Below are 57378 nucleotides of genomic sequence, written 5' to 3'. Positions count from 1 at the left end.
GCGAGCCCCTCCCACTGTTCATCGGTGACGTCGTGGCTGTTCACCGGCTCCCCCCGACCTGACTCGCACTTATCGCCTGCACCAGCCAATTCTTACGCCATGTCACCTGTTCGGCCCAACTGCGACACGGTCGGCGACGGAGACGGGCCGGTCCGGGGCCCGGGCCGGCCCGGCCGGGCGCCGGTTCGCCCGCCCCGTCAGGGACTGGTGAGGACGACGAGCTGCCGGGTCGCCCGGGTCATCGCGACGTAGCGGTCGACCGCCCCCTCGACGCCCGTGCCGAAGTCCTGCGGATCGACGAGGACGACCAGGTCGAACTCCAGTCCCTTGGACAGCTCAGGGGTCAGCGACCGGACGCGGGCCGTCCCGGGGAAGGCGGGAGCGCCGATGACACAGGCGGTCCCCTCGGCGTGCTCGGCCGCCCAGGCGTCGAGGACCGCGTCCAGGTCCGCGACGGAGCCGTGGACGACGGGGACGCCGTTGCTGCGGATGGAGGCGGGCACGTTGGCGTCCGGCAGCGCGGCCCGGATGACCGGTTCGGCCTCCGTCATGATCTCCTGCGGCGTGCGGTAGTTGATGCTCAGGGAGGCCAGGGTGATCCGGTCGAAGCCGACCCGCTCCAGCCGCTCCCGCCACGTCTGCGTGAAACCGTGCCTGGCCTGGGCGCGGTCGCCGACGATGGTGAAGCTCCGGGAGGGGCAGCGCAGCAGCAGCATCTGCCACTCCGCGTCGGTCAGTTCCTGCGCCTCGTCCACGACGACGTGCGCGAACGGTCCGGCGAGCCGGTCCGGTTCGGCGCGGGGCAGGGCGTCCTCGTCGACGAGGGCGTCCCGCAGGTCCTGTCCGTGCAGCATCGTCACCGCGCCCTCGCCGTCGTCGTCGGCCGCGAGCACGGTGTCGATGACACGGGCCATGCGTTCGCGCTCGGCGGCGAGGGTGGCCTTCTGGCGGCGCTTGCGGCGGGCGGTCTCCGGGTCGCCCAGGCGTTGCCGTGCCGCGTCGAGGAACGGCAGGTCGGACACCGTCCAGGCCTGCGGGTCCGCGCGTTGCAGCCGGCGTACGTCCTGCGGGCCGAGCCACGGCGCGCACATCCGCAGGTAGGCGGGGACCGACCAGAGGTCCGAGACGAGGTCGGCCGCTTCGAGCAGCGGCCAGGCGCGGTGGAAGGCGGTGACCAGTTCCCGGTTCCGCGTCAGCGACCTGCGCAGCAGTTCGGGCGGGGCGTCGCCGTCGTGCTTGTCCGCCAGGAGGGTGAGCAGCTCCTCCCAGACCTGCTCGCGGGCCTCGTTGTGCGGGGTGCCGGGCTCCGCCGCCTCGAACGCCGTGGCCCAGTCCTCGGCGTCCAGCCGGATGCCGGACCAGGGGGTGGTGACCGTCATGCCCTCCGTGGGCGGCTCCTCGTAGAACCTGACGGCCTTCTCGATCGCCTTCACCAGGTCCGCGGACGCCTTCAGGCGGGCCGCCTCCGGGTCGCTCTCGGTCCCGGCCGCGGCTCCCTCGGCGACGAGGTCCCGCAGCGTGCAGGTCTGGACGCCCTCCTCGCCGAGGCTGGGCAGCACGTCGGCGACGTAGCCCAGGTAGGGCTCGTGCGGGCCGACGAACAGCACACCGCCGCGGCGGTGCCCGAGGCGGGGGTCGGCGTAGAGGAGGTAGGCGGAGCGGTGCAGGGCGACGACGGTCTTGCCGGTGCCCGGGCCGCCGTCGACGACGAGGGCGCCGCGCGAGCCCGCGCGGATGACGGCGTCCTGGTCGGCCTGGATCGTGCCGAGCACGTCCCTCATCCGCGGGGACCGGCTGTCGCCGAGCGAGGCGATGAAGGCGGACTGGTCGTCGAGCGCGGCGTGCCCGGCGAAGGCGTCCGCGGTGAACACCTCGTCCCAGTAGTCGCTGATCCGGCCGCCGGTCCAGCGGTACCTGCGGCGGCTCGCCAGCCCCATGGGGTCGGCGTGGGTGGCGCCGAAGAACGGTTCGGCCGCGGGTGAGCGCCAGTCGAGCAGCAGCCGGTGCCCCGCGCTGTCGGTGAGGCCGAGCCGGCCGACGTAGACGGGTTCGGTGCCGTCCGCGCCGACCATGCGCCCCAGGCACAGGTCCAGGCCGAAGCGGCGCAGGGTGCGCAGCCGGGCGGTCAGGCGGTGGACCTCCGCGTCGCGGTCCATGGCCTGCCGGCCGAGGCCGCCGGGCGCCCTGCGGGCGGCGTCGAGGTGTTCGGTCAGGTCGGCGATCGACTGCTCCAGACACTGCGCGACGGCCGCGAAGTGCCGCTCGTCGGCGACGGTCAGCGCCGGGTCGGCCTTGGCGGACAGGCGCTCGGGAAGGTCGAAGACGCTGGTGGTCAGGGGGGTCACGTCCGTGATGCTCCGCATCTGTGTCTGTGGTCTGTGCCGGTACGGTGCACTGTTCCGGCACACCGGGGCGGGGCCTTGTTCCGGCGCACCGGGCAGGGCCGTCCGGTCGGGCGGCGTTCGGTGGGGGCTGTCGGGGCGGAGGCCGCTCGGTGGGGGACCATCCGGGCGGGCGCCGTCCGAGCGGGCGCTGTCCGAGCGGGCGCTGTCGGGGCGGAAGCCGTTCGGTCAGGCACCGTCCCGTCGGAGACCCGCTCGGTCGGGCACCGTCCGGTCGGGCGCCGCTCGGTCGGGCACCATCCGGGCGGGCGCCACTCGGTCGGAGGCCGCCTGGTCGGAGGCCGCTCGATCGGGCACCACTCGGGCGTGGGCCGCTCGGTCGGGGCGCCGTTGGGCCAGGGGCCGTCCGGTCGGGCGCCGCTCGGTCGGAGGCCGCCTGGTCGGAGGCCGCTCGGTCAGGCACCGTTCCGCCGGAGACCCGCTCGGTCGGGAGCGGTGCGGGCGGCTCAGTCGGCGGGATGCCGCCAGGTCCCGGCGCGCCCTGCCGTGCTCAGCCGGGCCGCGGCCGGGCGGCCACGGTGGGGCCGTCGGCGCGGATCCGGCCGGCCACGGCCGGCGCCCGGGCACGGGTCGCGGGAGCCAGGGCCGTCCCGGGCGCGGCGGACGAGGACGCGGGGCTCGGGGCGGTGCCGTCGTGGGCGGCGCCGCGGTCGCGGGCCCGCCGCCCGGCCGGCCCGGTACGGACGGTCCGCCGCCTGCGGTACGGCCCCCGGGAGCGCCCCGGCGCGGGCGGCCGTCGTCGCGGGGTCCGCGACGCCGTGCCGCACGACGGCGGCCACGTGGCGCAGCGGCACCTGCCGGTCCACTTCACCGGCGGCGCAGCGGTCGTCCCGGTCGCCGGTCAGGTCCCAGACGGCCCGGCCGCGCGCCACGAACGTACAGCGGGTACGGGTACGGGCCCGTACCGCCGGCCGCGCCGCGAGCCCGGCCGGCGGTTCCACGGCACCGCGCGGCCCGTGGGCCGACACCGTCACACGCACTTCGCGACTCCCGTTTCCGCAGGTCCTGGCCATAGGCCGGCCATTCTGCGGTACGACGGGGGCCTTGCCGCAAGCCCCCCGGTGCGCTATACGTTGAGAGTGGAAAGGAGCGGGTCGCCTCCTTTCCTTCTTCTTTTCCGCCTGCCGTCCCCGCGTTCTCAGCGTTCTCCGCGCGTTCCCCGCCTTCTTCTGCGGCGCCGCACGGGCCGACGAGGCCGGGCAGACGGGTGTCAGCGCGGTGGGGCCGTCGACGCCCGCGGCACCAGCGACGGCGTCGCCACCGGCCGGGACGGGACGTCCTGGCCGGCGATCACGTCGAACAGCACGCGCGCCACCTGCGCACCGAAGCCGTGCACGTCATGGCTCATCGCGGACAGCGTCGGATGGGTCAGCCGGCACAACTGGGAGTCGTCCCAGGCCAGCAGGGAGAGTTCGTCCGGCACCGAGATGCCCATCTCGGCGGCCACGCCCAGCCCCGCGACCGCCATCAGGTCGTTGTCGTAGACGATCGCGGTGGGCCGCCGCGCGGACAGCAGCAGCGAGCGCGTCGCGCGGGCGCCCTCCTCGCCGGAGAAGCCGGTCTCCGCGTGCAGGGAGCCGTCCAGGCCGAGGCCTTCCATCGTCTCCCGGAAGGCGGCCCAGCGGATGGCGCTGTGGCCGAGGCCGGCCGGCCCGCCCACCCGGGCGATCCGCCGGTGGCCGAGGGCCGCCAGGTAGCGGACCGCCTCGGCGGTGGCGGTCGCGTCGTCGGTCCACAGGGAGGGCAGCCCGCCGGTGAGCGTGGGGTGCCCGACGGCCACCGCCGGCAGCCCGAGCGCCTTGAGCGGACCCAGGCGGGGGTCGTCGCGGTGGAAGTCGACCAGGACGGACCCGCCGACCTGGCGCTCGCGCCACCAGGTCTCCTGGAGGGCGATCTCCTCCTCCAGGCTGCTGACCAGGCGCAGCAGCAGGGAGCAGTGGCGTTCGGCGAGGACGCTCTCGATGCCGGAGATGAACTCCATGTAGAAGGGTTCGAGGCCCAGCAGCCGGGCCGGCCGGCAGATGGCCAGTCCGATGGTGTCCACCGACTGCCGCGACAGGCTGCGCGCCGAGGAGTTCGGCGCCCAGCCCAGTTGCCGGGCCGCGGCGAAGATGCGCTCCCGGGTGGCCTCCGAGACGCCCGGCTTGTGGTTGAACGCCAGGGACACCGCGCCCTTGGAGACGCCGGCCGCCGCCGCCACGTCCTTGATGGTCACCCGTTCCGTGGGTGCGCTCACGCCGGTTCCCCGCTGAAGAGCGCCGCCCGGACCGCGTTGGCGCCGGTCTCGCTCGCGCCGCGCAGGCGCAGCCGGACGCGCTCACCGGGCAGCAGCGTCCGGAGTCCGGTGTCGCAGGCGGCCTCGGGACCCAACCGGTCGGCCTGCAGCAGGAGGTCTCGTACCAGGGTGTGTGCTGTCACCACGACGTCGACACTACCGCTGTCGCCCAGGTCGTGGACCGTGACGTCGTAGCGGGGCGCCGGGCAGGAGAAGTCCTTGTCCGGGACGGGGAAGTGCAGGGCGCGCAGCCCGTCGGCGTCGGCCACCAGGAACTCCTCGGCCGACGCCGCGTCGGGCGCCAGGTCCGCGGGCAGGGCGGGCCGGGCCACGGAGCGCGCGGGGACCGTGACGTCGAGCACGGCCTGTGCCACGGTGCTGCCGTCTGCCCGCAGCCGCCGCAGCGTGACCGTGGTGTGCCAGGGCTCGGCGGACTGGTTGACCAGCGCGAGGGCCGGTGCCCCGCCTCCCCCGGCCTCGGACCCGGCTTCCCCGGCCCGGGTCCCGCTTTCCCCGGCCGGGGGCAGCAGGGTCAGCAGCCGGTCGGCGTAGACGCGGCGCAGTTCGTGGTAGAGCGGCTTGGGGCGGCCGTCGCCGTCGATCGCGGACCAGGAGCTGACCGGCCAGCAGTCGTTGAGCTGCCAGACGACGGTTCCGGCACACCGGGGCCAGTGGGCGCGCCAGTGCTCGATGCCGGCGGCCACGGCGCGGGCCTGCACGACCTGGGCGAGGTAGTGCCAGCGGTCGAAGTCGCCCTGGGGCAGCGGGAAGTGGCGGGCGATGCCGCGGTCCAGTTTGCCGTTCCCGTCCTCGGCCTTCTGGTGGTGCAGCATGCCCGGGGAGTCGGGGGCGAGCTGTTCGCCGGGCAGGGCGCGGCGCAGGGTGGCCAGGGCGGGCGGCGCCTGCCAGCCGAACTCGGCGACGAAACGGGGCACCGACGCGCGGTAGTCGGCGTAGTCCCGGCGGTTCCACACCTCCCAGGAGTGGTGGGTGCCGTGGTCGGGGTCGTTGGGGTGGTGGTCCCAGGAGCCGGACCAGGGGCTGCCGGCGGTGTAGGGGCGGGTGGGGTCGAGTTCGGCGACGAGGCGGGGCAGCAGGTCGAGGTAGTAGCCGCCGCCCCAGGAGTCGCCCGCCAGTTCCGGCTCCCAGTCCCAGTCCCTGAAGCCCCACAGGTTCTCGTTGTTGCCGTTCCAGAGCACCAGGCTGGGGTGCGGCATCAGCCGGACAACGTTGTCGCGGGCCTCCGCCTCGACCTCACCGCGCAGCGGCTGCTCCTCCGGATAGGCGGCGCAGGCGAAGAGGAAGTCCTGCCAGACCATGAGGCCCATCTCGTCGCAGGCGTCGTAGAAGGCGTGGTCCTCGTAGATGCCGCCGCCCCAGATCCGCACGAGGTCGACGCCCGCCGCGGCGGCCTGCCGCAGCCGGGTCCGGTAGCGCTCGGGAGTGATGCGGGAGGGGAAGACGTCGTCGGGTATCCAGTTCACGCCGCGCGCGAAGATCCGTACGCCGTTGACCACGAAGGTGAAGCCGGTGCCGTGCTCGTCGCGGGAGCGGTCGAGCGTGACGGTGCGGAAGCCGATCCGCCGGCTCCAGGAGTCCAGGGTCCGGCCGCCCTGTGCCGCCTCCTCGTCGGCGAGGGTCAACTCGAGTTCGTACAGGGGCTGTTCGCCGTACCCGCGCGGCCACCACAAAGCCGGGTCCGGCACGTCGAGGGTCAGCACCGCCCGGTCGCCGTCGACGTCCGTGCGGGCCCGCACGCCCGCCACCTCGGCCCGCAGGACCAGCCTCCGGTCCGCGCCGCGCGCCGTGCGTTCGAGGTCGACGTGGATCTCCACCCGGCCCCTGCCGTCGGCGACCGTCACCAGCGGGCGCACCCCGGCCAGCCGGGCCGTCGACCAGCGCTCCAGCCGGACCGGCCGCCACATCCCGGCGGTGACCAGCGTCGGGCCCCAGTCCCAGCCGAAGGCGCAGGCCATCTTGCGGATGTACTGGAACGGTTCCGGATAGACGTTGGGCCGCTCACCGGTCACGGCCCGTACGGCCTCGGCCTCGTCGTAGGCGGAGGCGAACTCCACGGCCAGCCGGCCGCTCACGCCGGTGACGTCGAAGCGGTGGCGGCGGTGCATGTTGCGCGTGCGGCCCAGTTCCCTCCCGTCCACGGTGATCACGGCGGCGGTGTCCAGGCCGTCGAAGACGAGGTCGGTGCGCTCGTGGGCGCCGGTGCCGGTGTCCTCCGGGCCGAGGGTGCGGGTGTACGTCCACGCCCGGCGCCCGACCCAGGCGACCTCCCGCTCGTTCAGGCCGAGGTACGGGTCGGGGATCACCCCGGCGGCCAGCAGGTCGGTGTGCACGCAGCCGGGGACCCGGGCGGGCAGCGGGGTCCCGTCGTGGTGGAGGCTCCAGCCCTCGGCGAGCTGGACGACGTCCTTCATGTGCGGCTCCTATCGGGAGGTGCGGGCAGGCGCGGGACGGTGCGGACGGAGTCCGGGCAGCGGCCGGTTCCGGTCGGCGCACGGCGGCACGACGCGACCAACCTAACCCCCGTTCATGAACCGGTCTAGTCCCTTTCCATCGCTCCCCTCAACGCTGACGAGCCTGGTGAACAGGCAGGTTGTGAAGCAGCCGACCGACGCGAGGTAACGATTGAATATCGCGGTGAACTCGCGAGCTTTACCGGTTCACCATCGACTGCCATAGTTCCGTCAACCACCGCAGCCCGAGCCGTAACCCTTGGAAGGAGTTGGGCACATGGGGAGGAAGACGACACTGAGCACCGCTCTGCTCACCACCGCGATGCTGACCGTCGCGGGGTGCAGCGGAGCGGGCGCGCCGTCGAACGAGACCGCCACCGCGCCGTCGGACCCGGGGGCCGTCTCGGGCACCATCACGGTCCTGACCCACCGCACCGACCTCGTGCAGAACGGCACGATGAAGAAGTACGCGGCCGAGTTCAACAGGACCTACCCGAAGGTCAAGGTGAAGTTCGAGGGCATCACCGACTACGAGGGTGAGGTCAAGATCCGCATGAACACCGAGAACTACGGTGACGTCCTGATGATCCCCGCGGCGATCTCCAAGGGCGACTACCCGAAGTTCTTCGCGCCGCTGGGGTCGACGGCGTCGCTGCGGAACAAGTACCGCTTCACCGACAAGACGGACGTGAACGGCAAGACCTACGGCATCGCCACCTTCGGCACCGCCAACGGCTTCGTCTACAACAAGACCCTGTGGAAGAAGGCCGGCGTCACGGCCTGGCCCACCACCCCGCAGCAGTTCCTCACCGACCTGCGGGCCGTCGGGTCGAAGACCGGCGCGACCCCCTACTACACCAACTTCAAGGACGGCTGGCCGCTCAGCAGCCCCTGGACCAACAGCGTCGGCTCGGTCAGCTGCGACGCCAAGGCCTTCGACGCCCTGGCCGCGACGGACGAGCCGTGGGCCGCCGGCGGCGACCTGAACGTGATCGACACGCTCCTCTACGGCATCGTCCACGGCGGGCTCGCCGAGAAGGACCCGACCACCACCAACTGGGAGAACTCCAAGACGCTGCTGGCCAAGGGGAAGACCGGCAGCATGCTGCTCGGTTCGTGGGCGATCACGCAGATGCGGGACGCCGCGAAGAAGGCCGGCACCGATCCCGACGACATCGGCTTCATGCCGTTCCCGGTCCAGAAGGCCGGCCACTTCTGCGCCACCCTGCTCTCCGACTACCAGCAGGCCGTCAACGTCCACTCGTCCCACAAGGCCGCCGCGCGCGCCTGGATCGACTGGTTCACCGAGAAGTCCGGCTACTCCGCCTCCGAGGGCGCCGTCTCACCCCTGAAGGCCGTCAAGCTGCCGAGCACGCTGCAAGGCTATGTTGACAACGATGTCACGATGATCGAGCGCTCCGAGGCGAAGACCGCCGACGTCAACGCGATCGACAACGCCTCGGAGATCGGGCTGAGCAAGCCGGACTACCGGCAAAAGCTCGTCGACCTGGCGCGCGGCGCGCAGAAGGGCTCGCTGGAGGACTACTTCTCCGACCTGGACAAGCGCTGGGCCGAGGCCAGGCAGAGCGCCGGCTCCTGAACCGGTCGGCACACCGGGCCCCGCCCCGGCCCGGCTCCGCCGCCCACGGGCCGGCGCCCGGTGTGCCGACCGCACTCACCGCGGACGACGAAAGGCCCCGCCGACATGACCGACCTCACCCGCACCGCACCACCGCCGCCCGACCCGCCCGGCCCGCTCGCCGGCCCGGGCCCGTTCCCCCGCCGGCGCGGACGCCGCTCCCCGGCGGGCGCCGCCCGGGGCGCCGGCTCCGTGCGGACCTGGCGCGACCACCCGCTGCGCCGCGCCACGCCGTGGCTGTTCCTGCTGGTCCCGCTGGCCCTGCTGATCACGTTCACGTACGTGCCGGTGGGCAACATGATCTACTACAGCTTCACCGACTGGGACGGCGTCAGCCCCGACCGGAACTTCGTCGGCGCGGACAACTACAAGGAGCTGTTCACCCGGCCGGAGTTCTTCCGGGTGTTCGCGGTGAGCCTGTACTACCTGGCCGCTTCCGTCGTGCAGATCGCCGCCGCGCTGTACTTCGCGACGATCCTCAGCTTCGACCTGCGGCTGCGCAACCTGTTCAAGGGGATCCTGTTCTTCCCCTACCTCATCAACGGCGTCGCGATCGGCTTCGTCTTCCTGTACTTCTTCCAGGACGGCGGCACCCTCGACTCGGTCCTGTCCCTCTTCGGTGCCGGCGGCGACCACGCCTGGCTCGGTGACCCGCAGTCGGCCAACACCTCGCTGGCCGGGGTCTCGGTGTGGCGCTTCACCGGCCTGAACTTCGTGCTGTTCCTCGGCGCGATCCAGTCCGTACCCGGCGAGCTGTACGAGGCCGCCCAGCTCGACGGCGCGAACCGCTGGCAGCAGTTCCGGCACCTGATCGTGCCGAGCATCCGCCCGGTGCTCAGCCTCAGCGTCATCCTGGCGGTCTCCGGCTCGCTGTCCGTCTTCGAGATCCCGTGGATCATGACCGGCGGCGCGACCGGCACGTCGACCTTCGTCATCCAGACGGTCAAGCTCGCCTTCCAGTTCAACAAGACCGGCCTGGCCTCGGCCTGCGCCGTGGTGCTGCTTCTGGTGGTCCTGCTGATCACGTGGATCCAGCGGCGCCTGGTGCCCGACGAGAAGGTGGACCTCGCATGACCGCCCCCGCTCCCGCACTTGAGTCCGCCCCCCGGCGCAGGCGCTCCGGCGTCGCGACGACGCTGACGTACCTGTCACTGGCCGTCGCCTCGCTGGTGGTGCTCGCCCCGCTCGCCGCCCTCTTCCTGACGTCGCTGAAGACGTCCCAGGAGGTCTCCGACGGCGGTGCGCTGAGTCTGCCGCACGACTGGCTCAACTTCTCGAACTACGCGACCGCGTTCACCGACGGGCACATGCTCCAGGCGTTCGGGAACACGGCGTTCATCCTGCTGTTCTCCGTCACCGGCACGGTGCTGATCGGTTCCATGACGGCGTACGCCATCGACCGCTTCGAGTTCCGCTTCAAGAAACTGGTGATGGCGCTGTTCCTGGTCGCCACGCTGGTGCCGGGCGTGACGACGCAGGTGGCGACCTTCCAGGTCGTGAACAGCTTCGGCCTCTTCGACAGCCGGTGGGCGCCGGTCCTGCTGTACATGGGCACCGACATCGTCTCCATCTACATCTTCCTGCAGTTCATCCGGGGGATCCCGACCTCCCTGGACGAGGCGGCGCGGCTGGACGGGGCGAACGCGTTCACCATCTACCGCAAGATCATCTTCCCGATGCTGAAGCCGGCGATCGCCACGGTGGTGATCATCAAGGGGATCACCACGTACAACGACTTCTACATCCCCTTCCTCTACATGCCCTCGGAGGACAAGGGCACGATCTCCACGGCCCTGTTCCGCTTCAAGGGCCCCTTCGGAGCGCACTGGGAGGACATCTCGGCCGGCGCCGTCCTGGTCATCCTGCCGACGCTGATCGTCTTCCTGTTCCTCCAGCGCTACATCTACAACGGGTTCAGCCAGGGGGCGACGAAGTAGCGGGAGGCCCGGGCCGGGGGGAGGCGGGTGCCCCGGCCTGCGGGACGGGTGTGCGGGTCTCCGGGGGCGGACAGGCCGCCGGGGGGACGCGGGGCCGCCCAGGGGAAGGCGGGGGGCCACGTGGATAATCCGTGGGTGACTCCCCCGCGAAACCGCCTCCGCCGCCCGTCCTGGGCCGGGCGCGACTACACGCTGCTGACCGCTGCCGCCGTCGTGTCGGGGCTCGGCAGTTCCGGGGCGCTGGTCGCCGGGGCGTTCGCGGTGCTGGCGGCCGGGGGTTCGGCCACCGACGTGGGGCTGGTCGCGGCGGCGCGGACCGTACCGCTGGTGCTGTTCGTGCTGATCGGCGGGGCCCTTGCGGACCGGCTGCCCCGCCACCGCGTGATGGTCGCGGCGAACGCGCTCAACTGCGTCTCGCAGGGCCTGTTCGCCGTCCTCGTCCTCACCGGCACCGCACAGGTGTGGCAGATGGCGCTGCTGGCCGCGCTCGGTGGTACCGGGCAGGCGTTCTTCTCCCCCGCCGCCGAGGGCATGGTGATGGCCAGCGTCTCGGGCAGCGAGTCCGGGCGCGCCTTCGCCGCCTTCCGCACCGGGGTGAACGGCGCGAACATCCTCGGCACCGGGCTCGGCGGTGCGCTGGTGGCGGCGGCCGGGCCGGGGTGGGTGCTGGCCGTCGACGCGGTGGCGTTCGCCGTCGCGGGGTCGCTGCGCGCCTTCCTCGACGTGCGCGGCGTCCCCGCGCGGCGGGGCGGTACGAACCTGCTGGCGGACCTGCGGGAGGGGTGGCGCGAGGTCGCCGGCCGGCCCTGGCTGTGGTCGATCGTGGTGCAGTTCGCCGTCGTGAACGCGGTGGTCGCGGCGGCCGAGACGGTGTACGGGCCGCTGGTCGCGCGCGAACGGCTCGGCGGACCGCAGCCCTGGGGGCTGGCGCTGGCCGCCTTCGGCGCGGGCACGGTCCTCGGCGGGCTGGTGATGACGCGGTGGGCGCCGCGGCGGCTGCTGCTCGTTGGCGCACTCGGCGTACTGCCGCTCGCGCTGCCGTCCGCGGCGCTGGCCGTGCCGGTGCCGACGCCCGCGCTGGTCGCGGTGATGTTCGTGACCGGCGTGAGCGTCGAGGTGTTCGCGGTGGCGTGGATGTCCGCGCTGCACCAGGAGATACCGGAGGAGAAGTTCTCGCGGGTGTCGTCCTACGACTGGCTCGGGTCCCTGGCGCTGGTGCCGGTGGCGACGGCGGTGGCCGGCCCGGTGCAGGACGCGGTGGGCCGTCCGGCCGCGCTGTGGGGGTGTTCGGCGCTGGTGCTGGTACTGACCCTGGCGGTGCTGTGCGTACCGGACGTACGCCGCCTGACCCGCCGAACGGACCTGATCACCACGGCACCGGCCGGGCAGCACCCGGTGACCACCGCCGAGCAGGACGCGGAGGGCGCGGTGGGTCTGGACGTCACGGCGAGCACGGAGGGCTCGGTGGGCGCGGTGGGCCGGGACCGTGGAGCCGGCCCGGATGGTTCGGCCTAGCCGGTGAGCCTCTGACCGGCCCGGCGCAACCGGCGGACCGGCCTGGCCCGTGGGGACGGGACCGGCCGAGCCGCTGGTCCGGGCGGTCGAGCCGGCGCGGGACGGCCGAGAGGGCCGAACCGGCTGAGAGCGCCGAGAGAGCCGAAAGGGCCGAGAGGGCCGGACCAGTGGGCTCGGTCGGGGCGGTGAGGTGGGGCGACGTTCCAGTGGGTCCGTGCCGTCCCGGCGGACCGGTGAGTCCCGGCGGTCCGGGCCGCGCCGGCCGACCCGATCGGATCGGATCGGCCGGGTCATCGGGCCGGCCGGTTCATCGGGCCGGCCGGGTCGGCCGGCCAGGTCCGAACACTCACACGCCGTGCGGGCTCCTGCGGTCCAGGCGGTCCGGGTCCGCTGTCTCCCCACCGTCCGCCCCGTCCGCACGGTCCGCGCCGCCCGCGCCCTGCGTACCGTCCCCGCCGTTCCTTCCGTCCGTGCGGTGCACGCCGGCCGTTCCGTCCGTGCGGGTCTCGTGCGCGGGGTGGGACTGCCCGGCCGCGCCGGTGGCGGTCTCGCCGGGCGGGATGACGCCCTTCGGTGGGGCCGCGGCGAACACCGAGGCGTCCTCGCGGTTCCACCGGGTCTCGTTGAACAGCAGGTTGAGGAGGACGGCGACCACGCTGGCCGCGCTGATGCCGGAGGACATGATCAGCGCGAACCAGTGCGGGAACTCGTCCCAGAAGTGCGGCGCGGCGACCGGGATCAGACCGAATCCGACGGCGGTGGCGACGATGACGAGGTTGAGGTTGTTGTCGAACCGCACGGTGGACAGGGTCCGCACGCCGCTGGCCGCGACGGACCCGAAGAGCACCAGTCCGGCACCGCCGAGCACCGGCAGCGGCACGGCGGCCACGATGCGCCCGAGGACCGGGAACAGACCGAGCACGACCATGATCCCGCCGCCCGCGGCGACGGCGTAACGGCTCTTGATCCTCGTCAGGGCGACGAGTCCGACGTTCTGGGCGAAGGCCGTGCAGGCGAAGCCGCCGAAGAGCGGGGAGACGCTGGTGGAGATCATGTCGGCGCGCAGGCCGTCGCCGATCCTGCGGGCGTCGACCTCGGTGCCGACGATCTCGCCGACGGCGATGATGTCGGCGGTGGTCTCGGTGAGGACGACGACCACGACGACGACCATGGAGATGACGGCGGCGGCGTCGAACTGCGGCGCTCCGAAGGCGAGGGGCTCGGGGAGGGCGAACGTCGCTCCCTTGGTCACTCCGGAGAAGTCGGTCTTGCCGAGTACGGCGGCGAGCACCGTGCCCAGGACGATGCCGAGGAGGATCGACAGGCGCGAGACGGCGGGCTTACCGACCCGGGACAGCACGAGGATGATCAGCAGCGTGGCGCCGGCCAGGCCGATGTCCGCCATGCTGCCGCCCTTGGCGGACCCCTCCCCTCCGCCGGAGGCCCAGCCGAAGGCGACCGGGAGCAGGGTGAGCCCGATGACGGCGATCACCGTGCCGGTCACCACGGGCGGGAAGAACCGTACGACCCGGCCGAAGAACATGCTCACCACGAGGCCGACCAGGCCCGCGGCGATGGTCGCGCCGAAGACGGCGGGCAGGCCGTGGCTGCGGGTCGCGATGGCCGTCATGGTGGACACGGCGGCGAACGTGGCGCCCTGCACGAGCGGGAGCTGGGCGCCGACCATCGGCACGCCGAGCGTCTGCAGCAGGGTGGCGAGGCCGCTGACGAAGATGGTGGCCGTCACCAGCAGGCCCAGTTCGGTGCCGCTGAGTCCGGCGGCCCCGCCCACGATGAGCGGTGGGGCGATGATGCCGCCGTACATGGTGAGGATGTGCTGGAAGCCGTAGGCGACGAGCTGGCGGGCGGGGAGCCGTTCGTCCTCCGGGCGGGGAGCTGTCTCCGCGGCCGGTGTCTCCGCGCCCGGGGATGCTGCGGCGGAGGAAGTTGATCTTGACTTGAACACAACCCCAACCTTCCGTATGGTGGAATCAACATTTCGTTGAGGGGTGGGGGCGACGTTAGCTACGTCACAGAAGCACGTCAACAGTTCCTACGATGCACTCACATCCGTCCGGAAGAGTTCGTGGATACCCACAAAGTGATCGCGCAACGGGTCCGCGCGGAGGACGGCGAGGGGGCCGCTTTCGGTCACTCCTCCTGCAAGACGGTCAGGGGTGGCGGTCAGGGCACGGCCGGGCCGCCGAGGTAGTTCCCGCGGGAGTCGTAGGGCCAGGCGTTGGCGACGCATCCGCGGAGCCCGTCGATCTGCTGCATCATCGCGGGAGCGGGCCGCCCGCGACCGGGGCACGTCTCGTGGCCGTGGCCGATGCGGTGGCCGACCTCGTGGTTGATGATCAGGGCGCGGTAGTCGTGGAGGGACCCGGGGAACTGGGGTGAACCCTGGTTCCAGCGTTTGAGGTTGACGACGACCTGGCTGCCGACGTCGCAGTTGACCTCGCCGCGCGTGTGCAGTCCGGCCGCGCCGCAGATGCGGTCCACGGTGGCGGGCGTGGCGATCTTCACCACGAAGTCGACGGCGCCCCGGGAGACGAGCTGGAAGGCGTCGTGCCCGTCGGCGGTCCAGCCCCGCCGGTCGGCGAGGACGCCCTCGATCTCGCGGGCCGCCTCGTCGGGCGTGACGCCCGTCCCCTCCTCGACCTGGACCTCGTAGCGCCGCACCGTCCCGTGCCCGGCCACCTCCCCGGACGCCCGTGCGGTGTGGAAGATGCCGGTGCCGGTCCCGCCGCCGCCCTTCCCCGCGTCCGGCTCGCCGCCCCCGTCCCCCTTCTTCCCGGGGTCACGCCTCACGTCCTTCCCCGCCGCCGTCCCGGACGCCTCCGGCTCCGGCGTCGTCCCGCCCCCGGCGTGCCGGACGGAGTCCGCCGCCTGCGTCGGGCTCTGTCCCGCGCTCCGGCCGGCCGCGGCGGACGGGCCGCCGCCCTTGCCGTCGCCGCCCCCCGCCCCCGCGAGCAGGGCCGCGGCGCCGAGCGAGCCGGCCGCCGCCAGGGCGCAGAGGACGACGAGGGGGCGACGGCTGCGGGCACGGCGCCGGGAGGCGCGGCGGGCGGCGCCGGTACGGCGGGAGGCGCGGCGGCTCGGCCTGCCGTCCGCGCCGGTCCCGGCGTCCTGGCGGGGTGTGGTTCCTGACATGGCACCCAGGCTGGTGACCGTATGTGATGCCCTGTGGACCGAAAGGTCACAGAACTGTAACGGAGATCGTCCGGGGGTTTGAGCGCGGCGCCCATATGATCCTTCCGTAACAGTTCCCCGCGCGGGGCGGCCCTCGCGGCCGTCGCCGTTCGCGGCCCGCACATACTGAGCGACATGCCCCGGATCCTGCTCATCGAAGACGACGCCGCCGTGCGCCAGGGAGTCCAGCTCGCCCTGCGCCACCAGGGGCACGACGTCTGCGCCGCCGCCACCGGCGAGGAGGGCCTGGACCGGCTCGGCCCCTTCCGCCCGGACGTGGTCGTCCTGGACCTCATGCTGCCCGGCCTGCCCGGGCTCGACGTGTGCCGGCGGATCAGGGCGCGCGAGCAGGTCGGGATCATCATGATGACCGCCAAGGGCGACAGCGTCGACATGATCGTCGGCCTGGAGGCGGGAGCCGACGACTACGTCGTCAAACCCGTGCAGGCCAGGGTGCTCGACGCCCGGATACGCGCCCTGCTGCGCAGGCTGGACGCCCCCTCCCCGGTCGCCGCCCGCCCCCGGGCCGAGACGCACGGGGACCTCGGCATCGACCGGGCCGGCCTGCGGGTCACCCACCGGGGGCAGCCGGTGGACCTCGCCCCGTCCGAACTGCGGCTGCTGCTCGCGCTGTCCGCCTCGCCCGGCCAGGTCCTCAGCCGCCAGCAGCTCCTGGAAGCGGTCTGGGAACACAGCTACCACGGGGACATACGCCTGGTGGACGCCTGCGTGAAGCGCCTGCGCGGCAAGCTCGGCGAACTGGGCGGCGCCCCCCGCTACGTCCACACCGTGCGCGGTTTCGGCTACTGCTTCCGCTCGCCGTGAGACTGCGCCCTCCCGCCCTGCGCGGCGGCCTGCGGCTCCGGCTCGTCGCGGGCTTCACCGTCGTCGCCGTCGTCAGCTGCCTGAGCACCGGCGTGCTCACCTTCCGCGAGGCGCGCACCGGCGTGCTCCAGCAGAGCCAGGACGCGGTGGTCCGGCAGTTCCGGGACAGCGTCGACGCGCGGGCGCCCGGTTACCCCGAGGTGCCCGACCGCTCCGACCTGAACCACATAGTCGCCGACCTCGCCTACACGCACCGCTCCCAGCAGTGGCGGTTCCTCGCCACCTACGGCGGGCTGAGCGCCGTCTACGGACCGCAGGACAGCTTCGACGTGCTCACCCCCGCGCTGCGGCGCTCCGTACGGACCCGGGCGGCCGCGGTCTTCCAGCGGGTCCACCACGACGGCCGGGCCTACCTCGTCGTCGGGCTGCCCGTCACCTACGCCACCTCGGCCGCCGTCACCTCCGCCCCCACCGGCCTGGTGCTCTACCTGGTGGTCCCGCAGGAGAGCGAACAGCTCTACGTCGAGGCCCTGATCACCGCCATCGAACGGGCCACCCTGCCCGCGCTCGGCCTGGCCGTCCTGATCGCGCTGCTCGTCGCCCGCGGCGTGCTGCGCCCCGTGCGGGCCCTGGGACGGGCCACCCGGCGGATGGCCGCCGGACACCTCGACACCCGGCTGGCCGTCAGCGGATCCGACGAACTGGCCGAACTCTCCCGGACGTTCAACGACACCGCCGCCGCGCTGGAGGAGTCGGTGGCCGAGCTGCGCCGCATGGAGGCGCGGGCCCGCCGCTTCGCCGCCGACGTCTCGCACGAACTGCGCACCCCGCTCGCCGCGATGACGGCGGTCACCGACGTCCTCGACGAGCAGTCCTCCCGCCTGGACCAGGTCACCGGCGAGGCGGTACGGCTCGTCAGCGAGGAGACCGCGCGGCTGGCCCGCCTGGTCGAGGACCTGATGGAGATCTCCCGGTTCGACGCGGGCGCCGCCGAACTCGGCGCCGACGAGATCGACCTGGCCGAGTCGGTCCGCCGCACCCTCGCCTCCCGCGGCTGGCTGGACCGGGTGCGCACGGAGCTGCCGGACAGCGGCACGCCGCGGGCCCTGGTCGATCCGCGCCGGGTGGACGTCGTGGTGGCCAACCTGGTCGGCAACGCGCTGCGGCACGGCGCGCCGCCGGTGACCCTGCGGCTGACCGCCGCCGGCGGATGGGCGGTCATCACCGTCACCGACCGGGGTCCCGGCATCCCGGAGGCCGACCTGCCGCACATCTTCGAACGCTTCTACAAGGCCAGCCGGGCCCGGACCCGCAGCGAGAGCAGCGGTCTCGGGCTCGCCATCACCGCGGAGAACGTACGCCTGCACGGCGGCCGGGTCCGGGCCGGCAACGCGCCCGGCGGCGGCGCGGTGTTCACCGTCGAACTGCCGCTGCGCCCCCGCCCCGGCACGGGCACCGCCCCCGCACGGGAAGGCGCGGAGCACGTACGAGAGGAGGAGGCATGAGACGTCCCCTGCGCACGGTGGCCCCGGCGGCCCTCACCGGCGCCCTGCTCACGCTGGCGGGCTGCGGCGTGCCCACGTCGGGCGTCATCGACGCCGGTGCCCCCGCGGTCGGTGTCGCCGCGCGGATCACGGTCTACTTCGTGGCCGACGGGGTCCTGCGTCCCGTCCCGCGGCGTGCACCCGACGACGCCGCCGACCTGGTCACCGCGGCGGTACGGCTGCTGCTGTCCGGGCCGGACAGCAGCGAGGCCCGGACGCTGACCACGTCCCTGCCTGCGGTTCCGGGGCCGGTCGCCGTGAGCGTCGGCCGAAACGTCGTCTCCGTCCGCTTCCCCGCCGGGGTGGGCCGGCTGGACAGCCTGGCGATGGAGCAGCTGACCTGCACCGCGGCGGACACGCTGCGCCTGTCCGCGGACCGCGAGGACCGCGCGGTCCCCTCGTACGCCGCCACGCCTCCGGCATCCGTCGCCGGGGGCGTGAGCACGCCGGCACCGCAGCCGCACATCAGCGTCCGCGCCGAGGGAGAGGGCTGGGCCACGGCCCGCTCGGACACCGTCTGCCCCGGCACCTGACGCGACGGCCGGACGGCCGCCTCACCGGGCCCGGCTGCTCGCGGCACCAGCCGGTGGTGCGGGTGGCCGTGGGCCGGGTCCGGGTGCCGTTCGTCCGCCCCGCCGGCCCGCCACCGCCGTCGTCACCCGCTCACGGCCTGTGCCGACGGGCACGACGGGCCGGCCGTCGGATCGCTGTCCGCCGGGTCCGGGGCCGCCGGCTGCCCCGTGGCGTCCGGGGAGGCGCCGGCCGAGGGCGGCGGGCAGGACGAGGGGGACGCCGAGCCGCCCGGGTCCGGGGCCGTGGGCCCGCTGGGCTGCGGTGCCGGTGACGTCGGCGACGGGTCCGCGGTGGAGGAGCCCGAGGGGTCCGGGGAGGGCGACCCGGGCTGTGACGGCCCCTGGCTCCCGGTGGGCGAGGGCGCCGGGGAGGACGCTCCGCTCGACGGGGCCGGACGGGGGCGGGAGGGGACGGGGGTGGCCGGTCCCGAGGGGCCGCCGGGGCCCGGGTCGACGACGATCCCGCCGCCTGTGCCGCTGCCCGCGTCCGGTCCGCCGCCCGAGTCGACGGGCTTCGTCGCCGGGGTGTCGCCGCCCGCGCCGGGCGACTTCGGGATGACGCCCTTCCCGTCGGGCACGCTGTGCACGCCCCGGCGGTAGAAGTCCAGCCAGTAGCGGACCAGGTCCAGGTAGGCGCGCGAGTCGTTGTAGCTGAGGACGGCCCGGTCCAGGTCCGCGGCCCGGCCCAGGTCCCGGTCCCCGGCGCACAGGTAGTGTCCGGCCGCCAGGGCCGCGTCGAAGACGTTGTTCGGGTCGGCGCGGCCGTCGCCGTTGCCGTCCGCGCCCCACCCGGCCCAGGTCGACGGCAGGAACTGCATCGGCCCCACCGCCCGGTCGTACACCTCGTCGCCGTCGTACACCCCGCCGTCGGTGTCCCGGACCAGCGCGAAGCCCCGGCCGTCGAGCGCCGGGCCGGTGATGCGGCCCAGCGTCGTGCCCTGCCGGTCGACCGCCCCGCCGCGCGCCTGGCCGGACTCCACCTTGCCGATCGCGGCGAGCAGTTGCCAGGGCAGCCGGCAGCCCGGGTCGGTACGGGCGACGGACCGCTCGGCCGCCCGGTAGGCACGCAGCACGGTGCCCGGGATCCCGGACTCGGCCTTCACTGCGGTTTCCTGACGTGGCGTCAGTGGCGTGCCGGTGGTGATCAGGGGCGGCAGTTCGGTGTGGTACGAGCCGTCACCGGGCGTCCCGGCGGCGGGCGTGTAGGGGACGGCACCGGCGGCCGGGGTGCGCTCCTCGTCGGCCGCCGGACGGCCGGGACCGTTCCCGGCCGCCCCGGGTGCGCCCGGCGCGCCGGGGGCCTGGGATGCGGTGAGGGCCGCCACCGCGGCCACGGCGATGGCGGTGGTCCGCAGGCCCTGGCGGGTACGGGCGCGCAGACGTCGTACGCGGCGTGCGGGCATGGCTGTCACTCCCTGTCGGTGGGCCGCGGTGGGCCCGGAAGGTCTTCGGCGGGGCGGGTGCTCCTCAGCGGCCGAACGTGTCGATGCCGGAGACGAGCCAGTGCCCGTCCCGCAGTACGACGTCGACGGCGAACATGGCGCCTGCGTACGTCCCCTGGTCCTGCGCCGCCTGCTTGCCCTGCGCTCCCCGGCCGCCCTCGGCGCCCCTGGTGCCGGCCTTGCTCCCGGCGGTGCTGACGCTGCTCTGGTCCGCGTAGACCAGGACCCGGGCCCGGTCGCCGTCGACGCGCTCCACCGCGCTGTCGGTGACCGTGGTGGTGATGACCGCCTTCTGCTGGTCGGCACGGGTGCGCACGCTGTCGAGCAGGGCCCGGTGCTGCGCCACGGCCTTGCCCGTGAGCAGGGTCTTCACGGCCTTGTCGTAGGCGGCGGGGTCGGCGTGGTCGTAGGAGAAGAGCGCGGCGACCGCCTTCTCCGTCTGCCGCTTGATCTCGCTCGTGCGGGCGGGGTCGGTCAGGGCGGTGTTGCGGACCGCCGCATCGTCCCGCAGGCTCTGGGCGCGCCCGTGCGCCCACCCGGCGAAGCCGCCGAGGACGAGGGTCAGCAGGCACAGCACGACCAGCGCAGGGGACCGGCGCGTGCGGGGACGGCGGCTCGTGGTGCCGGCGTCCGTGTCCGGTCCCGGGACCGGTTCCGGGCCCGCTTCCGTGTCCGTCTCCGTGACCGGATCCGGGTCCGGTGCCGCCCCGGGGGCGGCGTCCCGCGCCGCGTCCGCCGCCTGTTTCACCGGCGCCGCGCGTTCGGTCTTGCGGGGCGGGGAGACGGCGGAGGAGGCTCGGGCGGGGAGCACGGCGACACCGCTGCGGGGCCGTCCGCTCCCGGGTGCTCCCGGGTCGTCCGCCGCTGGGGCCGCCGTCCGCGACCGGACCTCCGGGGTCTGGGGCCGCGGTTCACGCGCCTGGCGGCGGCGCTGGCGGTTGATGTGGTGGCGGGTCGTGGGCATCGGGTGTCGTCCTCTCGTGCGCCCGGCCGCTGCCGCGGCTGCGGGCCGGGTCAGCCGGCTGACGTGCCGCCCACGGGGGCCTGGCCCAGGGCGCTCAGCTTCCATCCGCCGCCGGTGCGGGTGAGTTCGCCGAGCATGCGGCTGTCCTTGTCGGTGCTCTGGCCGCCGGGCGCCTTCACCGTCACCCGCAGCGCGACGAGCACCCGGGCCCGGCCGGCCCGGTCGTCGAGTTCGGAGACGGCACCGGAGAGCACCCGGGCCGTGGTGACGGTCTTCGCCGTCTTCACCTGTGCGGTGAACTCCTTGCGCCCCGCGACCAGTTGGTCGTGCAGGTCGCCGGTCGTCGAGGACTCCCACAGGTCGAGGCCGCGGTCGACGCTGCGGTGGTCGAGGGTGTTCAGGTTCTCGACGGCCTGCTCCCCGGCGGCGAGCGCCTGGTCCCGCTGGACCGCGTACGCCGCCGAGTCGTCGTGCGCGGCCCCGTACCAGTCCCAGCCCGCCCACGCCGCGAATCCGCCCGCGAGGAGGGTGAGAGCGAGGGCCGCCGCGTACAGTGCGCGCAGTCCGGCCGGCAGGGTGCGGACCGTGCGTTTCATGGGGTGCTCCCGTCTCGCGTGTGCCGTCAGCGGGTCTGGAGGTCGACGATCCGCCACTGGTCCCCCTCCCGTCGGGCGGTGACCGCCAGCTGGGCCGCCGCGGCCGACGCCTTGCCCTTGCCCCGGCGGGACACCTGGTCCAGGAAGACCAGCAACTCCGCTTCGTCGCCGTGGAGTTCCACGACCCCGACGCGTACGGCCTGGGTGCTCAGGGTCACCCGCTCCCTGGCGACGTCCGCCCGGATCCGGCCGACGAGTCCGGTGTACTGGCGGGCCGCCTTCCCGGTGAGCACGGACCGCGCGGAACGCTCGGTGGCGTCGAGGCCGTCCGGGGTGTACGAGAAGACGCGGGCGAGGTCGTTGCCCACGTCCCCGGCGACCCGGGTGGTGGCCTCGTCGTCGGTCAGGGCGGTGTTCCGGGCGGAGGGTGCGGAGCGCAGCTGGTGGGCGCCGTAGAAGAAGCCGCCGCCCGCGAGGAGGAGGACGAGCGCGCTCGCCGCGAGGGCGGCCCGGCGAAGCGTCCGGCGCCGGGACCGGCGTGCGGGTGCCCCGTCCGCGTCGGGCCCTTCGGCACCGGACGCGGTCTCCTGCTCGGCGCCGGACGCGTTTCCCTCCTCGGCGCCGAGCGCGTTCCCCTTCTGGACGCCAGGCGCGTCCCCCTCGGTGCCGGGAGCCTTCCCCTCCTCGGTGCCGGGCGCGTTTCCCTCGGTACCGGAGGCGTCCCCCTCCTCGGCGCCGGACGCGTTCTCCTCCTCGGCGCAAGGCGCGTTCTCCTCGGTACCGGAAGCCTTCCCCTCCTCGGCGCCGAGCGTTTCCTCCTCGGCGCCGAGCGCTTCCTTCTCCCCGGCGCCGGACACTTTCTCGTCCTCGGCGCCGAGCGCTTCGTCCTCCTCGGTGCCGGACGTTGCCTTCTCCTGCGGGGCGTCCCCCGCGCGCCCCTGCCCCGCCCGCTCCCCGTGTCCCCGCTCCTGGCGGTCCTTGCGCAGCAGCCGTGTCATCGGCCCTCGCCCTCCCCCGCCGTCCGTGCGAGCGGCACCGCGTCCAGCGCCTTGACCTTCCACTCGTCGTCACCGGTGCGCAGCAGGACCGCTTCCAGGCGCTTGCGGTCCGTGGTCGGCGTCCCCGACCCGGCCGGGGTGACGTCCACCCGGACCGTCGCGATGAGTTTCGCGGTGCCCGCCCGGGTGTCGAGCGCCGTGACCGCGGCGTCGGTGACGGTGCCGCGCGCCGAGGCGCCCGTCCTGGGCGCGGTGCGGCCCAGTTCGTCCTGGAGCGGGCCGGTCGAGGCGTCGCGCCAGGCCCGGATGCCCGCCTTCGCCCTCTGCGGCGAGGAGGCGTCGAGGGTGGTGAGGACGGCGAGGGCGCCGCGTCCGTCGGCGAGTGCCGCATCTCGCTGGCGGCCGTAGGCGAGCGAGTCGTCGCCGCGGGCCTGCGCGTACGTCCACGCGCCCGTGCCGCAGAAGGCGAGCGCCAGCGTCAGTCCGGCGCCGGCCAGGGCGCGGGCCCGCCTCACCGGTCACCTCCGCCGGCCGGGGCGAGCAGGCCCGCCAGGCCGGCCGGGGAACCGTCGCCGACGCCCGGCAGGGCGAGCGCGCCCGGCAGGGGTGCGGGGAGCGGGCCCGCCGCGCCCGTGCCCGCCGTGCCGTCGGCGGTGGTCCGCGCGCCGCTGCCGGAGGGCAGGGAGGCGGGCGCGGCCGGGTCGGGCACCGCGCCGCCGCCCGGGGCGTTCGCCGAGCCCCGTACGCCGATGCCGCTGGAGGCAGGGGCGGTGCACGAGGCGCCGGTGTTGAGTGCGGGAGCGGTGCCGAGATCGAGGCCGTTGCGGTAGCGGGTTGCGCCGTAACCGGCGGTGCAGGGCAGGGGTTTGAAGAAGGTGACGGCCATGCCGAGGTTCAGTTTTCCTCCGTCGACGGCGGTGGCTCCGGCGGCGACGGCCGCCGGGTACTTCACGAGCAGTTCCTCGATGCCGTGCTGCCGGGTGACGGCGACCTCGGAGGTGGTGAGCAGGTTGGCGAGGACCACGCCCAGGCTGGGGTCGAGGTCCCGCAGCACGCCGCTGATCTGGGTGGCGGCGTCGGGCGCGACGGTGAGCAGCCGGCGCAGGTCGGCGTCGGATCCCTTGAGGGTGCGGGCGAGTTCCCTGGCGCCGGTGGCGAAGTCCCGTACGGCGCGCCCTTCTTCGGCCTGGGTGCGCAGGACCGTCTCGCCGTCGTCGATGAGGCGGGTGGTGGCGGGCAGGTTGCGGTCGGCGGCCCGGACGAACTCGCTGCCGTTGTCCAGGAGGACCTGGAGGTCGTCGCCGTGGCCCTCGAAGGCCTTGCCGAACTCGTCGACGACGGTGCGCAGGTCGTCCAGCGGTACCGACTTGGTCAGGTCGTTCACGCTGGTGAGGACGTCGGTGACGGGGGCGGGGACCTGGGTGTCGGACTGTTCGATGCGGGCGCCGTCGGCGAGGTAGGGGCCGCCGTCGCCCTGGGGCCGCAGGTCGATGTACTGCTCGCCGACGGCGGACAGCCCGGCGACGACGGCCCGGGTGTCGGCGGGGATGCGCGGGGCGGACTTCTTGATGCGCAGTTCGGCGACGACGCCGTCCCCGGTGAGGTCGATCGGGCCGACCCGGCCCACCGAGACGCCGCGGTAGGTGACGTCGGAGTGGGTGAACAGCCCGCCCGTACGCGGGAGTTGCACGTCCACGGTGTAGTAGTCGGCGATGCCGACGTAGCGGCCCAGGTCGGCGTAGCGGATGCCGACGAAGCCGAGGACGAGGACGGCGATGACGAGGAAGGCGAGGTTCTTCAGGCGCACGGCGAGGGTGATCACTGCTGGCGGCCTCCGTCCTGGGCCGGGGTGGGGACGGACGGCAGGGGCAGCGGTGCCGTCGGGGAGCCCTGGGTGGCCGCCGCGGACCCGGCGGTGGCCTTCCCGCTCCCCGCGGCGGTCCCGGTCCGCGCGGCGGCCGGTGTCCGGCCGCTCGCGTCGCGGGCGCCGGCCGCCGCGGGGGCGGAAGGCGACGGTGAGGAGCCGGCCTGCGGCACCAGGGCCGGGATGATCTGCGTACCCGGCAGGGCGACCATGTTCAGGTACACGTTGAGGTAGTCGCCCTTGACGCCCCGCAGCACCTCGTCGGTGAACGGGTAGGTCAGCAGCACCTGGAGCGAGTCGGGCAGGTCGGCGCCCGCGTCCGCGAGGGTCTTCAGGGTGGGCGCGAGCGCCTTCAGGTCGGCGACCATGTCGTCCTTGCCGGCGTTGATGGTGGAGACGGCGACGCCGGACAGCGTGTCGAGGGAGCGCAGCATCGTCAGCAGGGCGCCGCGCTGCTCGTCCAGGGTCTTCAGGCCGGGTGAGAGGCCCGTGAGGACGGTCTGTACGTCGGTCCTGCGGTGGGCGAGGGTGGCGGCGAGCCGGTTGACGCTGTCGAGGGCGTCGGTGATGTCGCCGCGGTGCCGGTCGAGGTCGGTGACGAGCGTGTCGACGCGCCGGAGCATGGAGCGGACCTCGGGTTCGCGGCCGCCGATGGCGGTGTTCAGTTCCCTGGTGATGGTCTTGAGCTGGTTGACTCCGCCGCCGTTGAGGAGCAGGGACAGCGCGCCGAACACCTCCTCGACCTCGGTGTTGCGGCCGGTGCGGGTGATCGGGATCTCGCTGCCGTCGGTGAGGTGCCCGCTGCCGGTCTCCTTGGCGGGGGCGACGAGCTGGACGTACTTCTCGCCGAGCAGGCTGGACTGTTCCAGGCGGGCGCCGGCGTCGGCGGGCAGCCGCACATCGCCGTTGATCTTCATGGTGACGCGGGCCTTCCAGCCGTCGAGGCGGATGGCGGTGACCCGGCCGACGGCGACGTCGTCGACCTTGACCGCGGCCTGCGGGACGAGGCTGAGGACGTCGTCGAGTTCGGCGGTGACGGTGTAGGGGTGGGAGCCGAGGTCGGCGCCGCCGGGCAGCGGGAGGTCCTCGATGCCGTCGAAGCGGGGGGCGGTGACCGAGAACGCGCCGAGGGCCAGCGCGAACCCGAGGGCCAGGGCGATCAGTCCGGCCGCCCCGGCTCCGAGGGCCGCGCCGCCGGTGCGGATGGAGCGCTTCACCTCTCCCCCTTCCCCGGGGCGCCGTCCGTGGCCGCGGTGCCACCGGTGGCCGGCAACGGCAGCAGCGGACCGCCCATGCTGATCTCGTTGAGGTCGGCGCGGCCGTCGAGGGTGCGGTGGTCGGTGTCGTAGGCGTTCACGACGTTGCTCGCGGCCAGCGGTGCGACGTCCAGTGCCTCGGCGAGCGAGGCCCGCTGCCGTACCAGTGTCTGGGTGATGGGCACCAGCTTGTCGACGTTCTTCTTCAGTTCGCCCCGGTTGTCCTGGATGAACTGCTTGACCTGGCCGAGCGCCCTGCCGAGTTCGGCGAGCGCCCCGGCGAGGTCGTTCTTGTTGTCGGCGAAGAAACCGACGACGGTGTCGAGCCGTTCCTGGGCGGTGCGGACGTCGGCGTCCTTGTCCTTCAGCATGGTGGTGAAGGTCTGGAGCCTGCTGAGGGTGGCGAACAGGTCGTCGCTGGAGCCGTTGAGGGTCTTGGCGGCCTTGCCGAACTGCTCGATGCTGTCGCCGATGGCCCTGCCGTTGCCGTCGAGGTTGGCGGCGCCGGTCCTCAGCAGGTCGGACAGGGCGCCGGTGGAGTTGGCGCCGTCGGGCCCGAGTGCCTTGCCGAGGTCGGTGATCGAGGCGTAGAGCTGGTCGATCTCGACGGGGGTGCGGTTGCGGGAGGCGGGCAGCACGGCGCCGTCCGCGAGGGCGGGTCCGAACCGGTAGGCGGGGGTGAGCTGCACGAAGCGGTCGGCGACGACGCTCGGCGCGACGATCACGGCGCGTGCCCCCTCGGGGACCTGGACGCCGTCGTCGAGTGCGAGTTCCACCCGCACCTGGGTGCCCTGGGGCCGTACGGACTTCACCTCTCCGGCCCGTACGCCGAGGATGCGCAGGTCGGAGCCGGCGTAGATGCCGACCGCGCGGTCGAAGTAGGCGGTCAGCCGGGTTCCGCCGGAGTCCAGGACGCGGGCGACGGCGAGTCCCGCGGCGACGACGACCAGGGCGACGGCCGCGGCGAGGAGTTTCCTGCGTGTGCTCATCACTCTCCGCTCCCCTGGGCCGGCGCGGCCTGCTTCGGCGGCATGCATCCGGTCCTGGGCTGGGACCCGGCGGGCAGGTAGTCGCGGGGGACGACCCCGCACAGGTAGCTGTCGAACCAGCGCCCGTTGCCCAGGGTGTTGCCGACGAGGCGGTAGTACGGGCCGACCAGGGCCAGGGTCTTGTCGAGCTGGGTGTTGTTCTTCGCGAGGACGTCGGTGACGCGGCCGAGTGCCTTGAGGGTGGGGCCGAGTTGCCGGTCGTTGTCCTGGACCAGGCCGCTGAGCTGGGTGGCGAGCGCCCTGCTGCCGGTGAGCAGGGCGCGGATGGCGTCGCGGCGGTCCTTGAGTTCGCCGAGCAGGGAGCCGCCGTCCTCGATGAGCGTCTCGAAGCTGGACTTCTTGTTCTTCAGGGTCTGGGTGAAGCGGGCGCTGCCCTGGAGGAGTTCGGAGAGTTCCGCGTCGCGCTTGGAGACGGACTTCGACAGGGCGGACAGGCCGGTGGCGGCGTTGCGGACGGCGGGCGGCGAGTCCTTGAAGGTCTGCGAGATGGTCTCGAAGCTCTTGGCGAGCTGCTGGGTGTCGATCTGGTCGACGGTGGAGCTGAGGTCCTGGAAGGCCTGGGTGACGTCGTACGGAGAGGTGGTGCGGGTCAGCGGGATCCGGCTGCCGGGGTCCTGGCGGGCGGTGCCGAGCGGGTCGAGTGCCAGGTACTTGTCGCCGAGGAGGGTCTTGATGGCGATGGCGGCGGTGGTGCGGTCGCCGATCCAGGCGCCCTTGGTCTCGAAGCTGACCTTCACCCTGCCGCGGTCCAGGGAGACTCCGGTGACCTTGCCGACCTTGACGCCGGCGATGCGGACCTCGTCGCCCTTGTCGAGTCCGGCGGCCTCGCTGAAGTCGGCGCTGTAGGTGGTGCCGCCGCCGGTCAGCGGGAGCCGGTCGGCGTTGTAGGCGAAGACGGTGAGCAGCGCCAGCAGGAGCAGGCCGACGAGGGCGACGGCGATCGGGTTGCGTTCCTTGACGGGCTTGAGGCGGGGACGGCGGCCGCGGCGGGGCGGCACGGCCCGCTCGTCGGGGCGGGGGCGCTGCAGCAGGGTCATGTGCCGCACCTCTGTTCCGTGACGGCGATGCCGGTCGGCGGTCTGGAGCCGTCGGAGGTGCTGACTCCGCTCACGCGCGCCTCGCACAGGTAGAGGTTGAACCAGGATCCGTAGGAGGACAGCCGGGCCAGGGCGGTCATCTTGGCGGGGCTCTTGGCCAGGAAGTCCTCGATCCGGCCGGTGGCGTCGCCGAGGTTGCCGGAGAGCCGGCCCAGTTCGCCGATGTCCTGCTTGAGGGGGGCGCGGCCGTCCTGGAGGAGACCCGCGGTGACGGTGGTCAGGTCGCCCATGGCGGCCACCGCCCGGCCCAGCGGTCTGCGGTCGTCGTTGAAGCCGCTGACGAGCTTGCGGAGCGTGTCGACGAGGTCGTCGAAGCCGGCCTCGCGTTCGTTGAGGGTGGTCAGGACGGTGTTGAGGTTCTTCACGACCGCGCCGATGACCTGGTCCTTTGCGGCGACGGTGGTGCTGAGCGAGCCGATGTGCCGGATCAGGCTGTCCACGGTGCCGCCCTCGCCCTGCAGGACCTGCACGATCGATCCGGCCAGTTCGTTGACGTCCTTCGGGGAGAGCCCCTCGAACAGCGGCTTGAAGCCGTTGAAGAGCAGGGTCAGGTCGAGGGCGGGCGCGGTGTGGTCGAGCGGGATGGTGTCGCCGGAGGCGAGGGTGCCGCCGACGTCCCCGCTGCCCCGGTCCAGGGCGATGTAGCGCTGGCCGACCATGTTGAGGTACTTCACGGCGGCGGTCGTGGAGCGGGGCAGGGTGCGGTCGTCGCGGACGCTGAAGGTGACCTGGGCGGTGCGGTGGTTCACGACGCGTACGTCGGTGACCTCGCCGACCTTCACCCCCGAGACGCGCACGCTGTCGCCGTCGACGAGGCCGGTGACGTCGGTGAACAGGGCCTTGTAGGAACGGGTGCCGTCGCCGACGCCCCGGTTGGCGACGCTCAGTCCGAGGACGGTGGTGGCCAGCGCGGTGACGATCACGAACACGAGGGACTTCAGGACGGGCCCGGTCAGGGGGCGGCGGCGGGTGTGCGCGCCGCGCGGGGTGGTCACTTGAGCGTCACCTCCGTGCCGCGCAGGGCGGGTCCGGCCAGCAGGCTGCTCCAGTCCGGCAGGTCGCCGGGCTGCTTGCCGGCGGCCGGGGCCAGGAGTTCGTTGACGAGGGCGTTCTCCTGCGGGGAGTTGGCGGGCCCGAGGTCCTGGCCGGCCGTGGCCCCGACCTGTGCGGCGGGCTGTGCGGGGACGCCGAGGTAGGGCACCGGGTAGCAGTGCGGGCCGCCGGAGGCGTCGTAGGAGGGGGTGTCCCGGCCGGGGACGTAGGCGCCGCGCGAGGGCACGGTGGTGACGTCGACGTGGAGTCCGGGCCGGTCGGTGCCCTTGCCGAGGGCCTTGTCCATCCGGGGCACGAACTCGGCGAGGGTGCGCAGCGTGCACGGGAAGGACGAGGAGTACTCGGACAGCAGCCGCAGGGTGGGTTTCGAGGTGGCGCCGAGCCGGATGATGTTGTCCTTGTTCTGCCGCAGGAACGAGGTCAGGTCCTCGGCGGTGCGGGTGGTCGCGCCGAGCGTGCCGGCCAGCTCGCCGTCCTTCTCGGCCAGGGTGCCGGTGGTGGTGGTGAAGTCGGTGAGCGCCGTGACGATGTCGGGGGCGGCGTCGGCGTAGACCTGGCTGACCTTCACGAGTTCTTTCAGGTCGCGGTTGAGGGCGGGCAGTTCGGGGTTGAACCTGCGCAGGTGGGCGTCGAGTTCGGTGAGGGTGTCGCCGAGTTTCGCGCCGCGTCCCTCCAGGGCCCGGGAGACGGCGGAGAGGGTGGCGGAGAGTTTCTGCGGCTGCACGGCGGTGAGCATGGGCAGCACGTTGTCGAGCACCTGCTGGAGTTCGACGGCGTTCGCGGAGCGGTCCTGCGGGATCCGCGCCCCGGCGGCCAGCGGGGTGCCGGAGGGGTGCGGCGGCGGGACGAGGGCGACGAAGCGGGCCCCGAAGAGGGTGGTGGGCAGCATCTGCGCGCGCACGTCGGAGGGGATGCGGGCCAGCGCCCCGGGCCGCAGGGCGAGGGTGAGCCGGGCGCCGTGGTCGATGGCCTGGATGGAACGGACCTCGCCGACGACGACGCCGCGCAGTTTCACCTCGGCACCCAGGTGCATCTCGTTGCCGACGCTGCCGGTCTCCACGACCACCGGGTCGGAGTCGGTGAACTGCTTGTCGTAGACGGCGACGGAGAGCCAGACCAGCAGGGCGGGCACCACCAGGAACACCACGCCGGCCAGTCGGCGGCGCACCACTTCGCCTCGGTGTCCGCTCATCTCACCCCGCCACCTTCACGGTCGTGGTGGCGCCCCACAGGGCGAGGGAGAGGAAGAAGTCGGTGAGGCCGATCAGCACGATGGCGTTGCGCACCGAACGGCCCACGGCGACGCCGACCCCGGCCGGGCCGCCGGTGGCCCGGTAGCCGTAGTAGCAGTGGGCGACGATCACCATGACGCTGAAGATGAGCACCTTCAGGACGGACAGCAGCACGTCCGTGGGCGACAGGAACAGGCCGAAGTAGTGGTCGTAGGTGCCGCGGGACTGGCCCTTGAACAGGACGGTCACGTAGCGGGAGGCCAGGTAGGAGGAGAGCAGCCCGATCGCGTAGAGCGGGATGATGGCGACGACGCCGGCGATGATGCGGGTGGTGACGAGGTAGGGCAGGGAGCGGATGCCCATGCCTTCGAGGGCGTCGACCTCCTCGTTGATGCGCATGGCGCCGAGCTGGGCGGTGAAGCCGGCGCCGACGGTCGCGGACAGGGCGAGTCCGGCGACCAGCGGGGCGATCTCGCGGGTGTTGAAGTAGGCGGAGACGAACCCGGTGAACGCGGCGGTGCCGATCTGGTCCAGGGCCGCGTACCCCTGGAGTCCTACGACGGTGCCGGTGAACAGGGTCATCGCGATCATCACGCCGATGGTGCCGCCGATGACACCGAGGCCGCCGGTGCCGAACACGACCTCCGCGAGCAGCCGCTGCACCTCCTTGAGGTAGCGGCGCAGGGTGCGCGGGACCCAGAGCAGGGAGCGCAGGTAGAACAGGAGCTGGTCGCCGGAGCGGTCGAGCCAGACGAGCGGGGAGGCCACGGCCTCAGCCTCCCTTCGGCGGGACGATCTGGAGGTAGACGCCCGTCATCACCATGTTGACGAAGAAGAGCAGGAGGAAGGTGATGACGACGGACTGGTTGACCGCGTCGCCCACGCCCTTGGGGCCGCCGCGCGGGTTGAGTCCGCGGTAGGCGGCGACGATGCCCGCGATGAACCCGAAGACGAGCGCCTTGAGTTCGCTGACGTACAGGTCGGGGAGCTGGGCGAGGGAGGAGAAGCTGGACAGGTAGGCGCCGGGGGTGCCGTCCTGGAGGTAGACGTTGAAGAAGTACCCGCCGAGGATGCCGACCACGGAGACCAGTCCGTTGAGCAGGACGGCCACGCCCATGGCGGCCAGGACGCGCGGGACGACCAGGCGCTGCACCGGGGAGACGCCCATGACCTCCATGGCGTCCAGTTCCTCGCGGATGGTGCGCGAGCCGAGGTCGGCGCAGATCGCGGAGCCGCCGGCGCCGGAGATGAGCAGGGCGACGATGAGCGGGCTGGCCTGCTGGACGACGGCGAGGACGCTGGCCCCGCCGGTGAAGGACTGGGCGCCGAGCTGCTGGGTGAGCGAGCCGACCTGGAGGGCGATCACGGCGCCGAAGGGGATGGAGACGAGCGCGGCGGGCAGGATGGTCACGCTGGCCAGGAACCAGAACTGCTCGACGAACTCGCGGAACTGGAAGGGCCGTCTGAAGACGGCCCGGCCGACCTCCGCGGCGAGCGCGAAGAGCCGGCCGGTCTGCCGCAGCGCTCCGGTGATCACTGGCCGCTCCCGTGCGTGGGCAGCGTCAGCGTGGGTGTGCCGGAGGGGGCGTGGGCGCGCTCGACGGCCGTGCGGGCGGCGGGCGGCAGCCGGTCGAGCATGCCCATGACCCGCTCGCGGCGCCGTTCCACGGCACGGCGCGGCGGGAGGCCCGGTGACGGCTCCAGTTGCGGCACGATCTCACGGGGCCCGGACGGCAGGGGTACGGCCTCGGCGGCGAGGGTGGCGGCGTCCTTCTCCTCGGACATGCCGATGGGTCCCTCGCGCCGGGCGGCGAGGAACTGGGCGACGACCGGTTCGTCGCTGGTGAGCAGCACCTCGCGGGGCCCGAAGGTGACCAGTTCGCGGCGGAAGAGCATGCCGATGTTGTCGGGGACCGTGGCAGCGATGTCGAGGTTGTGGGTGACGATCAGCATCGTCGCGTCGATCTGCGCGTTCAGGTCGATCAGCAGCTGGGAGATGTAGGCGGTGCGGACCGGGTCGAGCCCGGAGTCCGGTTCGTCGCACAGGATGATCTGCGGGTCGAGCACCAGGGCGCGGGCCAGGCCGGCCCGTTTGCGCATGCCGCCGCTGATCTCGCCGGGCAGCTTTCCCTCGGCGCCCAGCAGGCCGACGACCTCGATCCGCTCCATGACGATGCGGCGGATCTCGGACTCCTTCTTGCGGGTGTGCTCGCGCAGCGGGAAGGCGATGTTGTCGAAGAGCGACATGGAGCCGAAGAGGGCGCCGTCCTGGAACATGAGGCCGAAGAGTTTCCGGGTCTCGTAGATGTCGCGTTCCGGTCCGTTCACCATGTCCACCCCGTTGATGAGGACACGGCCGCGCTCCGGTTTGAGGAGCCCGATGAGCGACTTGAGGAACACGGTCTTGCCGGTCCCGGACGGGCCGAGCATCACGCTGACTTCACCGGCCGGAAGGGTGAGGGTCACATCCTGCCAGATGCTCTGCCTGCCGAAGGACTTGGTCAGGCCCTCGACCACCACTTCGATTCCCATATCACCTCCGACAAGGGTGGGTCAGGTGTGCACCGAGGAGCGCACGTTAAGTCGGTGCACGGCTCACTGACAATAGGCAGGTACCGGGTTCCTGGCGGGCATTCCGTCTTTGTCACCGGACAGACAAAAAACGGTCCGGTACTTGTCTCCGGGAGACAGGACAGGGCCGCGCGCCTCCGGGGGGAGTGGATCCGCGGGCCCTGCCTGCGGACGACCGGCCCTGAAGGAGGGCAAAGGCCGGAAATCGCCCGTCGTGTCTCCGGCCGGCGGGGGGCCGCCGACCTGGAGATCAGCGCCGTACCCGGCACGTTACGGCCGGGTAACCTCGCCGGGCAAGAGCAGGTCCGCAGTTTTTGACGACATTCTCTTCGGCCATTCACGGCCTGTCAGACGGGCCACAAAAAAGAGTCGCCTCTTTATCACCGGGCTGCGTGTCGGGCGCCCCGGAAAGCGGCCGGGGCGACGCATTCCGGACTTCTCGCACGCGACACCGGAAAAAACCGGGGCGCGCACCCCTTAGCAGCGGATGACTAAGCGGGTGTGCCGACTGCTCACCCGGCCGACAGATGCTTGCCCTTTTCAAAGAATCATGGTCGGCGGCATTGTTCGGCCAAGTTTCCCGCAAGTAACGTCGGTGCTCGCGATCGAGGATTCCGATCCCCTGGACCGCACGGCTCCCGCTCCATCCGTTCCGTGGCGGTCCGCCTCTGCCGGTCAATCCCCAAGGAGAGTCCCAGAGCCATGAAGAAGTCCATCAGAAGGATCGCCGTCGTGGCGGGCGCGGGCGCGGCAGCGTTCGGCATCGCCGTCGCCCCCGCCTCCGCGAACGCCTCCACGGTCTGGACCGTGAACCCGACGCCGGCCAACTACACGGCGACCAACAGCGGCAACATCATGCTGACCGCCAACATCCCGATGACGTGTACGACATCGGGCGCGTCGGGCACCATGGCGAGCAACACCGGCAACCCGTCGCAGGTCGCCACCATCAGTGCCATCAACTTCGGCACCGCCACCACGCCGTGCACCAGCCTCCTGGGCAACGTCACGACCGTGGCCACCACGCCGTGGAAGATCATGGCGAAGGACTACAACGCCTCGACCGGTGTCACCACCGGCTACGTCGACAACATCAGCGCCAAGGTCAGCGCCGGCGCCTGTGTCTTCACCGTGACCGGCAAGGCGTCGGGCACCTACACCAACTCCACCGGCATCCTGGCCGTCAACAGCGTCTCCGGTGAACTGACCGTCACCTCGGCCACCAACTGCGGCACGGTCGTCACGACCTCCACCAAGCCCACCTTCAAGGGCAACTACGCCGTCAAGGTGTCCGGCACCAGCACGATCCCGACGATCAAGGGCTCCAACCCGTGAGTCCTGCCCGTCCGCTCGCAACCGCCTGACCGGGTCACCCCCGGCCGGGCGGTTGCCGCCGGTCCGGGGCGTACCGCCACGGCGGGGTCCCCGGCCGGCACCGCCCGGAAGAAGGAGCGTCACCCATTCGTGAAGAGGTTCCCCGGCGGGTCACCCCCTCGCGGGGGCGACCGCACCGTCAAGGCGGCCCGTACCGGCACCGTCCCGGCGCCCGCCGGCTCCCACCCGTGAGGCAGACACAGATGACAGGCCGTCAGGCAGACCGCCGGATGACCCCCCGAATCCGCGCCCGGAGCGCGTCGACCGCCGCGCTGATCGTGCTGGCCGCCATGGTCCCGGTCGCCGTCGCCACCGCGGCCCCCCAGCAGGTCGACACCGCACTCCCCTATGTGTGCGCCTTTCCCTCCGGCCCGCAGCAGGCGACGGTCCGCGTCTCGGCGGTCCTGCCGGACCGGGTGCGGCCCCGTGAGGCGATCCGGCCCACGCAGGTCACCACCACGGTGGAACTGCCGGCCGCCGCGGTGGCCGCCCTGGGCCTGCCCAAGGGCGGCGAGGTGAACGCCGCCACGCGCCTTGCCGTCGCCGTGGCCCAGAACCGGGCCGGCGCGGAGGCGACCTGGCGCGGCACGGCACAGCCCGTCCCCGTCCCGGAATCCGGCCCGCTCACGCTGACCTCGACCGGCGACGTCCCGTCGGTGACCGCGCAGAGCACGGGCGACCTGACGCTCTCCGCCGGTGACCTGGCCGTCGACCTCGCGGTGACCGCGTCCTCCACCGGCTCCGCCACCCCCTCCACCGACCCGGCCGCCGGGGGCCGCACCCCGGCCACCGTGCAGTGCGCCCTCGGCAAGGACGCCCCCGGCCAGGGGCTGCTGGCCACCGTGCCGGTCGGTTCCGTCACGTCCGGCCCCGGGAGTTCCCCGCCGGCTTCCCCCACCGGCACGGACTCCGGCACCCCGTCGGCGTCCTCTTCGGCGTCCGGCCGGCCGCAGCCGCACCCCGGCGACCCGCAGAGCGAACGGGCTCCGAAGATCACCGGGACCGCGCCCGGTGCCACCACCGACCGCCGCGACGCGCCACCGTGCCGCTACGACGAGCACCATCCGGCGACGTCGAAGTCGCTGAACGCGTACGTCACCGGCTATTCGAACGTGCGGAAACAGAAGGCGGCGTCACTGCTGCCGCTGTCGTGCTCGCTGATCGAGCAGGGCGACCTGAACTTCGGGGCCGCACCGGACGGCAGGCCCGTCCTCACGCAGCACTCCGACGGCCAGTTCTTCTACCAGGACGAGGCCCGGACCCCGCCGTTCAAGGCCACCCTGCTCACCTTCGGCTTCGTTCCGGCGACGGCCACCATGGTGCTGGAACAGACAGGCCCGCTGACCATCGACTCGTTCGGCTACATGGACACGTTCCCCCTGGCCCTGGACACGTACGTCCGAGTACCGCTGGTGCTCCACATCACGTCCTTGACGGTGAACGGCACGCGGCTGGACGTGGGACCGTCCTGCCGGACGCGGACGCCGCTGCGTTCGGCCGACCCGGAGCCCGCGAAGTTCCCCGGCGACCACCTGGTGCTGCACGGCAGGGGCGAGATGGGCACCGGCCAGGACGCCGAGGGCTACCTGGTCTCCTCCGGCGGCCCGCTGACCGGCTCCGCGGACATCCCCGCCTTCACCGGGTGCGGTACGGGGGGCGAGGACCTCGACCCCCTGCTGACGGCCTCGGTCTCCGGCCCGGACAACTACATCAAACAGATCCAGGGCCAGACGTGCGGCCAGGCCGCGCCCAACTACGACAGCGAGTGCACCAAGGACCTGCAGCCCCTCAAGATCCCCGTCCCCGCGCGCTGATCCCCCGGCTCCCCCGCACCCTCACGGAAGGCACCCCATGACCAGACTCTCCCGCCGTGCCGGACTCCTCACCACCGTCACCGTGCTCGGCACCGCCCTCGGCTCCGTCGCGGCCATGGGCACGGCGACCGCCGCCACCGCCCAGCTCAACGGCGAGTGGGCGCCCTTCACCCGCTGTCCGGTGAGCGCCCCCGCGATGCTGGCCGCCGACGGCCTGGCCCAGACGCCGCAGTGCGTGGTCTCCACATCGGCCGGCGGCTCCATCAAGCTGGGCAACACCACCGTGACGACGGGCCGCACCGACCTCCAGATGGGCGTCGTGCAGAACTCCGACGGCACCAGCACGGTCGTGGCCCCGTCCGCGGGGGCGATCATCGCCGACTCCGCGACCGTCCCCGGCGGCCTGCTCGGCCTGATGTGCCCGAGCAACGTGCCCGCGATCACGGCCATCTGCGAGCAGATCACCAACAGCAGCCTCAACAAGATCACGGCGACCGTGGAGTCGGTGGGCGCGCCCACCGACTTCGACCAGACGGCGGGCATCGTCACCGGCGAGCCGATCGTCGCCATCCCGGTCCGCATCCACCTGCAGAACCCGTTCCTGGGCAGCAACTGCTACATCGGCACCAAGTCGAGCCCGATCGTGCTGCGCCCGAAGAACCTCAACTACCCCGAGTTCGGCATGACGTTCTTCAAGGGGGACGGCACCCTCGCCGACGACGGCGACATGAGCCGGATCAACCTCACCGGCGCCACCCAGAACGACAGCACCTTCGCGGTGCCCGGCGCCAGCGGCTGCGGCCTGGGGCTGTTCGGCCTGATCGACGCGGCGGTCAACCTCAAGACGGGGCTGCCCTCCGCCGCCGGGAAGAACAGCATCACGCTCAACGACACCCAGACCTCCCTGGCGGGTCTGAACGCGCCCGGCACCGTCGTCCCCGACGCGGGCAAGGTCCTCGCGCGGAACTGGAACTCCGCCGTCAAGTAATGGCCGTACGGCGGCGATTATCAGCCGTCCCGGTCGGCCGCACCCGCCCCACGGCACCAAAGTGTGCACAACCTGTGTACGGATCAAGGAAGTTGATTTAGCTTCACCTTTCACACAGGTCTGCACCTGACGACCGGCCTTCTGTCGCCCGCCGCCCGCCACCGCGGCGGCGGGCGGCGTCCGGCCGGTCCCCCCACCGGGCGCGTCGGAAGAGCAAGGGACGACCAACTCATGCCTTCAACCGTACGGACACCGGAGGTCGGAGAGCCGCTCGACCCCCTGCCCAAGGAGTTCGCGGCCTTCATGCGACCGGAGTTACCCGGGCTCATGAAGGAGATACGCGTCGAGGTCACCCGCGCCTACCCCGTCTACGGCCGCCTGCTCAACGGACCGAACGCGGACGCCATCCGCCAGGGCGTCGAACAGGCGCTGTCCGCGTTCGTGGACCGCGTCGCCGAACCCGGCAAGAACTCGGCGCTCCGTGACGAACTGCTGCGCAAGTTCGGCCGCGTCGAGGCCTACGAGGGCCGCGAACTCGACACCCTCCAGGGGGCCTACCGGCTCGGCGCCCGGATCGCGCTGCGCCGCGCCAAGGCCGTGGGCCGCCAGTACAACCTCTCCCCCACCGTCATCCTCGCCTTCGCCGACGCCCTGTTCGCCTACGTCGAGGAACTGGAGGCACTCTCCCGCGAGGGCTACGTCGAGGTGCAGTCCCGGGCCTCCTCCGAGGTGCCGGCCCTGCGAAGACAACTGCTGCACCTGATCCTGGCCGCTCCGCCGCTGCCCCAGTCGACCGTGTCCGGGCTGTGCGAGGCCGCCGCCTGGCCGCTGCCCGCCGACGTCACCCTCGTCGCGCTGCGCTCCCCGGTCCCCGACCACCTGGAGGCGGGCCTGGCCGGAGACGTCCTGGCCGACCTGGAGATCCCCCAGCCGCACCTGCTCGTCCCGGGCGCACTGACCCCCCAGCGGCAGGCCATGCTCGACACCGCCCTGGCCGGCACGCACGCCGTGGCGGGCCTGACCGTGCCGCTCACCCAGGCCGCCGACTCCATCCGCTGGGCGCGCCGCGTGCTCCAGCTCATCGACGAGGGCGTCGTGGCCGACGCGCCGCTGGTCCGCTGCGAGGACCACCTGGTGACGCTGTGGCTGCTGTCCGACCCCTCGCTCGTGTCCCATCTGGCGGCCAGGGAACTGGCCCCGCTCGACGACCTGCCCTCCAGCCGCCGCGACCGGCTCGTGGAGACCCTGCGCGTGCACATCTCCACCCGGGCGCCCGCGGAACAGGTCGGCGAGATGCTGGGCGTGCACGCCCAGACCGTCCGCTACCGCCTGCGCAACCTGGACGCCCGCCTCGGCGACCGCCTCGCCGACCCGGACCACCGCTTCGCCCTGGAGGCCGCCCTGCGCTCGCTGCACCTGCGGCGCGGCGAGGGGGACTGAGGACCGGCCGCGGTGACCCCCGACGGGGCGGCGCGAGCGGGCCGCCCCGTCGGGGGTCCGGGACCGGGGATCAGCCGGCCGGGCAGGCGCCGAGGTCCTCCCAGACGCCCCACTGCCCGGTGGTGCCGGGCTTGTCGCCCGTGACCCACCACTTGGCGCGCCAGGTGTGGCCGCCGTAGGAGACGGTGTCGCCGCCGTTGTAGACGTGCGCGGGGTCCCAGACCGGCGCGGTGCAGGTGCCCCCGCCGCCGTTGCCGCCGCCACCGCCCCCGTCACCGCCGCCGGTGCCGCCGATGTTGACGTCGACGCAGGAGTAGAAGGCGTTGGCGGTGTCGGCGATGTTCCAGACGGCCAGCACCTTCTGGCGGCCGGTGAAGCCGCCGAAGTTCACCTGCTGGCTGACGTCGGCGGCGGGCTGCTGGTTGTGGCCGTCGAACTCGGCGATCTTCTGACCGCCGATGAAGTACTGCCAGTTGGCGGTGGAGTGGCGTGCCGTGTTGTGCCAGGTGAACGTCGCCGTGGTGCCGACCGGGGTGACCTTCCAGCCCTTGCTGTCGTCGTCCAGTTCGGCGTACTCCGCGTGACCGCCGCTGCAGCTCTGCAGACCCTTGGGGCCCTCGACGCTCTGCGGCTCGTACTTGATCTGGCCGCAGTCGACGACGCCTTCGGCGCACTGCTCCTGCCGGCTGGTGGGCAGCGTGACCCAGCCGTGCGCCCCGGCCGTGGCCGCCGGGAGGCTGACGGCGAGCACCGGGGCCACCAGCGCCCCGATCGCGACAGCCACCTTTCTCTTCGTGTCCATGTCACATCACTTCCCTCGATGAATCGGAACCGACGTCTGCGAGGCCCTTGATGTAGGTCTAGACCTACGAAACTTGGTCTAGACCATACTCGGGCACGGGGACCGGTCAAGGGGTTCGGCAGAACCGGCCGGCAAAGAACAGGGCCCGTTCGCGTCCACCGGGCCCTTGGGCGGGCGAGGCCGCGCGTCACCGGTGCGGGACCACCTCGGCGAGGCGTCCGGCCGGGCCTCACTAGGATCACCGTCCATGGACTGGCTGGAGCGCGCCGCGAAGCTGAAGCAGTGGAGCCGGGACGGGGTCCGGGCGCCGCACAAGCCGCTGCTGCTCCTGTACGCGCTGGGCCGCTTCCAGGCGGACGCCGAGGACGCGTTGCCGTACAGCGCGGTGGAGGGTGACCTGAAGCGGCTGCTGGCGGAGTACGGCCCCGCGCGCCCGACCACGCCCGCCTACCCCTTCCACCACCTCGTCAACGACGGGGTGTGGGAGGTACGGACCGACCGCGGCCCCGGCAGCCCCGGAACCGGAATACGGGAGCTGCGGGCGTCCGGCGCCACCGGGCGGCTGGCCCCGGACCTGCGGACGGCGCTCCGTCGCGATCCGCCGCTGCTGGGCCGGATGGCAAGGACGCTGCTGGACCAGCACTTCCCTCCGTCGCTGCACCGGGACCTGTGCGACGCGGTGGGCCTGGACCCGGAACCGGAAGCGGAACCGGCGGCCGGGGCGGCCGCGCCCGGCAGGCGGCAGCGGGACCGGCGCATGCGGGAGCTGGTGCTGACCGCCTACGAGTACCAGTGCGCCTTCTGCGGCTACGACGGCATGATCGACCACGCTCCCGTCGGCCTGGAGGCGGCCCACGTGCGCTGGTGGGCGTTCGACGGCCCGGACTCCGTCGACAACGGCCTGTGCCTGTGCTCGCTGCACCACAAGCTGTTCGACAAGGGTGTCCTCGGCATGGGTGACGGCCACCGCGTCCTCGTCTCCCGGCACTTCGTGGGCCGCAGCGCGGCCGCCCGCGCCCACGTCACGGCCCTGGCAGGCCGCCCGCTGACCGGCCCGCAACCCGGGATCCGGCCCGTCGCGGACCTGCACCGCTCCTGGCACACCACCCAGGTCTTCCGCGGCGCGCCGCGCACGGCCGCCGCCGGCTGAGGCGGCCCGAGCGGGCCGCGGGCCACCGCTCGGTCCGGACCCGCCGCCCCGGCCCAGGCCCAGCGGGCAGCACCCCGGCGCCGCACCACCGGCCGGCTCCCGGCGGCGGGGAGCCGGCCGGGGCGGGGAGCCCCGGCGGTACCGGGATTCCGCCCCGCCCGCGGTCCCCGGCGAACCCGCGGCCCACGGGCCCCGGCGCGGATGTGAGACTGGGCGCATGCTCATACAGTTCCTGACCGCCGCCGGCGTCCTGGCGGTGCTCACCATGGTGCCCGGACCGGACATGGCCGTCGTGACCAAGCGGGCCGTCGCCTCCGGCCGGCAGGACGGGCTGCGGACCGTGGGCGGGATCACCGCCGGACTGCTGGTCTGGGGCGTGCTGTCGGTGGCCGGCCTCGCCGCCGTCCTGGCCGCGTCCGCCACCGCGTACACGGTGGTCAGACTGGCCGGCGCCGGCTACCTGGTCCTCCTCGGTGTCCAGGCGCTGCTCCAGAGCCGCCGCGGCCGGTCGCAGGCAGCGGCGGTCCCCACCCCGCCGCGTGGCAACCCCTGGCGGACCGGTCTGGTGAGCAACGTCCTCAATCCCAAGATCGCCGTGTTCTACACGGGCCTGCTGCCGGCCCTGGCCCCCGCCGGGCTGCCCGCGCACACCGGCATGGCCCTGCTGGTCCTCGTGCACACGGTGCTCACCGGCCTCTGGCTCGGCGGGTACGTCCTGCTCCTGTCCCGGGCCCGCGCCTTCTTCGAGCGGCCGGCCGTGCGCCGGGGCATGGACCGTGTCACCGGGGCCGTGCTGATCGGGTTCGGACTGAAGGTCGCCACGGCACAGCCCTGAGAGCTGCGAACAAAAGGGGCGCCCTGGACGCCGGTGGTCCCGACGGCGCGGCGGTACCGGCCCCGACCGCACGGCCACCGCGCCCACCAGGAAAGGAACGGCCCAGTGATCAACGACGACGACCCGGTGCTCGACGACCCGGTGGGCCGTTCGCTCGGCGGCCGGCACGCGCACCTCGCCCGCGGGGCCGGCCGGGCCGCCGCCTATGACCCCGAAGTGGCGACCTTCTGCTCCGTGTCCGCCCGTCCTGGCCCGGAGGACTGGGCCGACCTGGCCCGGTTGCTCGGTCCCGGCGCCTTCGCCGACATGTTCAGCTGCCCGGCCGACCCGCCGACGGGCTGGGAGCCGGTCTTCAGCCTTGCCGGCCGTCAGCTGATCCGGCCCGGCGGTGCCCGCCCGGACCTGCCCGGGGCCGGTCCGGGCACCGGTGTGGTCGAGCTGGGCGCGGAGAGCGTGCCCGAGATGCTCGACCTGGTCGCGCGCACCGGGCCCGGTCCCTTCCGGCCGCGCACCCACGAACTCGGCACCTACCTCGGTGTCCGGGTCGGCGGTGCCCTGGTGGCGATGGCCGGGGAGCGGCTGCGGCCCCCTGGATGGACCGAGATCAGCGCGGTGTGCACCGCACCCGAAGCCCGGGGGCGGGGCCACGCCGGCCGCCTGGTCGGTGCGCTCGCCGCCCGCATCGTGGCACGCGGCGAACGTCCTTTCCTCCATGTCGCCGAGACGAACACCACCGCGATCGCCCTGTACGAGCGCCTCGGCTTCAAGACCCGGGCGCAGGTGACCTTCCGGGGCTTCCGCACCCCGTGACGTCCGGTGGCGGTGCGCCCGGAGCGGTCCGTTACGGCCGCCGGGCACCGGGCACTCGCCGTCCATGGCATTCACACAGGGCACACACCGCTCGCGCGGGTCCGGCCGGGGCCCGGCCGCGTCCATCGGGATCGGTGTCGCGGCAGGGGTGACGGCCGCGGCCGGTCTCCTGTTCGGCCGCAAGGCGGCCACGATCAGCAAGGTCGGCAAGGGTCACCCGCTCAAGCACCGCGCGCTCGACCTGGCGGCCGGGGCGATGCAGCCGAAGTACCCGCTCGATGCGATGAGCACGTATCTCAACGGCTTCCACATGTACGCCGACGACATGGGCCGTCAGGTGGAGGCCACGCACTTCTGCATCCACCTCCGTCACGACCTGCACCAGTGCGTGATCTTCGACCGCAACGCGCCCGACGCCCGCCTGATCGGCATCGAGTACATCATCAGCGAAGAGCGCTTCCGCTCGCTGCCCGAGGACGAGAAGCGGCTGTGGCACAGCCACCACTACGAGGTCAAGTCCGGCACGCTCACCGCCCCCGGCATCCCCGACCTGGCCGAGCACGCCTACTTCGAGGACCTCGTGACCACCTACGGCAAGACGTTCCACACGTGGCAGTACGACCGCGACGACTTCCCCTACGGCATCCCCCAGCTGATGATGGGCTTCACCGGGGACGGACAGGCCGCGGACGAGATGATCAGGGCCCGGGACGACAGGCTCGGCGTCTCGACGTCCCGCAAGCGGCAGAACCGGGCGGACATCCCCGTGCCGGACGTGGCGCCGGGCGCCAACGCGTGGGAGAGCGGCCGGACGGTGCAGACACGTGTCGAGGAGACGGACTTCAAGCGCTGACCGCCCCTGCGACGGGTCCGGCCGTCGGTGACGGAGGCGATGGCCGTCTCCGTCACCGACCCGGCGCCGCCGGGGTGCCGCCCGGCGCGGCCGCGGCGGCCAGGGGCCGTCAGGGCCGCTGCTCCCCCGTGCGGCATCCGCTGCTCAGGCGAGGGGCTGCCGCAGTACGGCGACGCCCCGCGGCCCGAGGGTGAGGACGCCGTCGGCGTCGGCGACGCCGACGAGGACGTCTCCGCTCAGGCCGCGTACCGGCACGGCCTGTTCGCCGCGGTTGACCAGGAACAGATAGCGGTGGGCGGCGTCGCGGCGCACCGCCGTCTCCACCCTTCCGCGGGCGTCCTCGGGCAGTTCGCCGGCCACGCCGGCCGGCGCCAGCAGCCGGGGCAGGAGCGAGGTGACCCCTTCGACGCCGAGCCGGGTGGAGACGTAGGCGGCCGAACCGCGCCCCGCGGGGCGCCGGGTGACGGCGGGGCGGCCCGCGTGCACGCCCGTGCGGTAGCGGGCCAGGACCTCGGTCCCGGGCGCGGTGACGGCGACGCGGTCGGTCCACAGGCTTCCGGTCGTCGCGTCGTCGAGTTCGACGCTCTCCCCCGCGGGCAGCGGCCCGAACTCCTCGATGCGGATGCCGAGCAGGTCGCGCAGGGCGCCCGGGTAGCCGCCGAGCCACACGTGGTCGTTCTCGTCGACGATCCCGGAGAAGTAGGTGGTGACGAGGTGGCCGCCCTGTTCGACGAACCGGGTGAGCGTCTTGGCCAGGTCGGCGGGGACGACGTGCAGCACGGGCGCGATCAGCACCTGGTGGCGGTGCAGGTCGCCGCGGGTGGTGACGAGGTCGGCGCGGATGCCGAGGGCGAGGAGCGCCGAGTACCAGTCGAGGGCCTCCTGGCGGTAGTCGAGCAGGGTGGTGGGGTGCGAGTCCTGCTCGCTGGCCCACCAGGAGTCCCAGTCGTAGAGGATGCCGACCGGGGCGGGTTCCCGTTCGCTGCCCGCCACGGGTGACAACGCCTTCAGGGTCGCGCCGAGTCCGGTCACCGTGCGGAACAGTTCACTGTCGGGCCCGGCGTGCGGAACCATCGCGGAGTGGTACTTCTCCGCGCCGGCCGCGGACTGGCGCCACTGGAAGAAGCAGACCGCGTCGGCGCCGTGCGCGACATGCAGCAACGCGTCACGGACGAGGTCGCCGGGCCGCTTGGCGAGGTTGACGGGCTGCCAGTTCACGGCGCTGGTGGAGTGCTCCATCAGAAACCAGGGCCGTCCGCCGGAGATGCCGCTGGTGAGATTGGCGGAGAAGGACAGCTCGTCGCGGTCCTGCGGGCCCGGGTGGACGTAGTGGTCGTTGGAGACGAAGTCGATCTCCTCGGCCCAGTCCGGGTAGTTCATGCCCTTGGTGCCGCCCATCACCATGAAGTTGGTGGTGACGGGGACGCCGGGGGTGATCTCCCGGAGGATCGCGCGTTCGGCGCGCAGGTGGTCCTTCAGCGCGTCCGAGGAGAAGCGCTTGAAGTCCAGTTGCTGGGTCGGGTTGGGGTGGGAGGCGGCCAGGCGGGGAGGCAGGATTTGCTCCCAGTCGCTGTAGCGCTGGGACCAGAAGGCCGTCCCCCAGGCGTCGTTGAGCGCGTCCAGCGTGCTGTAACGGTTGCGCAGCCAGTCACGGAAGGCGCGCGCCGCGTCGTCGGAGTAGTCGTGGACGTTGTGGCAGCCCAGCTCGTTGTTGACGTGCCAGGCGACCAGCGCCGGGTGACCGGCGTAGCGGGTGGCCATCTGCCGTACCAGGCGCAGGGCGTGCTCGCGGAAGACCGGCGAGGTGGGCCGCCAGTGCTGGCGGGCTCCCGGCCACAGGGTCTCGCCGCGGGCGGTGACCGGCAGGATCTCCGGGTGGGCGGCGGTCAGCCACGGCGGCGGGGACGCGGTGGCCGTGGCCAGGTCGACGCCGATGCCGCCCGCGTGCAGGAGGTCCATGATGTCGTCGAGCCAGGTGAAGTCCCAGACGTCCTCGGCCGGCTGGATGCGGGCCCAGGAGAAGATGGCCAGCGACACGAGGTTCACGCCGGCCTCGCGCATCAGCCGGACGTCCTCCTCCCACACGGAGCGGGGCCACTGCTCGGGGTTGTAGTCGGCGCCGTAGACCAGCCGGGGGGCGGGGGCACCGTCCGCCCCGCCGCGGCGGGACAGGAGGGTGGAGATCATGGTGGTCCTTCCGGGGTGGGACACCGGGGCGGGGCGGGGTGGCCGCGCCGCCCCGGTGCGCTACTTCTCGACGGTGAAGCCCTGCTCCTCGCCGTACTTGACGGAGGCGTCCTGCCAGGTCTTGAGGGCGTCGGCCAGCTTGGTGCGCGAGACGTAGGCCTTGCCGGCGGTGTCGTTGAAGACCGAGTTGGCGTACACCTGGTACGGCAGGTAGGACCAGGTGCCGGAGACGTTCGCGGCCGACTCCGCGAAGATCTTGTTGGCCTGCTGCCCGCCGAAGTACGGGAACCGGACGTCCTGGAACGTCTTGGACGTCAGCTGCGCGGTCGTCGCCGGGAAGGCGCCGCCCTTGACACGGGTGTCCACCCCCTTGCCCGAGTCGGCGTACCTGACGAAGGCGTAGGCCAGGGCTTCGTTCCTGCCGAGTTCGGGCAGGGTGAGGGCGCTGCCTCCGTTCTCGGAGCTGTCGTGGGCCCCTGCCCGCCACTGCGGAAGCGGTGCGACGCGCCAGTCGCCGGCGGCGTCCTTCACCCCGGAGGCGAGGTTGGCCGGCATCCAGGCGCCGATGGCCAGCGTGGCGATGGTGCCGTCACCGAGGCCCTTGTACCAGTCGTCGGACCAGCTGGTCACGGGGGCGACCAGCTTCTCGTCGAGCAGTTTCTGCCAGGTGGCGGTGTACTTCTTCGCGCCCGGGTCGGAGAAGTCGATCCTCACCTTGGTGCCGTCGACCTTGTAGGGGCGCGAACCGGCCTGCCACAGCATGCTGGTCGTGAACCCGGCGTCGCCGGCGTCGTTGGTGATGTACGCCTTGGGGTTCGCCTTGTGCAGGGCGCGGGCCGCGTCCACGTACTCGTCCCAGGTCGTGGGCACCGTGAGGTGGTACCTGTCGAAGACCTTCTTGTTGTAGAACAGGGCCATGGGGCCCGAGTCCATCGGCAGCCCGTAGATCCCGCCGCCGGCCTTGACGCCCTTCCACGGGCCCGGTGAGTACTGGGCGGCCAGCTTCGCGGCGCCGAAGCCCGTGAGGTCGGTGAGCTGCTTGGTCAGCGTGTACTGGCCCATGGCGTAGTACTCGACCTGGGCGACGTCGGGTACGCCCTTCTTGGCGGAGATGGCGTTCTGCAGCGCCTTGTACTGGTCGTTGCCGGTGCCCGCGTTGACGAGGTTCACCCTGACCCCGGGGTGCTCCTTCTCGAAGTCGGCGGCCACCTGCTTGAGCGTGGGTTCCCAGGCCCAGACGGTGATGGTGCCGCCCTTCTTCAGCGCGGCGCTGATGTCCGCCTCGGAGACCGTCTTCGCGTCCGGCTCCGAGGAGTTCGATCCGCCGCACGCGGTGGCCCCCAGGGCGAGGGCGCAGACGAGACCGATGCCGCGCAGCAGGCGGCGGGAGTGCTTGTGCATGGGTGTGCGCTTCCACTTCTTGGTGGCCGGGGGCGGGGAGGGGGGCGGTGCTATTCCTTGACGCTGCCTGCGGCGAGTCCGGACTGCCAGTGCTTCTGGAGCAGCAGGAACGCGGCGATCAGCGGCACGACGGTGAGAAGGGATCCGGTGATCACCAGATGGAACACGGGCTGGCCGCCGGCGGTCGCGGCCTGGGCGTTCCAGCTGTACAGGCCCAGGGTGAGCGGATACCAGTCCGGGTTCTTGATCATGATGAGCGGCAGGAAGTAGTTGTTCCAGGTCGCGACCATGGTGAAGAGGGAGACGGTCACGATGCCCGGCGCGAGCAGGGGCAGGGCGACCTGGAAGAAGGTGCGCACCTCGCCCGCCCCGTCCATGCGGGCGGCCTCCAGCAGTTCGGCCGGGATCGCCTCCGAGGCGAACACCCACATCAGGTACAGGCCGAACGGGGAGATCAGCGAGGGGAGGATCACCGCCCACGGAGTGTCGGTGAGGCCGACGTTGCTGAACATCAGGAAGGTCGGCACCGCCAGCGCGGTTCCCGGGACGGCGACGGCGCCGATCACGACGGCGAACACGGCGCGCCGGCCGGGGAAGTCGAACTTGGCCAGCGCGTAACCGCCCAGCGTGGCCAGGAAGGTGGCGCCGCCGGCGCCCACCACGACGTAGAGCACGGTGTTCAGCAGCCAGCGGGTGAAGATCCCGTCGTGGTAGGTGAACGTCTGCGCGATGTTGTCCCACAGGGCGAAGTCGCTGTCGAACCACAGGCCGAAGGAACGGGCCAGTCCCTTCTGGGTCTTGGTGGCGCTGATGAGCAGCCAGGCCAGCGGCAGCAGACTGTAGAGCAGCACCAGGCCGGTGAGCAGGGTCAGCGGGACGCTGCGCCGGGGCCGGGCGGGAGAGGGGCCGCGCCGGGGCGCGCGCAGCCGGGGCGCGGTGCGGGACGGAGCCGGCCGGGAGGGCGCGGGCCGGGCGGCGGCGTCGGGGACGGTACCGGTCATCGCTGCTTCACGCTCCCTTGCGCATACCGCGCAGCTGGACGGCATAGGCGATGACCATGGTGATCAGCCCCATGACGATGGCGACCGTCGCGGAGTAGTTGTGCTGCTGGCCGGAGAAGGACAGCGAGTACGTGTAGAAGTTGGGCGTGTAGTCCGTGGTGATGGCGTTGGGGGCCAGCTTCTGCAGGACGCTCGGCTCGTTGAACAGCTGGAAGCTGCCGATGACGGAGAAGATCGTCGCGATCACCAGGGCGCCGCGGATCGCCGGCAGTTTGATCGCGGTGATGACCCGGATCTGCCCGGCGCCGTCGATCTGCGCCGCCTCGTACAGGGAGTGCGGGATCACGCGCAGCGCCGAGTAGAAGATGAGCATGTTGTAGCCGACGAACTCCCAGGTGACGATGTTGCCTATGGAGGCCAGGACCAGGTCCGGGGAGAGCGGGTCGGGCAGTGACAGGCCGAACGCCTGGTCGAGGTCGCCGAGGAGACCGAAGCGGGTGCCGTACATGAAGCCCCACATCAGGGTGGCGACGACGGCGGGCACCGCGTAGGGCAGGAAGACGGAGATGCGGAAGAAGTCCGCGCCGTAGAGGCGTCCGCTGTCCAGGGCGAGGGCGACCAGCAGGGCGATGCCCAGCATGATCGGCACCTGCACGCACAGGAAGAGCGAGACCCGGCCGAACGCGGCCCAGAAGTCCGCGTCCCCCAGCGCCTGCCGGTAGTTGTCCAGGCCCACGAAGGTGGTCCCGCCGATGAGCCGGTCGCGGAAGAGGCTCAGGTAGACCGAGTACGCGATCGGCGCCAGGAACACCAGGGCGAACACCGCCACGAACGGGCCGATGAAACCCCACCCCGTCCAGGAGCGGCGTTCCCGTCCCGTGGCGGGTGGCGCCTGTGGCGCCGACCGTGGCTCGGGGGCCACCTGCGGTTGCAGCGTCGTCATGTCGTTCCTCGCTCGTGCGGGTGGTGACTCGGTGACGCCGCCGTGGCCTGGGCCGGGGCCGCGCCGTCCCGGAGGTTCACGCGGACCTCGCGTGGACACCGCTCACCCCGGAGAGGCCGGGGAGCCGGCGATGTTTACGTAAACATCGGGTGGCGGAATGTCTACACTGCCTCGATGAGGGTGGTCAAGAGTCCGAGCGGGACCGGCGGCCGGGGCGGCGGAGAGGGCGGGGAACGGCGAGTGGACGTGCCTGAGACGGCGGCGGAGAGCGTGCCGGGCGGCACCCCGGACGTGAGGAGCGGGGCGCCCGGCGAAGCCCCGGGGCGAACCCGCGGCCGGCCCCGCGGCAGCGGCCGGAGCACGGCCTCCATGGCCGACGTGGCCCGCCTGGCCGGCGTCTCGTCGCAGACCGTTTCCCGGGTCTCCAACGGTTACCCGGGCGTGAACGAGAAGACGCGCCGGCAGGTGACGGCCGCCATGGAGCAACTCGGCTACCGGCCCAACAGCGCGGCCCGCGCCCTCAAACGCGGCGAGTTCCGCACCATCGGCGTCATCACCTTCTCCCTGGCCACCACCGGCAACGTGCGCACCCTGGAGGCCATCGCCACCTCCGCGGCGCAGGAGGGCTACGCGGTGACCCTGCTGCCGGTCGCCCTGCCCACCCAGGACGCGGTGCAGGGGGCGTTCTCCCGGTTGCAGGAACTGGCCGTCGACGCGGTGATCGTCATCATGGAGGTCCACCTGCTGGACGCCGCGACCGTCACGCTGCCGCCGCACGTCCAGGTCGTGGTCGTCGACTCCGACGCCGGGGACCGCTACACGGTCGTCGACACCGACCAGGCCGGCGGCAGCCGCGCCGCCGTGCGGCACCTGCTCGGTCTCGGCCACGACACCGTGTGGCACCTCGGCGGCCCGGAGGGCTCCTTCGCCGCGCAGCGCCGCGCCGACGCCTGGCGCGCCGCCCTCGAGGAGGCCGGCCGCACACCGCCGCCGCTGGTCCGCGGCGACTGGTCCGCCGAGTCCGGTTACCGCGCCGGCCTCGAACTGGCCGCGCGCGACGACTGCACGGCGGTCTTCGCCGCCAACGACCAGATGGCCCTCGGTCTGCTGCGCGCCCTCCACGAACGCGGACGGCGCGTTCCCGGGGAGGTCAGCGTGATCGGCTTCGACGACATCCCCGAGTCGGCGTCCTTCCTGCCCCCGCTCAGCACCGTCCACCAGGACTTCGGCGAGGTCGGACGGCTGTGCGTCCAGGCGGTGCTGCACAAGATGCGCCATGCCGGCGCCGGACCCGGGACGACCCTCGTGCCGACCCGCCTGGTGACGCGCGCGAGCACGGCGCCGCCACCGGGTGCGGACGGGAGAACGGCCCCGGGAGACATCGGTCCCGCGGCTGCCGGCGAGAACGGTCGTGGACGGCCGGCACAGTGATCCGCTTCTCCGCCGGGGTTCGGTGAGATGCCTCCGGGCCCGCTGGGAGCCTGCCCGCGGTACGGCCACTCGCGGACGGCGCCCGGGCGGTGACCGCGCCGGACGGCCGCCACGCCGCACGCCGCACGCCGCACGCCGCACGCCGCACGCCGCACGCCGCACGCCGCACGCCGCACGACCGTACCGGGAACATCCGGACGCCCGCGGCCCCCGTGCGGACGAGGACGCCGAAGGAGGACGGCGATTCGGCGAACCCAGGTGAGACGAATCCTGCCGCGGCCGGCCCGACCACTGCGACTACCGGGCCGCCGCGCCGCGGGCGCCGCTGACGGACCGTGCGACGAGCCGGGTCTCGATGTGCCGAAGGGTCGAGATCACGGCGTCGATCTCGTGGGAATCGGTGACCGTGCCGTCGAGCAGACCGGACCACGCGTCCCTCAGCCGCCGCAGGTTCTCCCCCGCCTTCGCGGTGGGATAGAGCCGCACCCGGCGGGCGTCGTGCCGGTCGGCCTCGCGCCGCACCAGCCCCTTCTTCTCCAGCCCGCGCACCGCCCTGCTGAAGTTGCTGGAGATCAGCTGAGTGGCCTCGGCCGCCGCGCCGGCGGTCGTGCCCGGATGGCGGTCGATGAAACGCATCACCGCTCCTTCCAGGGGCGTCCCGGACTCGGCCGCGGCCTCTTTGGACGCCTCGATGTGCCGGCCCACCGCCAGGATCAGGTCGGCCAGTTCGAAAAGCCGCGAGGTCTGGTTCTCTTCCACCGCTCCACCCTAACTCCCCTGTCGAAAGACAGCTGTCATTTGACAGGTAAAGCGGATGCCTCATAGCGTGCGTACCGTCCGGATCACACGGCTCGGGGATCGAAGCCCGGGGCCCTCCCCGTGAAGCAGGGAACAGTGATGACAGCAACTGACGGCAGGACCGCTTTGATCGTCGGCGCGTCCCGGGGGCTGGGCTACGCGCTGACCGCCGAGCTGCTGAGCCGAGGCTGGCGGGTCACCGCGACGGAACGGAAACGGTCCGGGCTGCACGCCCTGGCCGAGTCGGCGAAGGGCCGCCTCACGGTGGAGAACGCCGACATCACGGTGCCCGAGCAGGTCGCGGCGTTGCGCGAGCGCCTGGCCGGTACGACGCTCGACCTGCTGTTCGTCAACGCCGGGACGAACTACACCACCGACCCCTCGGCGACCTTCGCCGATGTGTCCACCGACGACTTCACCCGCGTCATGGTGACCAACGCGCTGAGCCCCATGCGCACCGTCGAGACGCTGCACGACCTGGTCCCGGCGACCGGAACCATCGGGGTGATGTCCTCGGGGCAGGGCAGCGTCGCCGACAACACCAAGGGCGGCTTCGAGGTCTACCGGGCGAGCAAGTCCGCGCTGAACCAGCTGATGCGCAGCTTCGCCGCACGGCACGCCGACGACCCGCGCACGCTCCTGCTCCTGGCCCCGGGCTGGGTGAAGACCGACCTGGGCGGCCCCGGCGCCCGCCTGACCGTCGACGAGAGCATCCCGGGCGTCGTCGACACGATCGAGGCCCAGGCAGGCAGGGGCGGACTGCACTACCTGGACCGGCAGGGGCAGACCGTGCGGTGGTAGCGCGGCCTGGACCGGCAGAACCGGACCCTGCGCCGGCAGCGCGTGTCGGCGGCCCGGTCCGCGCCGCGTGAAGGGGAACCCCGGCCGCCGCACGGCCGGGGTTCCCCCGGACGGCGAGCGTCGGTCAGCAGGCGGACGGTCCCACGCCGTGAACCGCTCGCCGGCACGCCCGCGGACCGCGCCGCGTCGCGGACACCGCGGACCGGGGAGGTCAGCGCGGACCGGGGAGGTCAGCGCTTCAGGGTCAGGACGCCCGGCCGCCACGGCAGCTGGTCGTAGGGGCCGCTCGCGCCGGGTGACTTGCCCTGGTAGAGGAACCGCAGGTTGCAGGGGTCGACGGTCATGGTCTGATCGGGGTTGTCGCGGACCAGGTCACCGTGGCTGATGTCGTTGGTCCAGGTGGCACCGCTGTTGGCCTTGCCCGCGAAGGGGTTGCTCTCGCTCGCGGCCTGCGGGGTCCACGATCCGCTCAGGCTGGAGGCCGTGAACGAGCGGAAGTAGCGCCCGTTCGCACCCATCGCCTCCACGATCATGAGGTACTGGTTCTGCCCCTGAACCTTGTAGACCTGCACCGCCTCGAACAGGTTGCTCGTCGAGTCGCTCATGACCGTCGTGTACGACGAGCCGAAGCTGCCCGGGAAGTTCCCGATCGGCATGCTCGCCCGGTAGATCTTGCCGTTGTCACCCGCGAAGAAGAGGTACATGTTCTGGCCGTCAGCGATCAGCGTCTGGTCGATCGGGCCGGTACCGGAGCCGGAGATGCTGCCGGTGAACAGCGGCTGCGGCGAGGACCAGCCGTTGGGGTTGGCGGGGTCGCTCGACGTCCGGTAGACGAAGGGCGACGCACCCCACTGGTACGCCAGCACCCAGATGTTCTTGGGCGCGAAGTAGAACAGCGTGGGCGCCACCGCTGCCTGGCTCATCCCGGTCTGGCCGGCCGACGCCATGTCCGACCAGTTCGTGAAGGGAGTGAACATCATCGAGCCGTAGGAGGATCCCGACACGTTCGACGCGTAGACCAGGTGTTTGCCGTTGTACGTCACGGTGGTGAAGTCCTTCACCGCGGTCCACCCGTTCGCCGGCTGCGCCAGTACACCCGTCGAGGTCCACCGGTACGCCGACGGAAGAGAACACGTGTCCGGCGGCGGCGTCGTTCCGGACAGACCGGTCCACTTCTGGTTGCTGCCGCCGTTGCACGTCCAGATCTCCACCGCCGTCCCGTTGGCCGTACCGGCGCCCGTGGCCTCCAGGCACAGCCCGGACTCCACAGCGACGACCGTGCCGTCGGAGTTCACCCGCCACTGCTGGTTCGCACCGCCCGAGCAGGACCAGATCTGCACCCGGGTACCGGCCGTGGTGGCGTGGCCGGGGACGTCCAGGCACTTGTCGCCGTAGACCGTCAGCCGGTGGTCGTCCGTCAGCGTCCACTGCTGGTTGGCTCCGTCCCAGCAGTCGTAGATCTGCAGGTAGGTGCCGTTGTCCTGACCGGCGCCCACGACATCGAGACACCGGTTCGAACCGACACCGCGCAGGGCGCCGCTGGTGGCCGCCTGAGCCGGAGCGGCGACGAGCATCGCCGCCAACGCGGCCAGGACCGCCACCGCGGCGGCGAGCACCGCGGACGTATGCCTGCGGCTGAAACTTCCTCTATGCATGGGGCCTTCCTCAACCTCGAGTGGTGAGTGATTGGCGGGTTCATGACATATGCCGACGCGACTCCTTGCGGCTCCGCGTTCGGGCGGCGGCCCGGAGTTGCCTGCCGTGCGATGGAGCGACTCGCCTATTCGACATATCGAACGAAGGTCGGGGTGTCGAGCAACCTGAATGATAGGGATCCGGCGAACGGCGTCAACACCTCTCGCACATGTCGTCGTCCGATCCGAAATATTTCGAGAACTTCCCAGGGACGCGTCGGGCGTCGCGCCACCAAGCGGTCGAGCCGCAGAGCATTTTCCGGCCAGACAACAACCACGGACAACCGCATCATTGCCTGCTATTCGGCAAACCGAGAATCCCGAAAGTTTCGGACATAAAACAGAAACTTTTTGGGGCCGAGCTGTTGACGATGCACCGTCAACGCCTCAATCATTCCTGTCTGAGAAACCGGCGCCGGCTCGGCACTCCGGACCACGCGGGCCTTGGGCGGTCAGTGCTGGGCGGCAGGTCCACGCACAACCGCACAGCAGATCCGTGTGCCTGTCTCGAAGACCGTCCCGTCCCAGGACCGCACGTCCGGTGAGCCCCTACTGCCCGTGCCCCCGACCCGACCCGTCAGTCACTCGCTGTCCGTCCGTCCGCCCGCCGCGTGGGAGCGGGCGACGCAAACCCCTGCCTTCCGTCCATCCGTGATCTGATCTCTGCCTTGGAGGAACAGTCATGGGCTCGTATGCCCTTCCCAGACCCGCCGTCCGCCAAAAGATCCGCGGTCTGCTGTGGGTGCTGGTCGCCGGCGTCCTCGGTGTGGTCGCCGCCCTGGTCGCGCCGCCGGGAGCACATGCCGCCGAGAGCACGCTCGGCGCCGCGGCGGCACAGAGCGGCCGTTACTTCGGCACCGCCATCGCCTCGGGCAAGCTGGGCGACTCGGCGTACACGGCGATCGCGGGCCGTGAGTTCAACATGGTGACGGCCGAGAACGAGATGAAGATCGACGCCACCGAACCGCAGCGGGGCCAGTTCAACTTCACCGCCGGTGACCGCGTCTACAACTGGGCGGTGCAGAACGGCAAGAAGGTGCGCGGCCACACCCTGGCCTGGCACTCCCAGCAGCCCGGCTGGATGCAGAGCCTCAGCGGCAGCACCCTGCGCCAGGCGATGATCGACCACATCAACGGCGTGATGGGCCACTACAAGGGCAAGATCGCACAGTGGGACGTCGTGAACGAGGCGTTCGCCGACGGCAGTTCGGGAGCCCGGCGGGACTCCAACCTGCAGCGCACCGGCAACGACTGGATCGAGGTCGCCTTCCGCACCGCGCGCGCCGCCGACCCGGCGGCCAAGCTCTGCTACAACGACTACAACATCGAGGACTGGACCTGGGCCAAGACCCAGGCCGTGTACTCCATGGTCCGGGACTTCAAGCAGCGCGGTGTGCCGATCGACTGCGTCGGCTTCCAGTCGCACTTCAACAGCGGCAGCCCCTACAACAGCAACTTCCGCACCACCCTGCAGAGTTTCGCCGCCCTCGGCGTCGACGTGGCCATCACCGAACTCGACATCCAGGGCGCCCCGGCCTCGACCTACGCCAACGTGACCAACGACTGCCTGGCCGTCTCGCGCTGCCTCGGCATCACCGTCTGGGGTGTGCGCGACACCGACTCCTGGCGATCGGGGGACACACCGCTGCTGTTCAACGGTGACGGCAGCAAGAAGGCCGCCTACACCGCCGTCCTCGACGCGCTCAACGGCGGCTCCTCCACGCCGCCCCCTTCGAGTGGCGGACAGATCAAGGGCGTCGGTTCGGGCCGCTGCCTGGACGTGCCCAACGCCGGCACCACCGACGGCACCCAGCTCCAGCTGTGGGACTGCTCCAACGGCACCAACCAGCAGTGGACGTACACCGACGCGGGCGAGCTGAGGGTCTACGGCAACAAGTGCCTGGACGCCGCCGGCACCGGCAACGGCTCCAAGGTGCAGATCTACAGCTGCTGGGGCGGCGACAACCAGAAGTGGCGCCTCAACTCCGATGGATCCATCGTCGGCGTCCAGTCCGGCCTCTGCCTCGACGCCGTCGGAGCCGGAACAGCCAACGGCACCCTGATCCAGCTCTACTCCTGCTCGAACGGCAGCAACCAGCACTGGACTCGCACCTGACAACGCCTGCCACGACACAAGGGGCGGGGCGATGACGGCGTACGGTGCGGCTTCTCCCGCCCCACCAGGACGGTATCGCTGATGGTCCCGGGTGGCCGCCGTGGTGGCGGCGGCCACCCGGGTCCGGCGGCCGCCGGACCCGCGGTTCCCCGGGCTCTCCCAGGACCGACGCGAGTCCGTCGCGCCGTCCCGAAGGCATTGAGCACATCATGCTTCTGCCCGGAGCGCTCCGCCGACTGTTCGCGTTCACTCTCGGGCAAGCCCCTGTGCGCCACCGGGCACGGCCCAGCACCTCGTCCCGCCTAACGTCGCTGACGGCGTGGGCCCGGAAACGACGAGGAGAGGCATGATGCCGAGCGAGCAGCAGAGGGCGGATCGCGAGCCGGGAGCCCTGCGTTGAGCCTGCGGGGGCGGGACCCGGCGGAAGCGCACAGAACCGCCACGACGCTGGAGTGCTTTTTCGACCTGTGCTTCGTCATCGCGGTCGCGCAGGTGTCCGGGTGTCTGAACACGGCGGTGACGAGCGGGCACTGGTTCACCGGTGCCCTGCGCTTCGCGCTGGTCTTCTTCACGATCTGGTGGGCCTGGATGAACTTCACCTGGTTCGCCTCCGCCTACGACCCTGACGACGTCCCCTACCGGTTGACGGTGCTGGTCCAGATCGCGGGCTCCCTCATCCTCGCCGCCGGTGTGCCGAGCGCGTTCGAGGAAGGCGATCTGCGCGTCGTCACACTCGGATACGTCGTCCTGCGCACGACGCTGACCACGCTGTGGCTGCGTGTCGCACGATCGGATCCGCCTCGGCGGCGGACCGCGCTCCGCTTCGCCCTGGGGGTGACGTGTTGTCAGATCGGCTGGGTCGGGGTGCTTCTCCTCCCGGTCCCGGCGCGCCTGCCGGCCATCATCGCGCTGATCGCCGCAGAGGTCTGCGTTCCGGTGTGGGCGCAGTCCGCCGGAATGACGCCGTGGCATCCGCACCACATCGCCGAGCGGTACGGCCTGTTCGTCCTCATCGTGCTGGGTGAGTCCGTCGCGGCCGCCGCGGCGGCGGTCCGCAATACCCTGAACCGGGACCATGGCACCGCGGCTCTGTACCTGCTGGCGGCGGGTGGCCTGCTGCTCGTCTTCGCCCTGTGGTGGCTGTACTTCGCCCGGCCGGCCCACACCCTGCTCGCCACCTCGCACCGGGCCCATCGCAGGAGGTTCACCTGGGCGTACGGCCACTATCTGATCCTGGCCTCGGCTGCCGCCGAGGGAGCCGGTCTGGCGGCGTACGCCCATCTGATCACCGGGCGCACCGGTGCCCCGCCGCTGTCCGCGGGTGGCGCGGTCACGGTGCCGGCGGCGGTCTTCCTCATCACCGTGTGGGCTGTGCACGTCCGGCCGCACCGGCGGAGCCGGGTCGAACAGTTCGCGTTTCCCGTGGTGGCGGTGGCAGTCCTCGCGGCGGCTCTCTCGCCGGCGCCGGCCCTCCTCGCCGCGCTCGCGGTGGCGGTCCTGGTCGTCGTGGTCACGCTGGTCGACCGGGCCGAGCGGGTACGGCGCGAGGAGCCGTGAGACGAATGGGGTGCCGCCCGGAGTCCTTCTCCGTGCGGCACCCCTTTCCCCGGTCAGCTCGTGGCGTGCACCGCCTCGCGGATCAGGTCGGCGACCTGCTTCGGCTGGGAGACGGCGACCGCGTGCGAGGCGCCCTCGATCTCGACGACGGTCGCCCCCGCGCGCTTCGCGCCGAAGCGCTCCACGTCGGGGTTGATCGCGTTGTCGGCGCCCGCGATCAGTGCCCAGGACGGCTTGGTCCGCCAGGCGGCGGAGGAGGCCGTCTCGTCGAAGGCGGCGGCGGCCAGCGGGCGCTGCGCCACGGCCAGGACCTTGGTGACATCCTCGGGGACGTCCGCGGCGAAGACCGAGGGGAAGGCGTCCTCGGTGATGGTGACCTCGACGGCCGGGTCGCCGCCGGCGACGGGGTACGTCCACTGCTTGAGGTTGCTCACCAGCGGGGAGAGCGGGAATCGGCCCTGCAGCTCGCCGAGGCTCTCGCCCTCTTCGAGGACGTAGGCGGCCACGTAGACCAGCCCGACGACGTTGTCCGCGGTGCCGGCGACGGTGATCAGCGCACCGCCGTAGGAGTGGCCGACCAGCACGACGGGACCGTCGATCCGGGCGGCCACGGAGGCGATGTACGCGGCGTCCGAGGCCAGGCCGCGCAGCGGGTTCGGCGGGGCGATGACCGGGATGCCGTGGCGCTGGAGCTCCTCGATGACGCCGGACCAGCCGGCCGCGTCGGCGAAGGCGCCGTGGACCAGGACGACGGTGGGGGTGGTGGTGCTCATGTCTGCCGGATCTCCTTGGGTTCAGGCCTGGTGCAGGGCGGCGCGCAGGGTGCCGGCGGCCATCGTGATGGCGGCCTGGGCCGCGTGGGTCTCGCGCAGGGCGTTGAGCATCACGA

Annotated in this window: 47 protein-coding genes (1 of these 47 only partly in view); 19 read left to right on the top strand and 28 right to left on the bottom strand. The window is 72.4% G+C overall.

All coding sequences use genetic code 11. The annotated features are described in order from the left end of the window. From IG64_RS15090 to IG64_RS15070, 4 genes are all read right to left on the bottom strand, one after another. Positions 1-44 carry the 5' end (the start) of a cell division protein SepF gene (locus tag IG64_RS15090; protein ID WP_037856037.1) on the bottom strand. Its footprint begins 346 nt before the window's first position, so 44 of the gene's 390 nt are visible here — the first part of the coding sequence; the start codon lies at positions 42-44; its stop codon lies beyond the left edge, outside the window. 153 nt (positions 45-197) lie between these two features. Continuing rightward, positions 198-2345, bottom strand: coding sequence for an RNA polymerase recycling motor ATPase HelR (gene helR / locus IG64_RS15085; RefSeq protein ID WP_037856162.1), 2148 nt, complete (start codon positions 2343-2345; stop codon positions 198-200). A 1267-nt stretch (positions 2346-3612) separates the two neighbouring features. Then, complete coding sequence (locus tag IG64_RS15075) at positions 3613-4638, bottom strand: LacI family DNA-binding transcriptional regulator (RefSeq protein WP_037856036.1); 1026 nt, start codon at positions 4636-4638, stop codon at positions 3613-3615. Further along, positions 4635-7109 carry a glycoside hydrolase family 2 protein gene (locus tag IG64_RS15070; protein ID WP_037856034.1) on the bottom strand — a complete coding sequence of 825 codons (2475 nt, stop codon included), beginning with the start codon at positions 7107-7109 and terminating at the stop codon, positions 4635-4637. The genes IG64_RS15075 and IG64_RS15070 overlap by 4 nt, the downstream gene beginning before the upstream one ends. Positions 7110-7425: 316 nt before the next feature. On the opposite strand from IG64_RS15070, the gene IG64_RS15065 reads away from it, so the two are divergent. From IG64_RS15065 to IG64_RS15050, 4 genes are all read left to right on the top strand, one after another. Beyond that, positions 7426-8748: an ABC transporter substrate-binding protein gene (locus IG64_RS15065; protein WP_037856030.1), complete on the top strand. Its 1323-nt coding sequence runs from the start codon at positions 7426-7428 to the stop codon at positions 8746-8748. 105 nt (positions 8749-8853) lie between these two features. Further along, entirely contained in the window at positions 8854-9861 is a 1008-nt protein-coding gene (locus IG64_RS15060; RefSeq protein WP_037856027.1) for a carbohydrate ABC transporter permease, read from the top strand. Next, a complete protein-coding gene (locus tag IG64_RS15055; protein WP_051812938.1) occupies positions 9858-10724 on the top strand; it encodes a carbohydrate ABC transporter permease in 867 nt (288 codons plus the stop codon). Before IG64_RS15060 ends, IG64_RS15055 begins: the two co-directional genes overlap by 4 nt. 135 nt (positions 10725-10859) lie before the next feature. Beyond that, on the top strand, positions 10860-12239 hold the full coding sequence (locus IG64_RS15050; RefSeq protein WP_078884013.1) for an MFS transporter: 1380 nt from the start codon (positions 10860-10862) through the stop codon (positions 12237-12239). A gap of 346 nt (positions 12240-12585) precedes the next feature. Here the strand turns inward: IG64_RS15050 and IG64_RS15045 are convergent, their stop codons facing one another. Both IG64_RS15045 and IG64_RS15040 read right to left on the bottom strand, forming a co-directional pair. After that, positions 12586-14205: a nucleobase:cation symporter-2 family protein gene (locus tag IG64_RS15045; RefSeq protein ID WP_063758801.1), complete on the bottom strand. Its 1620-nt coding sequence runs from the start codon at positions 14203-14205 to the stop codon at positions 12586-12588. 218 nt (positions 14206-14423) lie between these two features. Next, positions 14424-15392 carry a DUF3152 domain-containing protein gene (locus IG64_RS15040; RefSeq protein WP_037856025.1) on the bottom strand — a complete coding sequence of 323 codons (969 nt, stop codon included), beginning with the start codon at positions 15390-15392 and terminating at the stop codon, positions 14424-14426. Positions 15393-15566: 174 nt separating this feature from the next. On the opposite strand from IG64_RS15040, the gene IG64_RS15035 reads away from it, so the two are divergent. Genes IG64_RS15035 through IG64_RS15025 form a run of 3 tightly spaced genes read left to right on the top strand, consistent with a single transcriptional unit; the run spans position 15567 to position 18333 of the window. Continuing rightward, positions 15567-16256: a response regulator transcription factor gene (locus tag IG64_RS15035; RefSeq protein ID WP_037856022.1), complete on the top strand. Its 690-nt coding sequence runs from the start codon at positions 15567-15569 to the stop codon at positions 16254-16256. Continuing rightward, positions 16253-17761 (top strand): sensor histidine kinase, encoded by a 1509-nt coding sequence (locus IG64_RS15030; RefSeq protein ID WP_037856020.1) that lies wholly within the window; start codon positions 16253-16255, stop codon positions 17759-17761. The genes IG64_RS15035 and IG64_RS15030 overlap by 4 nt, the downstream gene beginning before the upstream one ends. Further along, complete coding sequence (locus IG64_RS15025; RefSeq protein WP_051812934.1) at positions 17758-18333, top strand: GerMN domain-containing protein; 576 nt, start codon at positions 17758-17760, stop codon at positions 18331-18333. The genes IG64_RS15030 and IG64_RS15025 overlap by 4 nt, the downstream gene beginning before the upstream one ends. Positions 18334-18455: 122 nt before the next feature. Here IG64_RS15025 and IG64_RS15020 read toward each other — a convergent pair whose 3' ends face one another. From IG64_RS15020 to IG64_RS14955, 14 genes are all read right to left on the bottom strand, one after another. Beyond that, positions 18456-19775: a lytic transglycosylase domain-containing protein gene (locus IG64_RS15020; protein WP_037856017.1), complete on the bottom strand. Its 1320-nt coding sequence runs from the start codon at positions 19773-19775 to the stop codon at positions 18456-18458. Positions 19776-19839: 64 nt separating this feature from the next. Continuing rightward, the gene (locus IG64_RS15015) at positions 19840-20778 is read right to left on the bottom strand and encodes a hypothetical protein (RefSeq protein WP_037856015.1); all 939 of its coding nucleotides are present in this window, start codon (positions 20776-20778) and stop codon (positions 19840-19842) included. Between the two features lie 50 nt (positions 20779-20828). Next, a complete protein-coding gene (locus IG64_RS15010; RefSeq protein ID WP_037856014.1) occupies positions 20829-21374 on the bottom strand; it encodes a nuclear transport factor 2 family protein in 546 nt (181 codons plus the stop codon). Between the two features lie 26 nt (positions 21375-21400). Continuing rightward, positions 21401-22372 (bottom strand): hypothetical protein, encoded by a 972-nt coding sequence (locus IG64_RS43080; protein WP_324609575.1) that lies wholly within the window; start codon positions 22370-22372, stop codon positions 21401-21403. Next, on the bottom strand, positions 22369-22887 hold the full coding sequence (locus IG64_RS15000) for a hypothetical protein (RefSeq protein WP_037856012.1): 519 nt from the start codon (positions 22885-22887) through the stop codon (positions 22369-22371). The genes IG64_RS43080 and IG64_RS15000 overlap by 4 nt, the downstream gene beginning before the upstream one ends. Continuing rightward, positions 22884-24194, bottom strand: coding sequence for an MCE family protein (locus IG64_RS14995; RefSeq protein WP_037856011.1), 1311 nt, complete (start codon positions 24192-24194; stop codon positions 22884-22886). The genes IG64_RS15000 and IG64_RS14995 overlap by 4 nt, the downstream gene beginning before the upstream one ends. Next, positions 24191-25453: an MCE family protein gene (locus IG64_RS14990; RefSeq protein ID WP_078884012.1), complete on the bottom strand. Its 1263-nt coding sequence runs from the start codon at positions 25451-25453 to the stop codon at positions 24191-24193. The genes IG64_RS14995 and IG64_RS14990 overlap by 4 nt, the downstream gene beginning before the upstream one ends. Then, positions 25450-26481: an MCE family protein gene (locus tag IG64_RS14985; RefSeq protein ID WP_037856009.1), complete on the bottom strand. Its 1032-nt coding sequence runs from the start codon at positions 26479-26481 to the stop codon at positions 25450-25452. Before IG64_RS14985 ends, IG64_RS14990 begins: the two co-directional genes overlap by 4 nt. After that, the gene (locus IG64_RS14980; protein WP_037856141.1) at positions 26481-27578 is read right to left on the bottom strand and encodes an MCE family protein; all 1098 of its coding nucleotides are present in this window, start codon (positions 27576-27578) and stop codon (positions 26481-26483) included. The genes IG64_RS14985 and IG64_RS14980 overlap by 1 nt, the downstream gene beginning before the upstream one ends. Beyond that, entirely contained in the window at positions 27575-28633 is a 1059-nt protein-coding gene (locus tag IG64_RS14975; protein ID WP_037856007.1) for an MCE family protein, read from the bottom strand. Before IG64_RS14975 ends, IG64_RS14980 begins: the two co-directional genes overlap by 4 nt. Next, positions 28630-29883, bottom strand: a complete 1254-nt coding sequence (locus IG64_RS14970) for an MCE family protein (RefSeq protein WP_037856005.1) — start codon at positions 29881-29883, stop codon at positions 28630-28632. The genes IG64_RS14975 and IG64_RS14970 overlap by 4 nt, the downstream gene beginning before the upstream one ends. A gap of 1 nt (position 29884) precedes the next feature. After that, positions 29885-30691 carry an MlaE family ABC transporter permease gene (locus tag IG64_RS14965; RefSeq protein ID WP_037856002.1) on the bottom strand — a complete coding sequence of 269 codons (807 nt, stop codon included), beginning with the start codon at positions 30689-30691 and terminating at the stop codon, positions 29885-29887. A gap of 4 nt (positions 30692-30695) precedes the next feature. After that, positions 30696-31460, bottom strand: a complete 765-nt coding sequence (locus IG64_RS14960; RefSeq protein ID WP_037856000.1) for an MlaE family ABC transporter permease — start codon at positions 31458-31460, stop codon at positions 30696-30698. Further along, positions 31457-32455 (bottom strand): ABC transporter ATP-binding protein, encoded by a 999-nt coding sequence (locus IG64_RS14955; protein WP_037855997.1) that lies wholly within the window; start codon positions 32453-32455, stop codon positions 31457-31459. The genes IG64_RS14960 and IG64_RS14955 overlap by 4 nt, the downstream gene beginning before the upstream one ends. Positions 32456-33196: 741 nt before the next feature. On the opposite strand from IG64_RS14955, the gene IG64_RS14950 reads away from it, so the two are divergent. From IG64_RS14950 to IG64_RS14935, 4 genes are all read left to right on the top strand, one after another. Next, on the top strand, positions 33197-33829 hold the full coding sequence (locus IG64_RS14950) for a hypothetical protein (protein ID WP_037855995.1): 633 nt from the start codon (positions 33197-33199) through the stop codon (positions 33827-33829). A 269-nt stretch (positions 33830-34098) separates the two neighbouring features. After that, complete coding sequence (locus IG64_RS14945; RefSeq protein WP_037855994.1) at positions 34099-35682, top strand: DUF6801 domain-containing protein; 1584 nt, start codon at positions 34099-34101, stop codon at positions 35680-35682. A gap of 37 nt (positions 35683-35719) precedes the next feature. Further along, a complete protein-coding gene (locus IG64_RS14940; protein WP_037855992.1) occupies positions 35720-36670 on the top strand; it encodes a hypothetical protein in 951 nt (316 codons plus the stop codon). Positions 36671-36901: 231 nt separating this feature from the next. Continuing rightward, positions 36902-38110 carry a helix-turn-helix domain-containing protein gene (locus IG64_RS14935; RefSeq protein ID WP_037855991.1) on the top strand — a complete coding sequence of 403 codons (1209 nt, stop codon included), beginning with the start codon at positions 36902-36904 and terminating at the stop codon, positions 38108-38110. A 70-nt stretch (positions 38111-38180) separates the two neighbouring features. Here IG64_RS14935 and IG64_RS14930 read toward each other — a convergent pair whose 3' ends face one another. Further along, positions 38181-38912 carry a lytic polysaccharide monooxygenase gene (locus IG64_RS14930; protein ID WP_037855990.1) on the bottom strand — a complete coding sequence of 244 codons (732 nt, stop codon included), beginning with the start codon at positions 38910-38912 and terminating at the stop codon, positions 38181-38183. A 247-nt stretch (positions 38913-39159) separates the two neighbouring features. On the opposite strand from IG64_RS14930, the gene IG64_RS14925 reads away from it, so the two are divergent. The 4 genes from IG64_RS14925 to IG64_RS14910 all read left to right on the top strand — a co-directional run bounded on the left by IG64_RS14925 (position 39160) and on the right by IG64_RS14910 (position 42560). Then, positions 39160-40062 (top strand): phosphorothioated DNA-binding restriction endonuclease, encoded by a 903-nt coding sequence (locus IG64_RS14925; RefSeq protein WP_037855989.1) that lies wholly within the window; start codon positions 39160-39162, stop codon positions 40060-40062. Positions 40063-40279: 217 nt separating this feature from the next. After that, positions 40280-40897 carry a LysE family translocator gene (locus tag IG64_RS14920; protein WP_037855988.1) on the top strand — a complete coding sequence of 206 codons (618 nt, stop codon included), beginning with the start codon at positions 40280-40282 and terminating at the stop codon, positions 40895-40897. 108 nt (positions 40898-41005) lie between these two features. Then, a complete protein-coding gene (locus IG64_RS14915) occupies positions 41006-41707 on the top strand; it encodes a GNAT family N-acetyltransferase (protein ID WP_037856138.1) in 702 nt (233 codons plus the stop codon). Between the two features lie 64 nt (positions 41708-41771). Continuing rightward, entirely contained in the window at positions 41772-42560 is a 789-nt protein-coding gene (locus IG64_RS14910; protein ID WP_037855987.1) for an OBAP family protein, read from the top strand. Positions 42561-42704: 144 nt separating this feature from the next. On the opposite strand, the gene IG64_RS14905 is transcribed toward IG64_RS14910, so the two are convergent. From IG64_RS14905 to IG64_RS14890, 4 genes are read right to left on the bottom strand one after another with little or no spacing between them, the layout of a single operon-like run. Then, positions 42705-44747, bottom strand: a complete 2043-nt coding sequence (locus tag IG64_RS14905; RefSeq protein ID WP_037855986.1) for a beta-galactosidase — start codon at positions 44745-44747, stop codon at positions 42705-42707. Positions 44748-44807: 60 nt separating this feature from the next. Next, entirely contained in the window at positions 44808-46148 is a 1341-nt protein-coding gene (locus tag IG64_RS14900; protein WP_037855984.1) for an ABC transporter substrate-binding protein, read from the bottom strand. 50 nt (positions 46149-46198) lie between these two features. Then, positions 46199-47149 carry a carbohydrate ABC transporter permease gene (locus IG64_RS14895; protein ID WP_037855983.1) on the bottom strand — a complete coding sequence of 317 codons (951 nt, stop codon included), beginning with the start codon at positions 47147-47149 and terminating at the stop codon, positions 46199-46201. A 7-nt stretch (positions 47150-47156) separates the two neighbouring features. Further along, positions 47157-48092: a carbohydrate ABC transporter permease gene (locus IG64_RS14890; protein ID WP_037855981.1), complete on the bottom strand. Its 936-nt coding sequence runs from the start codon at positions 48090-48092 to the stop codon at positions 47157-47159. Positions 48093-48461: 369 nt separating this feature from the next. On the opposite strand from IG64_RS14890, the gene IG64_RS14885 reads away from it, so the two are divergent. After that, positions 48462-49523: a LacI family DNA-binding transcriptional regulator gene (locus IG64_RS14885; protein WP_078884011.1), complete on the top strand. Its 1062-nt coding sequence runs from the start codon at positions 48462-48464 to the stop codon at positions 49521-49523. 297 nt (positions 49524-49820) lie between these two features. Here the strand turns inward: IG64_RS14885 and IG64_RS14880 are convergent, their stop codons facing one another. Next, the gene (locus IG64_RS14880; protein WP_037855978.1) at positions 49821-50282 is read right to left on the bottom strand and encodes a MarR family winged helix-turn-helix transcriptional regulator; all 462 of its coding nucleotides are present in this window, start codon (positions 50280-50282) and stop codon (positions 49821-49823) included. A 138-nt stretch (positions 50283-50420) separates the two neighbouring features. Between IG64_RS14880 and IG64_RS14875 the strand changes: the two genes are divergently transcribed. After that, positions 50421-51122: an SDR family NAD(P)-dependent oxidoreductase gene (locus tag IG64_RS14875; protein ID WP_037855976.1), complete on the top strand. Its 702-nt coding sequence runs from the start codon at positions 50421-50423 to the stop codon at positions 51120-51122. Between the two features lie 230 nt (positions 51123-51352). On the opposite strand, the gene IG64_RS14870 is transcribed toward IG64_RS14875, so the two are convergent. Then, positions 51353-52777, bottom strand: coding sequence for a non-reducing end alpha-L-arabinofuranosidase family hydrolase (locus IG64_RS14870; protein WP_051812930.1), 1425 nt, complete (start codon positions 52775-52777; stop codon positions 51353-51355). Between the two features lie 721 nt (positions 52778-53498). Between IG64_RS14870 and IG64_RS14865 the strand changes: the two genes are divergently transcribed. Next, entirely contained in the window at positions 53499-54932 is a 1434-nt protein-coding gene (locus tag IG64_RS14865; protein WP_037855972.1) for an endo-1,4-beta-xylanase, read from the top strand. 396 nt (positions 54933-55328) lie between these two features. Next, entirely contained in the window at positions 55329-56489 is a 1161-nt protein-coding gene (locus IG64_RS14860; protein WP_107474254.1) for a low temperature requirement protein A, read from the top strand. A gap of 53 nt (positions 56490-56542) precedes the next feature. Here the strand turns inward: IG64_RS14860 and IG64_RS14855 are convergent, their stop codons facing one another. After that, positions 56543-57262, bottom strand: coding sequence for an alpha/beta fold hydrolase (locus tag IG64_RS14855; RefSeq protein ID WP_037855971.1), 720 nt, complete (start codon positions 57260-57262; stop codon positions 56543-56545). Positions 57263-57378: the final 116 nt, after the last annotated feature.

It is taken from the genome of Streptomyces sp. NRRL S-340 (genome assembly GCF_000720185.1).
Classification (GTDB): Bacteria; Actinomycetota; Actinomycetes; order Streptomycetales; family Streptomycetaceae; genus Streptomyces.
The sequence above is the reverse complement of the archived record's forward strand: the minus strand, read 5'-3'. Positions and strand labels throughout refer to the sequence as shown.

Excerpts from the sequence above, each read along its gene's own strand:
- IG64_RS14935 (WP_037855991.1), top strand. The coding sequence starts at position 36,902 with ATGCCTTCAACCGTACGGACACCGGAGGTCGGAGAGCCGCTCGACCCC.
- IG64_RS14895 (WP_037855983.1), bottom strand. The coding sequence starts at position 47,149 with ATGACCGGTACCGTCCCCGACGCCGCCGCCCGGCCCGCGCCCTCCCGG.
- IG64_RS14985 (WP_037856009.1), bottom strand. The coding sequence starts at position 26,481 with ATGAGCACACGCAGGAAACTCCTCGCCGCGGCCGTCGCCCTGGTCGTC.
- IG64_RS14855 (WP_037855971.1), bottom strand. The coding sequence starts at position 57,262 with ATGAGCACCACCACCCCCACCGTCGTCCTGGTCCACGGCGCCTTCGCC.
- IG64_RS14900 (WP_037855984.1), bottom strand. The coding sequence starts at position 46,148 with ATGCACAAGCACTCCCGCCGCCTGCTGCGCGGCATCGGTCTCGTCTGC.
- IG64_RS15065 (WP_037856030.1), top strand. The coding sequence starts at position 7,426 with ATGGGGAGGAAGACGACACTGAGCACCGCTCTGCTCACCACCGCGATG.
- IG64_RS14910 (WP_037855987.1), top strand. The coding sequence starts at position 41,772 with ATGGCATTCACACAGGGCACACACCGCTCGCGCGGGTCCGGCCGGGGC.
- IG64_RS14870 (WP_051812930.1), bottom strand. The coding sequence starts at position 52,777 with ATGCATAGAGGAAGTTTCAGCCGCAGGCATACGTCCGCGGTGCTCGCC.
- IG64_RS43080 (WP_324609575.1), bottom strand. The coding sequence starts at position 22,372 with ATGACACGGCTGCTGCGCAAGGACCGCCAGGAGCGGGGACACGGGGAG.
- IG64_RS14950 (WP_037855995.1), top strand. The coding sequence starts at position 33,197 with ATGAAGAAGTCCATCAGAAGGATCGCCGTCGTGGCGGGCGCGGGCGCG.
- IG64_RS15060 (WP_037856027.1), top strand. The coding sequence starts at position 8,854 with ATGACCGACCTCACCCGCACCGCACCACCGCCGCCCGACCCGCCCGGC.
- IG64_RS14945 (WP_037855994.1), top strand. The coding sequence starts at position 34,099 with ATGACCCCCCGAATCCGCGCCCGGAGCGCGTCGACCGCCGCGCTGATC.
- IG64_RS15015 (WP_037856015.1), bottom strand. The coding sequence starts at position 20,778 with ATGCCCACGACCCGCCACCACATCAACCGCCAGCGCCGCCGCCAGGCG.
- IG64_RS14875 (WP_037855976.1), top strand. The coding sequence starts at position 50,421 with ATGACAGCAACTGACGGCAGGACCGCTTTGATCGTCGGCGCGTCCCGG.
- IG64_RS15010 (WP_037856014.1), bottom strand. The coding sequence starts at position 21,374 with ATGAAACGCACGGTCCGCACCCTGCCGGCCGGACTGCGCGCACTGTAC.
- IG64_RS14955 (WP_037855997.1), bottom strand. The coding sequence starts at position 32,455 with ATGGGAATCGAAGTGGTGGTCGAGGGCCTGACCAAGTCCTTCGGCAGG.
- IG64_RS14940 (WP_037855992.1), top strand. The coding sequence starts at position 35,720 with ATGACCAGACTCTCCCGCCGTGCCGGACTCCTCACCACCGTCACCGTG.
- IG64_RS15040 (WP_037856025.1), bottom strand. The coding sequence starts at position 15,392 with ATGTCAGGAACCACACCCCGCCAGGACGCCGGGACCGGCGCGGACGGC.
- IG64_RS15035 (WP_037856022.1), top strand. The coding sequence starts at position 15,567 with ATGCCCCGGATCCTGCTCATCGAAGACGACGCCGCCGTGCGCCAGGGA.
- IG64_RS14930 (WP_037855990.1), bottom strand. The coding sequence starts at position 38,912 with ATGGACACGAAGAGAAAGGTGGCTGTCGCGATCGGGGCGCTGGTGGCC.
- IG64_RS14925 (WP_037855989.1), top strand. The coding sequence starts at position 39,160 with ATGGACTGGCTGGAGCGCGCCGCGAAGCTGAAGCAGTGGAGCCGGGAC.
- IG64_RS14980 (WP_037856141.1), bottom strand. The coding sequence starts at position 27,578 with ATGACCCTGCTGCAGCGCCCCCGCCCCGACGAGCGGGCCGTGCCGCCC.
- IG64_RS14970 (WP_037856005.1), bottom strand. The coding sequence starts at position 29,883 with ATGAGCGGACACCGAGGCGAAGTGGTGCGCCGCCGACTGGCCGGCGTG.
- IG64_RS15025 (WP_051812934.1), top strand. The coding sequence starts at position 17,758 with ATGAGACGTCCCCTGCGCACGGTGGCCCCGGCGGCCCTCACCGGCGCC.
- IG64_RS15055 (WP_051812938.1), top strand. The coding sequence starts at position 9,858 with ATGACCGCCCCCGCTCCCGCACTTGAGTCCGCCCCCCGGCGCAGGCGC.
- IG64_RS15020 (WP_037856017.1), bottom strand. The coding sequence starts at position 19,775 with ATGCCCGCACGCCGCGTACGACGTCTGCGCGCCCGTACCCGCCAGGGC.
- IG64_RS14890 (WP_037855981.1), bottom strand. The coding sequence starts at position 48,092 with ATGACGACGCTGCAACCGCAGGTGGCCCCCGAGCCACGGTCGGCGCCA.
- IG64_RS14905 (WP_037855986.1), bottom strand. The coding sequence starts at position 44,747 with ATGATCTCCACCCTCCTGTCCCGCCGCGGCGGGGCGGACGGTGCCCCC.
- IG64_RS14865 (WP_037855972.1), top strand. The coding sequence starts at position 53,499 with ATGGGCTCGTATGCCCTTCCCAGACCCGCCGTCCGCCAAAAGATCCGC.
- IG64_RS14920 (WP_037855988.1), top strand. The coding sequence starts at position 40,280 with ATGCTCATACAGTTCCTGACCGCCGCCGGCGTCCTGGCGGTGCTCACC.
- IG64_RS14885 (WP_078884011.1), top strand. The coding sequence starts at position 48,462 with ATGGCCGACGTGGCCCGCCTGGCCGGCGTCTCGTCGCAGACCGTTTCC.
- IG64_RS15070 (WP_037856034.1), bottom strand. The coding sequence starts at position 7,109 with ATGAAGGACGTCGTCCAGCTCGCCGAGGGCTGGAGCCTCCACCACGAC.